Here is a 51,794-nt window from a genome sequence, read left to right as displayed (position 1 = left end):
GTACATGACGGACGAGTGGGCGGCGGCGTGCGCCGCCGGCCACGTGACGCGCTCGATGTCGCGCAAGGCCAGGAGCCCGGACAACGCGAGGTGCGAGGGGTTCTTCGGCACTCTCAAGAGCGACTTCTTCCACGGGACCGACTGGCGGGGCGTGACGTTCGCGGAGTTCAGCGAGAGGCTGGGCTCCTACATCGAGTGGTACAGGGGCGGGAAGCCGAAGAAGGCGCTAGGATGGAGGACGATAAGGGAGCACCGTGCGGCGCTGGGTTACGCGGCGTAGCGGCGGTCCAGAGGAACGTCCGGGGTCCCAACCGCCCTTTGTTACATCGAATTACGGGTCATTTGCATCGAACTGCCCTTCGTTACACGTGGTTCCAAGGTGGCCTCGAGTATCGAATCCAATGATTGCGCATATTATTTAAATAATCATCCGTAACTATGCATATTCTTTGAGTTGCTACTTTGAGCAGCTCAGAAACCATATGTAACGAAGGCCGGTTCGGCGCAAATACGGCCAAAACAGTGTAATGAAGGGCAGTTCGATGCAAGGGAAGATGCTTCCCCGATCGTCCAACTCAGCCATCTGGAAGAACGGGCCCCGAAGCCAGCCGGCTTCGGGGCCCGAACACGCGGGAAACCTTTTGAGAAGCACTGCGCTACTCGGCGGCGAGCGTCTCGGTGATGCTTGCGGCTGCGGTCTTGCCGGCGCCCATGGCCAGAATGACCGTTGCAGCACCAGTGACGATGTCGCCGCCAGCCCAGATGCGGGGGTTGGAGGTGCGGCCGTTCTCGTCTGCCACGATGTAGCCCCACTTGTTGAGGTCCATGCCACCAATCTTCTTGGCGAAGGGGTTGGCGTTGGTACCAATGGCGGAAATGGCCACGTCGCAGGGGATCTCCTCGATGGCGCCCTCGATGGGCACGGGGCGGCGACGGCCGGAGGCGTCGGGCTCGCCCAGTTCCATCTTCTGAACCTTCACGGCGCACACGTTGCCGTCCTCGCCGGCGATGAACTCAAGCGGCGAGACAAGCGGCATGACCTCGACGCCCTCGGCCTTGGCGTGGTGAAGCTCAGCGCGACGGGCGGGCATCTCGGCCTCGGTACGGCGGTAGGCGATGATGGCGCGCTCGGCACCAAGACGCTTTGCCGTACGAACGGCGTCCATAGCCACGTTGCCGCCACCAAAGACCACGACCTGCTTGGCGTGCTTGGTGGGGGTGTCGTACTCGGGGAACTTGTTCGCCTTCATGAGGTTCACGCGGGTGAGGTACTCGTTTGCGAAGAAGACGTTGGGCAGGTTCTCGCCGGGGATGTTGAGGAACTTGGGCAGGCCGGCGCCAGTTGCCACGTAGATGGCATCGAAGCCCTTCTCGCCCAGGAGCTCGTCGGCGTTGGCGAGGTTGCCCATGACGGAGTTGAACTCGAACTTGACGCCCAGCTCCTTGAGACCGTCGATCTCGCGCTTGACGACGGCCTTGGGCAGGCGGAACTCGGGGATGCCGTAGACGAGCACGCCGCCGCCGGTGAAGAAGGCCTCGAAGACGGTGACGTCAAAGCCGTTGCGGGCAAGCTCGCCGGCGCAGGTGATGCCGGAGGGGCCAGAGCCGATGACGGCAACCTTCTTGCCGTTGGCAGGCTTCATCTGCGGCTTGCTGGCAAGCTCGGGCTGGTCGCCCAGGAAGCGCTCGAGCTGGCCGATGGCCACGGGCTCGGACTTCTTGCCACGGATGCAGCGCCCCTCGCACTGGTTCTCCTGCGGGCACACGCGGCCGCAGATTGCGGGGAGCATCGAGTCCTCGTGGATGATGTCGAGAGCGGCACCAAAGTCCTGCTCGCGAATCTTCTCGATGAACTTAGGAATCTTGATGTTGACTGGGCAACCCTCGACGCAGAGGGGCTTCTTGCAGTCCATGCAGCGCTCAGCCTCGGCCAGCGCCATCTCCTTGGTGAAGCCCTTGTCGACGGGACGGAAGTCGTGGGCACGCTCCTCCGCCGGCTCCTCGTTGTCAGGGGTGCGCGGGGACTTCATGTCGGGAACAAAGCGACCGTTTACCTGTGGCATGCGCAGTTCGCCTCCTCATAGGCCTTGAGGGCCTGGCCCTCCTCGGTACGGTATGCAGCCTGACGCGCGCGCAGGTCGTTCCAGTCGACCTTGGTGGCGTCAAAGTCGGGACCGTCGACGCAGGCGAACTTGGTCTTGCCGTCGATCTCGACGCGGCAGCAGCCGCACATGCCCGTGCCGTCGACCATGATGGGGTTGAGCGACGCGGTGATGGGGGTGCCGTACTTCTCGGCCGTGAGCGTGGAGAACTTCATCATGGGGACGGGGCCAACGCAGAAGACCTCGTCAACGGCCTTGGCCTGGAGCAGGCGCTCGAGCGGGGCGGTAACAACGCCCTTCTCGCCATAGGAGCCGTCGTCGGTGGTGATGTGGATGTGGTCCTCGGGCAGCAGCTCGCGGAACTGGTCCTCGAGAAGGAGCAGGTCCTTGGTGCGGGCGCCCATGATGGCGTGGACCTCGTGACCGGTCTTCACCAGCGTGCGCGCGACGGGGTACGCGATGGCAAGGCCAACGCCGCCGCCAATGACGCAGGTGGTCCCGGGGCCCATGACCGTGGGTTGACCCAGCGGGCCGGTGACGTCGAGAATGGCGTCGCCGGGCTCGTACGTAGAGAGCATCTTTGTGGTCTTGCCGACCACCATGAAGATGAACTCCACCCAGCCCTCTTCGGGGTTCCAGTCCGCAAAGGTGAACGGCACGCGCTCACCGGTCTCGTTGGCGCGAACCATGAGGAACTGACCAGCGTGTGCGTGCTTGGCCATCTCCGGCGCCTCGATGCGGAACTTGAACACCTTCTCCGAGAACTGCGTCTTTTCGAGGATCTTATACATGAAGCCTGACTCCTCTCCTAAAGCCGCTTCAGACTTGGCCCCAGGCGGAGATGCCCGGAGCCTTCCAAGTACCTTAGTGTAATTGTTGAAAGGGGCGTTATTTGACCTCAACAGCGCCTACACGATTCATCGTTGCGGGATGCGGGATGAACGGCCGGGCGCCCCGACGCTAACACAGGGCGTCCGCAGGCATGCCCTCGTTCACGATCTGCTCGCAGAGAGCCGCCGCGTCCTGGGCAAGGATCTGGAACTCGTCGAGATAACCGCCTTTGAGTTCGCGCAGGACGTAGTCTGCCACCTGCATCTTCCCGGGCGGGCGGCCAATGCCGCAGCGAATGCGCGAGAAGTCCCGCGTGCCGAGCTTGTTGGCAATGGACCGCAGACCGTTGTGGGCGTTGAGCCCGCCACCCCACTTGGCGCGAACCTCTCCGGCGGGCAGGTCGACCTCGTCGTGCACCACCAGGATCTCGGCGGGGGAGACGTGCTCCTGCCGCATGAGTTTGGAGAGCGGGCCGCCGCTCGTGTTCATGAAGTCCTGGGGCTTGGCGAGAATGACCTCGCGTCCGCCGATGCGGCCACGAGCCACCATGCAGCCGGCCTCGCTCTTCCAGTAGCGCGTGCCGGCGCGCTCGGCCAGCTCGTCGACGGTGGCAAATCCAATGTTGTGGCGCGTGTGCTCGTACTCTGGGCCGGGGTTGCCCAGGCCGCACACGAGCCGGATCTCCTTGGGGCGTGCGGGCATGCCGTTCCTCTCGTCATGGCTGTTTGCGGTCACGGTAAGGGTAGCGCATGCAGGGTGGTGCGTGGCGGGGGCGCGAGCTGCACTCTTACCAGCGTTATCGCATGCGGCGCTCGATTGTCTCGGGAAGTCTGGAGTCGGTGCCACGTAGCCCTCCCGCGTCATGCGGCGTGGGGACAAGGCGCAGGTCATGCGCTGGAGGCGCATACATCATCCGAGGAGGCCTCTGCGCTAGCGATTGCGCCATGGTAGGAGCGCGGCCAGACAGCCAGTGCCACAGCGTGTCCTTAAGCTCCGAAATGCCTGGCCGCGCACCCTGGGCTGCGGCGAGACCGGCGAGAAGACAATCCAGAAGCCCCTTGTCGCCACTCTCGCGCGGCGTCACGTTGATGGGCGCGTAATCGCACTTCACGCGATATGGGCTTAGGTCCGCGTGCTCCATGAGCTGGTAGGGCGTGTGGCCGGAGTACAGCTCGTAGAGAACCGAGCACAGCGCATACACGTCGATCTTGGGGGAGTGCCGCAGCGCTTGCACGCCTGGTGCGTCGCGTGTGAGCATCTCGGGCGGGGCGTACTCGATGGTGCCATTGCGCCAGATGTTCGTCTGTTGCGTGAAGTCCGGGGCAGCATTGGGATCCATCTGGCGGGCGTCAATGGACGCTGCGCTACCGAGATCAATAAGCACCAGGTCAAGCACACCGCTTGTCAGCTGGTCTCGTAGGGGATGGCGGTCAAGCCTAACCATGATGTTACGAGGGGAGATGTCACGGTGAGAAAAGCCGCTGGTCCTGTCCTGCGCCGCCATGAGGATTTGCAGCACGCGCACTCCAACGGATGCCACCCACTCTGCCGCCACGCCCATGCCGTAGCGCGTGGTCCTCGGTAGGTAGGGGGCAACCGAGCGCAGCGTACGGCCCTCGACCCAGTCCATGAGAATCACGGGACCGCCTGCATACGTTCCAAAACCCTGCGTTGCGGGCCATCCTTCGATACCGCTCACGGTGCGCTGGGCGAGGTACTCCTCGCGAAATGCCCACGCCCTTCCCTTGAATATGGCCTCGGAGCGCCGCCTGTCTGCGTTGCTCCCGCCCGCACCTAGGAGCGACTTCAGGCAGAACGCCTCACCATATGCGTTGAACACCTTGGTTGCGCGTCCGGAGCCTCCGCGGTGCGTGCTCTCGCCGCTCGCGGCGAGAAGCGTCATGTACTGCCTGCTTGCGGTATCTGCTGCCCCAACGGCCGTGGGGGAGCAGCAGTCAAGCGAGTCCAGCTCAATGAGTCGGACGGAACCGGAAGGCGTGCCTGGTCCCGCATCGCCCGGGGAACGCGATGCCCCAGTGCCTGAGAAGATCATTTCGCACCCTGCAGCGCCATGACGAGAAAGCGCGTGGTGCGCCCGAGGCAAAGGATGTCCCCTCGCTCGAGGGCGACGGGAGGGTATGGGCTCTTGCCTCTTCCCGAGCGTGGAGGCTCCACTACTTGCGCGCTCTTGTCTGCGCCGCTAATGAGCATGGTGCCGTTGGTGGAGCCTAGGCCTTGGCAGACCCATCGCGAGCCGTCGCGCCAGATGCGAAGGTGCTGTCGCGAGACGTCCACGTCTACGTCGGTGATTGCGCTTGGTCCCGAGGCGAGAGACCCAATTGTGCTCCCCGCAGGACTGAGCGGGTATATGGGCGGTCGGGCGGCGCCGTTCACGATGCGAAGCAAACCCAGCGCCGATGGGCCGTCCACCTCAGACACTACCTGCGTGCCCATGGAGGTCTCCACAGTGCCTATGTCCATCGCAAGGAACCTCTGCGCAAACTTCTCAACGGTGGCAACGGCGGCTGCCGGATCTGCAAGGCAACCTGCTGCAACAAAGAGCATGAGGGCGAGAGTAGAGCGGTCGGACTCGTTGCGAAGGCGCACGCGTCCCAGCCGCTGGACCTCGTTCCCATAGAGCAGCGAATCAAGGCCAAACTGCGCAAGCGTGCTCTGCATCTGCGCGGCAGCCGGCCCCAGGTAATGCGCGAGAATACCGTCTCTGCCAGGGCCTGCTCCGTTTGCGAGCATGCGGCCAAGAAGCGTTTGGGAGGCACCCGCGAGGTCGGTAAAGATGCCGGGGTTCACCTGGCCCGGCTGAGCATGAACCACCTCGCGCGAGAGAAACGTGCGCTCGTCCACGCGATCGCGCGGCGCCCTGCCGCCCACGCTGATCCTGCCGGAGAGCAGTATGCGCGCCGCTTCCTTGTTCGAGATTCCCCCAAACGACTTGAGATCCTGGTACAAAATCGAACTTGGTGTGTCCTGACCAAACAAGATGACTCCTTTTGCGCATGCGGCTTGAGCACATTCTCGCACGAAGGCTGCTCTCTGGCCTGCATCGGGTGCTAGTCGAGCCAGATGGGATTTCGTGCAGGAGTGCCTCCGCCATCGGATTACCATGGTAATAACCCGGTTTGAGGAGGTCACAATGATCTGCCCGCATTGTGGGGCGCAACTTTCTGACGGTAGCACGTTCTGCACCAACTGCGGCACTCGGTTGGATACGGCAGCAAACACACGGCCCCAAAAGCGTTTCTGCACGTCATGCGGCGCGGAGATTCCGGCGGGTTCGAGCTTCTGCGTACAGTGCGGCGCACCGGTTGCCGGACAGCCTGGTACTCAGGGTCAAGGAAATTCAGTCTACCGCCCCACGCAGGCATCGGCTGCGCCCGCTGGCCAGACCGCCGTTCGTCCTCCTCTGAGCGTTCCGTACGGTGCGTCTCAAAGCGCGCCCCAGATGGCTCAAGTTGCCGGCGGAGCATCTCAAGACGAAAATCGCCACTCCTCCAAGCGCACCGCCGCAATAGTGGTGGCGTGCATCGCCGTGGCCGCCGTTGTCGGCGTTGGTGCCTACTTCTTCTTGTCGCAGCGAACTGCAGCAAGCCAGGCGCAACAGAACGACCAGACCACCGCACCTTCTACCGAGGCAGACTCGAGTGAGAAGACAGGCGAGTCCACGACAGGCCAGACAACCTCCAACACCACGACAACTGACAAGAGCGAAGAGACGACGAGCTCGGAGACTAGCACAAAGCCGAAAACCGACATCACGTACGACGAGAGCACGGGATCGGTAACCTCGGCAACCTATGGGCTCTCGGTCACCTTGCCTAGTGGCATGACATCGCAGACGTACTCCGATGGGACGGGCATCACGCTCAAGGATTCCGGCTCGGGCATGGTTATAAACGTCTGGGCAAAGGCAAACGATAGCGGCCAGTCTCTCGATTATGTCAAGCAGGTAGCGGAGAATGGCCATGATGTTGACTATGACGCTACGGGCGATGGCTGGTTTGTCGTCTCGTATTGGAACGATGACACTGGCTATTACGTGCGCGAATACGTGAATGACTCCCGTATTTTGGCCCTTGAGTTCACCTGGCCCAGGGATTCCTCCGCACGCGGCTCTCAGATTGTGGAAGATGCGACTCCCACACTTAATGTGGCTGAATAGGCGTTGTCCTCATCCGATCTTGCTATCAGCGGCTGGTGCGCATTGCGTGCCAGCCACGTTTTTCTGAGCAGGGTCTAGCGGCCATAACACGCTCCGTACAATAGGCGTCGGCACTTTCTTTGGAGGTTGCGCAACAATATTGAAAAAGCCTTGACGTAACATGTGCACAGCACGTGGGACGTTGGTTGTAGCTATGGCATGAGGGTTGGTGGAGCAATGAAGTGCTGGAACTGTGGGCGGGAGATTGAACGAGGTGGGTCGTCGTTCTGCCCTAACTGTGGGGCAAACCTCGCAGGCGCGCCCGGAGCAAAGGCAGAAGGGCAGGAGAAGGCCGCTGCGCAGGCTTCAGCGATGGATGATGCGTCTTCGGCGGTTCCTGCAGCCGGTACGCCCAACACAGACGCGCGTCCTGCCATGCCCGAGGTCCCCATCGACCAGACACAGCGCTATGTGACGCCATTGCCCTCCAATGCCTGGAGCCAGCCCGCCTCGCCGGCCAGTGAGTATGACTCACTTGGCGCGGACTATCAGACGCCCCAAACCGTAGTCTCTGGTGGGGTCGACTCTCCGGAGCAGGCAAAGGAGGACTACAAGCGCGCGAAGAAGGAGCTCAAGGAGGCTCGCAAGCGCGCCGGAAAGTCCAACGCTCCCAAGGTCATTGCGGCAATTGTCGCAGTTGTTCTCGTTGCGGGTGGTGCTGCGGCAGCCATGTACTACTTCGATCACGGCAACTCGTTCGACCCCAATGGCGGCCAGGTGCAGGAGCAGCCTGCGGACGAGTCAAGCTCTCGGGACAGCCAGAGCTCAAGCGACTCGACGGACTCGACGGACAAGACCGATGCCAGCGCGTCGTCTACCCCCAAGGACTCTTCGACCTCTACAACGGGCGGCTCAAGCAATGCTACGAAGGAAAACGCCTTGGTTGGCACCTGGACTGGAGATCTCAAGAAGTCTTCGAGTGGCCTGATGGATTGCTATGGCTCCCAGAAGATGCCTCCGGTGCTCACGGTCAAGTCCGTCGATTCGGCGGGGAAGATCACTGCGGATCTCAAGTTCTGCTATCACGCCCACGCATCGAGCGATAACCCCGTTGACTCCTCCCCTAACGATGTCTACATCGAAGCCGACGACATCACGATGACGAACAACAACGGCTTCTTTACCTACGAGTTTGATATGCATTCCTTTAACAAGGACTACGACGACTCCGACTCGTACGAAATCAAGTTCACTCTCGATGAGAATGCGACAACTCCCGAACTCACGGCTACGGCAACCAGCTGGTATTACCCGGATGGCAGCGGTTTTGGTGACTCCCAGATTGAAGACTTCGAGTTCAGCAAGACGAGCTAGCGAGATAAGCCCCTGCCTTTGCTGATCGAATCGTTCAACTACTCTCGAAAGGAACGACAATGTTCTGCCCAAAGTGTGGCGCCCAAATTGCCAATGGAGCCGCGTTCTGTCCTAAGTGCGGGGCCAAACTGGGCGCGGCAAACGTTGCGATGCCGGCTTCCTCTCCCGTCACGGTGGGTACCCCCGCGCCCTCAAAGCCTGATGTGTCGGTGTCTCTCCAGAGCATCATCTCGGTTGCCTGCGCGGCACTGGCTATCTTCTCGGCGTTCCTGCCGTGGGCGACGATGGAGGCGGCCACTTCCGCAGTGAGTAATGCGGCGTCGTTCTTTGGCGTAGGAGCTAGCTTCCAGAAGAGCTACACACTTGCGCAGTTCAGCCAGCTTTCCTCCGATTGGGGCAGCTACCGTTCCGTGGGGGTGTCCGGCGGCGAATGGTTCATGCTGTTCTTCATCGTGTGGCTTGTCGCCCTGTTCCTAATCGCGGGTGGCGCCGTGTACTACCTGGCAAAGAGAAGCGCAGGCGGGAAGCGCTGCATGCTGGTGGGCCTCATTGTGTATGCCGCACTCGCAGTGTTCTGCATGATGGCTTTTGGTTCCTCGGGTGACTTTACGTCCGACTTTACCGGCGAACTGGTCTGCCTGTTTGCATGCGCTGCGGGCATTGTCTTTGCGATTGTCGCCGGCAACCCGCAGAGGGCATAACCAGCGCTAAGTTGATGTACCGGTCTGAGCAACAACAACGATGGGGGACAAGCAATGGGATTCTTTGATAGCGTCTCGAACTCTCTTAACCGTGGGGTCAACACCGTGAGCAGGTCGGGCAAGACCGCTCAGCTCAACATGCAGATTAACGAGCTCATGAAGCAGCGCCAGAACATGGCCGCACAGCTTGGCGCAAGCCTTTACGATGTCACGAAGGGCAATCCCGCCTTCACGGCTGGCCGCGAGCCCCTCTACAACGGTATTGCGAGCATCGACGTGCAGCGAGCGGCGCTTGAGGCGCAGATTGAGCAGATAAAGGCCGAGCAGGCAGCGGAGACTGCAGCAGCTCAGACGTATCGCTGCCCTAACTGCGGGTCCGTTGTCTCCGCGACGGATTTGTTCTGCAGGGGCTGCGGCCTTCCCATCGCTCAGGTGATGGCTGCGCAGGCACAGGCTGCTCCTGTCATGGCTCCCGTTCCCGGTGGTCGTACGTGCCCAACCTGCGGTGCGCCTATGGGGCCGGATGACGTGTTCTGCATGAACTGCGGCGCCCGCGTCGATGCCCCTGCACCGGCTTCTGCGCCAGCGCCAGTCCCTGCATCCGCACCGGCTGTGGCGCCCGAGCCCGTGGTAGTGCCGACGGCTGAGCCTGCCCCGGCTCCGGAGCCAACGCCGGTTGCCGCAGCCCCCCAGGAGCAAGCCGAGCAGAATGCTCCCGTCCAGGCGCCCGAGCCCGCGCCCGCCATCGAAGCCGATGACTCCGGCCTTACCGTCATGCCTGCGGAAGTCGAGGCTGCCCCCGCAACGCCTGCGCCAAACGTGTGCCCCAACTGCGGTGCCGAGGTTGCCCCTGGCGAGAAGTTCTGCTTCTCCTGTGGCCACAAGCTCGGCTAGGCATCACTGCCGCAGGAGTTAGAAAGTAACGGTTTCGGTCGAGTTGATGGGAGGAACCCCGAGTTCAATCACGTAATCAGTGCAGGGTATGGCCAGCAGCTAGCCTTTCTTGTCGCCCTGACATTGCACGTGTTGAACCGCAAGGGAAGGAGCGGGAATCGTGTTTTGCCCAAAGTGTGGTGTGGAAAACCCGGACGGTGCCAAGTTCTGCAAGGGATGCGGTTCCCCATTGGGTGGACAGCCGACAAATTCCCCATTTGCGGGAACGCCCGCGCCTGGAGTGACACCGGTGCCTGCGCCAAAGCCGCAGAAAAAGCCCAAGCTTCCGGTGATTATCGCGGCAGTTGCAATCGTTGCCGTGCTGGTGGTCGGTTTTGCGACGAGCTGGTTTGGTCTGGTGGGGCATAGCCTGCCAAACGGTGTCTATACACTCCACGAGGCTGATGGTGGAGATACGCTATACTCCGTCCACAGTGATGGCATCAGCAGCCTTTCGACAGGCTGGGTGTACTACGAGGGCAAGACCGAAGTCAAAAGGTCTGGTGACCATCAGATAGTTTCGCTAAGCGATACGCATTCTAACGAATCGTCGAACTACTCGAGCATCGAATTCAGCTTTGCGCTTCCTAGCAAGTTCGGCAATGGGTCCTATGCGGGAGACTACGGCGTATATGTTTCTGTGACCCAGAATGGCGACAGCAAGCCACGTGAAGCGCTGCTCTGGGCTCAGCTCAAGGATGATGGCACCGCTGTCTTCAAGGAATACACGTCCAGCAGCACTGACGGGCCAGATTGCAGCGCCATCTTTAATTCCATCTCTTCAGGCAGCTGGTCTGACGATCAGGCCACCCAAGGCACGTGGCGCAAGAATGACTCCAGTGAAGGCATTACCGTCTACGACAAGAACGGCAACATTGAGACAACCGTAACCTTCGACCCGTACAAGTAGCTTCGGCACGGATTCCATCGTTGCAATGTCGCACGACTCAGATAAACAACTTGTCCACGGCTGCACCCTCGCCGTCAGTCGTCTCTCGAAGGCGTACGGGGAGGATGCAGCCAGCACGGTAGTCCTTGAGGACATCTCTCTCAGGCTTGAGGGTCCCGGAATGGTTGCCATCCTTGGCGAGTCTGGCTGTGGGAAGACCACGCTACTCAACATTCTGGGCGGCATGGACGAGGACTATGAGGGAGAGCTCATCGTAAACGGCAGTGACGCCAAGAGCTTCTCCGCGTCTGACTGGGATTCGTTTCACGGCAGTATGGTGGGGTTCGTCTTTCAGGAACCACGGCTTGTTTCGTATCTGAGCGTTGCATCGAACGTTGGGCTTGCGCTTGATGCGGCGAAGGATGATCGTGACGCAGAGAGGCGCGGGGCAGCTGCCCTCTGTGAGGTTGGGCTTGAAGACTTCGCGACAGCCGAGCCAAGTACGCTTTCTGGAGGGCAGGCTCAGCGAGTTGCGATTGCTCGCGTCCTGGTAAAGGACCCAAGAATCGTGCTTGCTGACGAGCCAACGGGCTCTCTCGACGAAGCCAATGGCAATCGCGTAATGGCGCTTCTGGCAGATATGGCGGCCACGCGACTTGTTGTGGTGGTTACGCATAACGAACGCCTTGCCATGCGATATGCCACGCGCATTGTGAGGATAGGCCACCGTGCCATCGTCTCTGACCTCCCCAATGAACCAAAGCACGCAGGTGGGAAGAAGCGTGGTTCCGCCGCTCCAAAGGAAGTGTCGCATCCCGCTGGCAGAAGCCGAAAACTTTCCCTGACGATGGCCGTTCGCCACGCATGGTACCGCTGTGGTAGAAGCGCAATCTCTGTTGTGGCTATTGCGCTTGCCGTTGCGGGACTGCTGGTGATGATAGCTGCCGGATTCGGGAGTATTGGCCTTGTGGAGGGACTGACGACCTCTTCCACGCTGGAGCACCCCCTTGTGGCAAGCGTGGGCGAGACCGTCTCGCTTGACTCTTCTGGGGCGGGGAACGACATCGGGAGTGTCTCTGACGGCGTTGCCGTCGACGATTCTGGGGTGCGCACGCTTCGCGCGAGTGGCTCGTTATCAGGCCAGACAGTCAACGTGCTCTACAACACCATCACTGCAAACGCGAGCGTTACCGATCAAGTGTTTGATGTGCAGCGCGACTACGGTATCGAGCTCAATCTCTACGACGCACACGGTGTCCAGCTGCTCAAGGCCGGCAACTCCGTGCTCAGCGACCGCCTGAATCTAGCCCAGGTGGCGGGTGATGCAACCAAGAGTCAGGTGGATAGCCTTCTCAACGGATATCGCCTTATGAGGCAAGTTGTTGTGAACCCCGAGGGGGACTCTCCCTATGAGGTGCTTGCCGGTCGCATGCCCGAGGCCGAGAACGAGGTGGTTCTCATCACCAACTCGCGAGGTCAGATTCTCGACTGCACCGCCTATGCCCTTGGCTTGCTTGATGCCAGCGACATCGGCAAGGAGCTGGCATCGACCGGGTCTACGGAAGGACTGAAGGAGCCGGCGAGCATCTCGTTCGAACAGATTCTTGGCACCACATACAAGGTGGTCCCAACCGCAGACTATTACTACGAGCAGGAAAGCCACTGGGAGGATGGGCGAGACGACACGACGTACATGGCGAGCGTGATGGACCGCGCTCGTACGCTCACCGTTGTTGGCGTGGTAAAACCTAGCGCGCAGTATGAGGACGCTGCGTTTGGCGGATCCCTTGGATACTCAGAAGGGCTTGGGCCTGCGCTTATCGAGGACTCTTGGTCAAGCGGGGTGGTGCAGGCGCAGGTTGCCGAGCCGAGCGTAGATGTGTTCACCGGCCAGACCTTTGCAGACGAAGCATCAAGTAGGGGAATGGCCAGCTCGCAATCGAGTTCGGCGCCGTTGGTCGAACTTGCCCAACGTATTGGCCTGTCGGATGCCAAGATACGCCTTGTGGCCGGGCTCAACGCCGAGCAGGTGGAATGCGTTATTCAGCAATACGAAAGCGACGGAACCGCAAGCTGGGACAGCACGGGCAAGCTTGTCCTGAGCGAGGAAGACGCGGAGCAGCTGCGAGAGATGAGCGACGAGGACTTCTCGGCATATCTGGAGGGCATTGCCCCGGCGACGCTCAACGCAAGCTATGCGCAGAACATGCAGTGGCTTGGCGCCGTCAACGAGGATGAGCCACAACGGTTGCGCATATATCCGCGTGGCACCGTAGGACGCGAGGTCGTTCTGGATGCGGTCGATAGCTTCAACCAGAGCTTGAGCGGAGAGAACGGGATTTCGTGCTCGAGCGATGCCCAGCGATGGGTCGATCAGGTCAAAGGCGTGGTCCAGACGGTTGGCTACGTGCTGGTCGCAGTACTCGTGGTGGCATTGAGTCTTGCGGTATTCCTGGTCTTTAGCGTTACGTATGTAAGCGCGCTGGAGCGCCGTGGCGAGGTTGCCCTCCTTCGCGCTCTGGGTTTCTCCAAGGGCCGCGTGGTCTCGATGATTCTCACGGAAAACGCCTTGCTGGGCGTAATCTCGAGTGCGCTGGGCGTAGCGGCTGCGTGTCTTGTGATCCCCCAGCTTGAGGGCTACGTTGCACAGGTCGCAGACGAGGTTGCTCACATTGGGGCTGACGGTGCAGTTGTGGTGACACCTCTGTTAGCGTTGATTGCTGCGGGTGGGGGAGTTGCTATCGCCGTGGCAAGCGGATTGATTCCCGCACTTGGCGCCGCAGAGCGCGACCCCGTGGAGGTGCTGAGGGTTGAGTGAAGGTTCGCCGGGGTTTGTAGGGAGTGGAAGCGTTAGGCATTGCAGATACCAACGCGGTGCCCCGATGGATGGGAGTCTTGATGCGGTGTCCAAAGTGCGGTACAGAAATACCCGATGATTCAACGTTCTGCCCGGAATGTGGCTCATCTATTGAGCATGCTGCCCGCCACTGCCCGTGGTGCGGTGCGCCACTACGGGAAGGCGCGACGTTCTGCTCTTCATGCGGCAAGAGGGTTGACGCTGCCCCTGCCGAGCCGGCAGCTCCAGCTCCGTCGCCATCCGCAACCGTTCGTCAGCCATCGGTGCAGCCAAGCATGCCTCCTGTCGACAGCGGTGCCCCCCAGGCTGCGCCAAAGCCCAGGAAAAAGCACCGTGGGGTGCTGGTTGCGGGCATCTGCGCTGCCGTGGTGGTTGCGGGAGGCGTTGGCCTCTGGTGGTACGGCAATCACGCAGAGCGCCAGGTCTCGATAAAGGTTGAGGCACCCAACTACAGCAACGACGCCACACGCATTCCGCTGCACGTTACGGGTGCCGACGCTGATGGCAAGTCAGTTGATAAGACCGTGTATGTTGACGCAGATGGCGGCGGACTCTCCCTCTCGCCGGGTACCTACGAGGCCACAGTCGAGGCCTCGCCAATTCTGGCGGATGGGTCTATCTATCAGGTGCCCGAGAAGCCCGTCACAATATCGGTGCCGTCGTCTGGCCCCATAGAGACGCTCGCTTCGGTTCCCGATGCCATCCAGAACAATGGAGGCGGGGCGGACAGCACGGATGGCTCTGACGCTGTCGTCCAGCTGACTCCTACCGACCCGGCATACGTGACGGATGAGCAGATTGCCGCTGCAGTAGATGCGGCATCCAAGGACCCCAACGACAACGGCAAGGCCCAGTCTCTCTCGCAAACGGCGACCGCCAAACGCGACGAAGCGCTTGCGGCCCTCGTTGGCAACACGCCATCTGGTTACGCCAACACGGGCTGGGGCACGAGCGACGGCACGTATGACTATTTCTACTCGAACACCTTGGGTGGCATCTATCGTTCGAAGAATGATGGATCTTCCCCTGAGCTGCTCGTCGAAAAGGAGACAGGCTTCGAGTACACGTCGTATGACTATGGCCTCAACGTCAGTGGGGATACGCTGTATTACGTTAAGTACCACAGCAGTGGTAAGGGAGCTGGCGCATCAATCTGTTCGGTTGGAACCGATGGGTCGAATCCGCAGGAGCTGTACGCCACGTCTGACGCTGACACGATGGGTTGGCACTTCAACTTTACCAATGGCTCATGTGCCATCACTCAGCTCTATCTGTACGGGCTGAAGCTCTACTACATTCTCGATTATGACGTGCGGCGTGGTGACAGTACCCAGCAAACTATCGAGCTGTGGTCCATGGATGAGGATGGCTCCAACCAGCAGAAGCTCTCGTCGTTTACCGTTGATGGCTCGGAGGACGTCCCCGTCTTTGTAGACAGAGACAGGCTCTACTATGCTGCCAACACTCGAAGCAAATCCGGTGATTCGTTCAAGTATTCGACTGCCCTCATTTCGATGAATCTTGATGGGTCCGATTCAAAGCAGCTTGGGTCGTACCAGGACACCGGCGTTCAGAGCCTACTCGTTCAGGACGGGAAGCTCTATGCGTGCGTCAGGGATCTCTCGTCCTCGTCATATCGGGCCGATGTCGTCTCGATGGACGTGGACGGCTCGAATGCTGCAACGCTTTGCCGGTCCTCCGACATGCTGCATCTCCAAAGCAATTTTGCCGTTGTCGATGGCAAGGTCTACGCAATCGGCTTCTCCAGTTCTGGCGATTCCGACAGCTTCACGCCTTTGCTCGTGATGGCTGGGTCTGATGGAAACGTGACCACGGCGGATCTTCAGGCAAAGCTGATCATCCCCAGTGCAATCTGCCCCAGCGGCGATCATCTCATTGTATTTGGCGGTGGCAACGGAGGCGGCGCCCCCGATTCTGCGGTTACCTTCGATCTTGATGGAGTGGCGCAGAACACCTATACGAAGTAGCGGGTCGTTCGAGTAGGAACGGATGAACTATGGCAAAGCACTATGCAGGTAAGACGGGCGAGAAGCACCATGCGGTATGGAGGCGCGTGCTGGCCATTGCTCTTGTTGCGGCGTTGGGAATGGCAGGCGGGTTCTTTGCCATGCATCAGTTGAGTGGTGCTTCGGATTCCACCCCACAGCAGGCGGACGGCGCAAGTGATGCTGAGACGGCATCGGAGAACGTGGCTCCGGTCCTCTCGCCAGAAGAGCAACTTGAGGCACAGGTACAGGAGAAGCTCGGCGAGATGACGCTTGAGCAGAAGGTGGCTCAGCTCTTCGTGGTGCGGCCCGAGGCGCTTACGGGCGTTGGACAGGTGGTCCAGGCTGGCGATGCCACCAAGTCTGCCTTGGAGCAGATGCCCGTGGGAGGCGTCGTGTACTTTGCGGCGAACCTGCAGGATCCTGAGCAAACCCGTGCGATGCTTCAGAACACCCAGTCGTATGCGCAGGAAGTCGAGGGCCTACCCCTGTTCCTTTGTGTGGACGAGGAAGGCGGTACGGTTTCTCGCGTTGGCGGCAACAGCGGCTTTGACATCGCAAACGTGGGGGACATGCGTGACGTGGGCGCTACGGGTGACACCTCGAACGCGTACAACGTTGCCAATCATATCGCCGGCTACCTCACCGACCTTGGCTTCAACGTGGACTTTGCGCCCGACGCAGACATTGCGAACACCAGCAGCACCACTATGGAAAGGCGCTCGTTTGGCTCAACGTCGGATGTGGTGGCGCCGATGGTGGAATCCCAGGTGAAGGGGTTCCTGGACGGCCAGATTCTGTGCTGTGCAAAGCACTTTCCAGGGATAGGGGGCGCCGAGGGAGATTCGCACAGCTCGAGCATCTACTCTCAAAAGACGCTGGACGAGATGTCTGCCGAGGAGCTGGTTCCCTTTCAGAGCGGCATCTCCGCGGGAGTGCCGTTCATTATGGTGGGGCATCTCTCGTGTCCGCAGGTGACGGGCAACGATGACCCCGCGAGCATTAGCCCGACCATTATCACGGGCGTGCTGCGCGAGCAGCTTGGCTACGAGGGCATTGTGATTACCGACTCTATGGGTATGGGCGCCGTGACCGATGTGGTCTCGAGCGACCAGGTTGCCGTGCGTGCGATTGAGGCAGGTGCCGACATGGTGCTTATGCCGGCGGATTTACAGGCCGCTTACCAGGGCGTTCTCGACGCGGTCGGCAGCGGCGAGATTACAGAGGATCGCATCAACGAGTCCGTTGCTCGCATACTGCGCGTGAAGCTTGGACGGATGAGCGAGGACGGAAGCGTGCTACCTCCCTCGGATGTCGTTGTTGCAACGTCGAACGCCTCTGGAACGAGCAAATAGTCGCCTTGAGCGTAGAAAGGGGATTGTGTCATGTTTTGTACGAACTGCGGGGCACAGATTGATGACAACGCTGCCTTCTGCACCAATTGTGGCGCTCCGGTCAAGCGTGCAGAATCCAGGCCGGGGGCAGGTGCCGCAGAGAGCGTGAACCCAGGTATCGCCGCGGATTCCACGGCGGCGGAGACCCAGCGCCTGCAGACGCCGGCTCAGCAGGGTTTTGGTGGTGCAGCTCCCTCGTCTGCTCCCCAGTACAGTGCGCCGCAGTACAGCGCGTCCCAGCAATACAGTGCCCCCTACGCGCAGCCGTCCGAGGTGGAGACCAAGGCGGAGCGCACCAAGAAGTCTCATGGCTGGGTAGTTGCGGTTGTGATCGTCGCCATCGTCGCAGTCTGCGCTGGCGGTGCGTTTGCTATGTACCAGCTTAAGCTGGGGCCATTCTCAACCACCGGCAGTGATGCACAGCCAGCCGCTGCGAGCACCGCCGATGCGGCGTCCGAGAACGGCGATGACGCTGCGCAGGAGGCTAGCTCTGTGACCGTGCCCGACTTGAGCGGGCTGACGTACGACGAGGCCACACACAAGCTGCAGGACCTGGGGCTTAAGCTTGGCCAGGTCACAAAGGAGTACAGCTCTAGTGTCGAGGAGGGGTCCGTGGTTTCTCAGAGTGTCTCCGCGGGCTCTGACGCTGACCCGGGCAGCTCTGTCGATCTGGTTGTCTCCCAGGGTGCCGAGCCACGAATCGAGCATCACTTCGAGCTTGTCCAGCAGGCCGTGACATGGGAGGAAGCCAAACAGTACTGCGAGAGCAATGGCGGCTATCTTGCCGTCATTCACAACGATGACGAATACCAGCAGGTACTGGATGCCATTGGCAGCAGCGACGTTCGCGTGTGCTGGCTTGGTGGCTACCGTGACGGAGACTCGTGGCAGTGGGTCAACGGTGATGACTTCTCGTGGAGCTCGTGGGCAAGCGGCGAACCCAACAACGACGGTGGTACCGAGAACTGCCTTGCGCTTTTGAAGAACAAGGATGAGCGGTGGGGTTGGTACGACGTGCCTAATGACGTGAGCTCCTACTACAAGGCAAGCTATCTCGGTTTCATCATGGAGACGGACGTTACCGTCAAGTAGCGTTGGCACGTTGGTCGCGTATGCGAGAAGCAGGCGAGCGAGGCGCGGTGCCACTGAGGCTCCGTGTCTCGCTCGTTTTGCGAGACGTGCGTGCAGTTCGGGGGAAGTTGGCCGACCGGCGCAACGTGCGTGCTAGGCTTCACGGCTGCTGTCGATTTCTGAGGGGTTTGTTCGTGGGAGAGACCGTCACTGGCGTTACGCCGGGCCGCGCGCGGCTGTGCGTTGCCCTTCTCGTGCTCATGGGCTTTGCGCTGGGCTGCTCTGAGTTCATCGTGGTTGGCATCGAGTCGGACCTGGCAGAAGAGATGGGCGTCTCGCTTACCACTGCCGGCCAGCTCATCAGCCTCTTCGCCCTGCCGTATGCGGTGATGACGCCGGTGCTCGCACTTGTGACTGGTCGCTTTAGGCGTTACTCCGTCATGCTTGTCTACCTTGTCATCTTTTGCGTTGGCAATACCCTCTCGGCGTTTGCGCCGGGCTTTGGGGTGCTGCTTGCCACCCGCATGCTGCTGGGCTCGGTCTTGGGCGCGTTGCTCGCGGTGGGGGTGACGTTCACCCCCGAGCCGGTGGGCACGAAGAAGTCCTCTGGTGCGCTCACGCTGGCTAGCTCGCTCGAGCCGCTGTCGTTCAACGTGGGAATCGCGTTTGGCACCTTTGCTGGGGGTCTGGTTGTCTCCGGTCCGGGGATTCGCGCGGTTGGCTTGGTGGGGGCGGTGCTCGCCGTGGCGGCTGCCGCGCTGGCTGACGTCACGTTGATGCTTTCCAGGCGCGAGGAGTCGCTGGGGTAGGGGCGTCGCCGGCCGTCGTTGCGGGAAGTGGCCCTGCGGCGCTAAAACGACGCCACAGGCCCCCCTCCAGCAGCCACCGGGCTTACCGCGCTGCGCGGTCGTGGTTCACGGGCCGGTAGAAGAGCTCCGCCACTTCTGACGGATTGCGCGTCTGTCCCAGGGCCCACATGGTCTTGGCCACCAGCGCCTCTGTGGTCATGTCATCGCCGCGGAGAATCGCGGGCTCGTGGGCGTACGCGCTTCCAACCTCATAGACGCCCAGGTCAAGTCCCTCTTCCGAGACCTGCGTGGTAAGCACGATTGTCTTGCCGCAGTCGATCCAGTCGAAGATGGCCTGCTCGAAGTGGGCCCCCTTGCACTCTGGGATTCCTCCGATGCCAAAGGTCTCGAGAATCACCGCGTCGTAGTCTGGTCCAAGCGCGTCCAGAATCTGAGGGCCCAGTCCCGGGGTGAGACGCACCACAACAACGTGCTCGTCAAGGCGGTCGTAGACGCGCGGGCGAGAGGCGCGCGCGGACACGCCAACCGCGGTGGGGCTGGGTATGGTCATTCCCTCTCGTCCCTCCCGGATGATGCGATTGTTGCGAATGATGGCCGGCAGCGGGTAGTTCACGCTGGTAAACGCGTTGAAGCTCATGGTGCGCTGCTTGTGCGCTCGCGTCCCCACGATGACCGAGCCGCCAAACACGATGGACACGTCGTGCGATTCGTCGTCGGTGGCGTAGAGCAGCGACTGGTAGAGGTTGAGCTTGGCGTCGGTAAAGGGGTTCGCCATGGGCTGCTGCGAGCCCGTGAGCACGATGGGCTTGGGGCTGCCCTGGATGAGATAGGAGAGCGCGGCAGCCGTGTAGGCCATGGTATCCGTCCCATGCAACACCACAAAGCCGTCGTAGTCGTCGTAGACATCCATGATCGTTGCCGCAATGCGCTTCCAGTCGCTCGGGCGCATGTTGGTCGAGTCGATGTTCATGGGCTGAACGATGTCCAGCTCACACAGCCCGCGCGCCTGTGGTACGTAGCCTGCCAGCTCCTCGCCGGTGAGCGCCGGGGCAAGGCCCGTGCCGTCTGTCTCGGGCATGGACGCAATGGTGCCCCCCGTGGCCACCATGAGAATTCGCTTCATGCGTTGCTCCGTTCGAGAAGTGCGTGACTGCCGAGAAGCACCGGCGGCCGGCGGGTCGTCCGGCCCCTATGCCTCCGGCCTCACCAGGATGGGGATGCTGTCCAGCTTGTCCGCCGTGGGCGCAGGCAGGTAGACCGTGAGCCGCGCGCCACCGGTGGGGAACTCCGCCCATCCCTCGTCGTCGATCGTCACGGTGCCATCGACGCCCAGCACGCAGCGCCACGTTTCGCCTGCGTGGCCCGCGCCTACGCACATGCGCTTTGTCGCGTTGCCCGCACGCGTGGAGAGAAGAACCGCGGCGCCAGAGACCCCATGTCGCGCCGTGCCCTCGCGCGTCCAGCCCACGAGGTCCTTCTCGTCAAACCAGTCGCGCTGTACGCCGTAGGCGAAACGGCGGCGCACCTCCATGAGCAGTTCGAGCTCGGGCACGGCAGGGATTTGGTCGTTAGGGAGGCCAAAGAGGTCACCCATGAAGACACAGGGGTAGCCTGCCTCGCGCAGCAGGATGAGCGCGTAGGCAAGCGGCTTGAACCAGGGCTCCACCGTTGACTCGAGCGCCTGGTCGGGCTGGGTGTCGTGGTTGTCCACAAAGGTTACGGCATGGATGGGGTCCGCGCTTACCAGGCTCCCGTCCAGGATGTGCGTGAGGTCGATGTTCTCGCCGGCAGTGGACGCGCGGTAGAAGTTGAAGTGAAGCGGCACATCGAAGAGGCTCATGGCGCCCTCGTCGCCCAGGTACCCGCGCAGCTCGTCTACGCTTTGCGACCAGTACTCTCCCACGGCAAAGAGCTCCTTGCCGGTCTTCTCGCGCATGCGGGCAAGCCAGTCGAGGTAGAAGGAGCGACTCATGTGCTTCACGGCGTCGAGCCGCACGCCGTCCACGCCCGTGAGGCCAAGGTACCAGCTGCCCCACGCGGCAAGCTGGGCGCGCACGCGCGGGTCGTCCAGGTCGACGTCGGCACCCATGAGGTAGTCGTAGTTGCCCAGCTCGTGGCTCACCTCGCCAGACCATTCCTTGCCCACAAAGCGGTAGATGCCGGTGCTGTCCCCAAGCTCGTCGTAGTCTACGCCGGTGAAGTCGGTGATGCCCCACTGGTAGCGGTCGAGCTGCCCAGCGCGCCCCGGGAACTCAAAGCGCGTGTAGGCGCGAATCTCGCGCGGCTCTCCCACCGGCTTGGTGCGATCCTGGGCGTCGCACTCCTGTGCCAGAACCAGCTGGGTGCCGTCGGCACCCATGCGGTGGTTGAGAACCACGTCTGCCAGCACGTTGACGCCCTGCTCCTGAATGGCGCGGATGGCGGCCAGGTACTCGCGACGCGTGCCGTACTTGGTGCGCACCGAGCCCTTCTGGTCGAACTCGCCCAGGTCCCAGAGGTCGTAGACGCCATAGCCCACGTCCTCAGCGCCCGCCTGCCCCTTGTAGGCAGGGGGCATCCACACCGAGGTGAAGCCCTCTTCCGCGAAACGCGGGGCCATCTTGGCGAGGCGTCGCCAGTGCTGGCCATCTGCTGGCAGGTACCAGGAGAAGGCCTGGAGCATGAGCCCGTTCTTCGTGTTGATGACCATGGGCGCCCTACTTCCTGGGCTTGATGCCCAGGCGCTCGCGGCGGGCGATGGCGTAGCCCTCGACGTTCTTCTGCTGGCTTCGCTCGATGGCAAGGGCATCGTCAGGTACGTCGTGCGTGATGCACGAGCTTGCCCCCGTGATGGCACCGGCACCTATGTTGACGGGCGCCACCATCATGGTGTCGGAGCCAATGAAGGCGCCGTCGCCAATGGTGGTGTGGCTCTTGTGCACGCCGTCGTAGTTGCAGGTGATCGATCCGCCGCCAATGTTGACGCCGGCTCCCATCTGCGTGTCACCAATATAGGAGAGGTGCGGCACCTTGGAGCCCTCGCCCACAACAGAGTTCTTGAGCTCCACGTGCGTGCCTGCCTTGGCGCCGCGCAGCAGGTGGGTGTGGCCGCGCAGGTAGGCACGGGGACCGCAGTTGACGTCGTCGTCAATGGCGGACTCAACAATCACGGTCTCGTCCACGGTGCAGTTGTTGCCCACGGTGGCGTTCTCCAGACGGCTGTTGGGGCCAACGGTGCAGCCCTCGCCCACAGACGTCTTGCCCCAGAGGAAGGTCTGGGGGAGAAGGACGGTGTTCTTCCCAACGGTGGCCTCCGGGCCAACCCAGACCTGGTCGGGATCGAGCATCGACACGCCCGAGCGCATGAGGCCCTCGTTGACGCGGCGCTGCATGATCTTGGTGACCTGCGCCAGCTGGACGCGGTCGTTCACACCCAGGAGCTCCTCATAGTCGTCGCAGTGGACTGCCGAGACGGGCTCGTCCATGCCCACGTAGATGCCCACCATGTCAGTGAGGTAATACTCGCCCTGGGCGTTGCTGTTGGTGACCTTGTCGATGTTGGTCGAGAGACGCTCGCCGCAGAAGCAGTAGGCGCCAGCGTTGCACTCCAGGAGCGTGGCGCGCTGCTCGGGCGTGCAGTCCTTGTCCTCGATGATGGCACGCACACCGCCGTCCTCGATGAGCACGCGGCCATAGCCGGAGACGTCCGGCGGCGTCATGGTGAGCAGCGTGCAGGCGTTGTGGCCCGCGCGGGTGGCGTCGACCAGGGCTGAGACGGTCTCGGGGCGAACGAGCGGCAGGTCGCCGTTGAGAACCACCACGGGACCGGCAAAGCCGCCCAGGGCGTCGCGCACCACGCGCACGGCGTGGCCGGTGCCCAGGCGCTCGGTCTGCTCGACAAACTCCACGTCCTTCTCGTCTGCGAAGTAGTCGCGGACCTCCTGGGCGCCGTTGCCCACCACCAGCACGATGCGGTCGACCCCCGCCTTGCGCGCGGCGTCGACAACCCACCACGCGAGCGGCTTGTCGAGGACCTTGTGCATGACCTTGGGATGGTGGGACTTCATGCGAGTTCCCTCGCCGGCGGCAAGGACGATTGCGGTGACGGGCATGGCTGCCTCCTATGTTTGCGGTGGTAGGGGTCTTGTAATGCCGCCCCGCTGTGTGCGGGGCGGTTGCACGATAGTTCAATGATAGCTCAGGCATGTGCAGGGCCCGAGGGCTGGCACATTTCACGGTACTAGTTCCGGGATCGTCCGTTCGCCCTTGCGCCAAGAAAGGCTGCGATGGCCACTGCAGGCAGGCTGACCGGTGGGAAGCACAGGGCAAGCACGCAGGTGCTGAGCAGCCACTTTCCTGTGGCAGTTCCCACCAGGGCGCCCGTGGAAAGTGCCACCGCGAGCATGGGGTCTGTCCCGGTGATGGCGGCAACCGCATAGCCGGCGGCAACGCCGCAGAAGATAAGGGGAAAGAACTCTCCGCCAACCCAGCCCGTCTCCTCGCAGAGCTGCGTGAGGGCAAGCTTTGCCACGCAGGTTGCCAGCAGCGTTCCGGCGCCTATGGCCTGCCAGCTGCCAAGAAGGTCCCTCGTGGCCGACTGCCCGGAGAAGAGCACCTCTGGCAGCGCCATGGCGACAAGCCCCAGGACAACGCCGCAGAGAGTGGCTTTGGGGACGGTGCCTATGCGGTCGCACGCAAGCTTTGTTGCCCTGCCGGCGAGCGCGGAGAGACGCGCCAGCACCCAGCCGAGGGGAAGCGCAAGGAGCGCCCACAGCGCGCCTGCGTTAAGCCCCAGGTAGTCAATGCCGTCGAAGCGCGGAAAGCCCGCCCCCGGCCCAAAGAGGCGAGAGACGCCGAGCGCGCCGAGTACAAAGCCCACCGCAGCCGCTGACCAGAGAAGGATGCGGGGCCCGCGGGTATAACGCCTGCCCTCGTCGCTCTGGGCGGGGGAGAGCGCCATCCAAGCGGCCGAAAGCGGGTGCGAGGTGTTGCGCACCACTGCCACGCCCGAGCGACGCATGCCGTGCATGGCCATGGTACCCAGCGCGGCCGTGAACCCAGAGACGCCCGCCTCGGGGCCAACGGCGCCGCCAAAGGCGATGGGAAGCGCAAACAGCACCAGGGCCCAAGGCCAGCTCTTCACCCGGTAGCCACCCTTGCTGCGGCAGTTGCCCACCACAACGCCCAGGGTATCAAGCGAGAAGCCCGCACGGCTGGTGGCTATGCCCACAAGGGTACCGCCTAGGGTGCAGAGAAGCACTGGCGCCACCGCGGAGAGTGGTTGCGGGAGCGTCTTGGCAAGGCCGTCCCAGACAACTTCCTGGAGCAGGTCGACCACCCGAAGCGTGGCTAGGCAGCCCACGCCCACCACGACGCCCGCCAGGAGTGCCCAGAGCAGCAGCACGAGAGATGCATGCACAAGCGCGACGCCGCGGGGGGTCTCCTCCGCGGCGCCGATGATTCTCTCATGCGTTTTCGTCTTGCCCGACATGTTCCTAGACCTCGGAGTGGCCTGCGGCACCCTGGGAGACCGAGTTGTTGGTGTAGACGTTGTAGATGCAGGTTGCCAACGGTTCGGCAACGCTGATCTGCTTGATCTTGGAGCCAGGCTTGTTGGCGACCTCGCAGGGGATGGCATCGGTTACGACGCATTCGACGATGGGCGCGTTCTGCAGGCGCTCGATGGCCTGGCCCGAGAAGATGCCATGGGTGGCCGAGACGTAGATGTCGCCCGCGCCCATCTCCTTGAGCTTGTTGATGGACCCCACGAGGGTGCCGCCCGTGTCAATCATGTCGTCGTTGATGATGCAGGTCTTGCCCACGATGTTGCCGATGACGCCCATGACCTCGGCCGCGTTGTGCTTGGGGCGGCTCTTGTGGGCAATTGCGACCTCGCAGCCCAGGTAGTCCGAGAGCTTCTTTGCCACCTTGGCGCGGCCCATGTCAGGCGAGACAACCACGGTGTTGTCCCAGTCGAAGTCCTTGGTCTTGAAGTAGTCGCCAAAGTTGTAGAGGGCGGTGAGGTGCGTCACGGGGATGTCGAAGAAGCCCTGGATCTGGCCGGAGTGCAGGTCGAGCGTAATCACGCGGTCAACGCCGGCGGCCTCGAGGAGGTTGGCCACCAGGCGGGCGGTGATGGGCTCGCGGCTGGACGCCTTGCGGTCCTGGCGAGCGTAGCCGTAGTGGGGAATGACCGCGGTGAAGCTCTCCGCGCTTGCGCGGGTGGCGGCGTCGGCCACGATGAGGGTCTCCATGATGAGGTCGTTCACGTTCTTGCCGGCGATGGTCTGGATGAAGAAGACCTCGTCACCGCGGACGGACTCCTCGAAACGGGCGTAAATCTCGCCGTTGGCGAACTTCTCGATCTTCAGGCCCTGAAGCTTGAGGTGGAGGATGTCTGCGATGTCCTGGGCGAGCTTGGGGTTGCTGGTACCGGAGTAAAGCTTGATTTCCTTCTGGTAGGTGGTGGGCTTGCTCAGGTCTTCGTACATCGACTGCCGTCCTTCCGTCTGGGATCTATCCCGGCCATTCAGGCTGTTCGCGCCGGCACGATGATAGCGCAGCCAATGCGCTTGCCGCCACATTACATGCGCGTTTCACGGGTATCTCAAGAGGTTCCCGGCGGGATGGGGCGGGCGTGAGGAGGGGAGGCATGCCAACCCTCGCGAGGTTGCCAAGACACTTGCGTACATGCGAGAAGGAATTGGCTGGGGTAGTAGGATTCGAACCCACATTCCAGGCACCAAAAACCCGTGTCCTAACCGTTGGACGATACCCCAGTGAGTGTGCCCCCAAAAAGCGGGCTTCTCGGCTAGTGTATCAGAGTGCGGCCGCGTGGGGCACCGCGTGTGGGCGCGCTGAGAGGGGGAATCGCATCATGATGAAGGCCATCCAGCGGTTTGGTGGCGCGCTCTTCACGCCCGCCATGCTCTTCGCTTTTGCGGGGGTCGTGGTGGGGCTGGGGACGCTCTTCACCACCGAGTCCATCATGGGGCCCATCGCAGCGGCGGGTACCACCTGGAACAAGTGCTGGACCGTGGTTCTCGACGGTGGCTGGACCGTCTTCAATCAGCTGCCGCTGCTCTTTGCCGTGGCACTTCCCATCGGCCTGGCCAAGAAGCAGGCAGGTCGCTGCTGCCTCGAGGCGTTTGTCGCCTATCTCACGTTCAACTACTTCGTGAGTTCGATGCTCTCGTCGTGGGCGTCCGAGCTGGGCGTGGACTTCTCGGCAGCAGCCGGTAGCGCCGAGGGCATCGCGACCATTGCCGGCATCCGTACGCTGGACATGGGCATTGCCGGCGCGCTTCTCGTCTCGGGTGTGGTCATCGCCCTTCACAACCGCTTCTTCGACACGCGCCTGCCGGAGTGGCTGGGGGTCTTCTCGGGTTCGACCTTTGTGTACATGGTCTCGTTCGCCGTGATGCTGCCGCTTGCGGTGGTGACGGTGCTGGTGTGGCCCAAGGTGCAGGTGGGCATGCACGTGTTTCAGCAGATCATTGTCGACGCGGGCTCGGCGGGGGTGGGGATCTTTGTCTTTCTCGAGCGCGTGCTCATCCCGTTTGGCCTGCACCACCTGCTCTACGCGCCCTTCTACTATGACAACGTGCTTGTGCAGGGCGGCATTTACGCCGCCTGGGCAAACGCCCTGCCCCAGATTGCCGCCTCGACCCAGCCGCTCGCGGAGCTCGCGCCCTGGGCCTCGCTTACTGCCACGGGATGGTCGAAGATCTTTGGCATCCCCGGCATAGCCGCTGCGTTCTATGTCACGGCAAGGCCCGAGCGCCGCAAGCGCGTGCTAGCGCTTCTCGTTCCCGTGACGCTCACCTCGGTCTTCTGCGGCGTGACCGAGCCCATCGAGTACACGTTCCTCTTTGTTGCGCCGCAGCTCTTTGTGGTCCATGCGGCGCTTTCTGCCTGCCTCTCCATGATGATGAACGCCTTTGGCGTGGTGGGCGTCTTCTCTGGGGGACTTATCGAGATGTCCTCGCTCGACTTTGTGCCCCTCATGGCCACGCACGGCCAGACCTATCTGGTGGCGCTGGCGATTGGCCTGTGCTTCACGGTCATCTACTTTGTGGTCTTTCGCTTTCTCATTCTGCGCTTCGATTTCAAGACGCCAGGGCGGGCAAGCGATGAGGACGTGCGCCTGCGCACGCAGGACGAGTTCCGCGACGCCCACGGCATGCCGCGCGCTCAAGATGGCAGGCGACTTGGAGCAGAGGGCGAGAAGGCCGACGCCAGCCAGGATGACGCCTACGCCTTGCGTCTGGTGGAGCTTCTCGGAGGCGCTCAGAACATCGAGGGCATCACGAGCTGTGCCACACGACTGCGGGTTGACGTCCGCGATCCCGAGAAGGTAGCGGCAACCGGAGCCTTTGTGGCTGCCGGCGCGAGGGGAGCCGTGTGCACGGGCCGTGCGGTCCAGGTGATTGTGGGTCTCAACGTGACGCAGGTGGCGGAGCGGGTCGAGAAGGTCTTGGGTATCGATGCGTGAGGGTGGCATGGGCTGCGTGCGGACGTGCACAGCCTTGTTGAAAGTTTAAACAAGTGCTTGAATGGCATGCCAAGAAGTTATTCCGGCGAAGACGCGGTGCCGCTATCGAGCCCGCCTGCATCCCGCCGCATGGTGTGAGAGGCGTGGACTGACGTGAGCGAGCGTACGACGGCGTTCTTCGATATCGATGGGACCCTTGGGTGGACCGACCCGGTTGCTCGCGAGCTCATGAGTGATGCGGAACGCAAGCTCTCGCCGGTCCCCAGCCCTGTCGTTGCCGATGCCATCAGGCGCTTTGCGGCAGCGGGCAATCGCGCGTTCATCTGCTCGGGACGCTCGCCGCTCGACATTCATCCCAAGATGGCGGCCCTGCCCTTCTCGGGAATGGCATGCCTCGCGGGCGCCTACGTGAAGGTGGGGGACGTCGTGCTTCGCGACGTGGCTTTGCCGCCCGAGGTGCTTGCCTGCGTGGACGAGGTGCTTGCCGAGACGGGCATGGGTGCGCTTTTGGAGTCCGCGCGTGGTTCCGTCGACGTGCGCGGGGGCACGGCTGGGACGCACTGGCCTTCTCCTGCGAGCGTTGCGGAAGCGCTTGAGCGCATTCCTGGTGGGCGCGCGCACAAGGTCGTGCTGCCCACGCCCGCGGCAAAGCTTGTGGTCAGCCGGCTTGCCGGGGCGGTGGGCCTCTCGATCATGGAGCTCGAGCTTGGCAACAGCGAGGTCGGCCTTGTGGAGAACAGCAAGAGTGGTGCTGTGAAAGCCATTCTCGACTATCTGGGGGATGCGGGCACCACCTATGGGTTTGGTGACTCCGAGAATGACCTCAGCCTGTTTGAGCAGGTTGACGTGCCCATTGCCATGGGCAACGCTTCTGTGGAGGTAAAGGCTGCGGCATCGATGGTGACCGACACGGTTGGTAACGACGGGGTGGCGACGGCCCTCGCCAAGCTGGGCCTTATCTAGGCCCAACGGATTAGCGACGCGATGACGGGAAAGACGCACATTGCTGTTGGGGCCGCGGCCGCGCTTGCGGTTGCGAAGTACGTTCCTGCAGCGCTGACAGCTGGGGTGCCAACGATTGCCGGGGACGCTTCGACGCTCGCCTGTCTTGCCGCTGGTGCGGTGGGCGGACTTCTCCCCGATGCCGATGTGTCGACGAGCGAGGCTTCGCGTCAGCTGAGAAGGGCGTGGTGGCTTCTCGTCGCCGTGATAGCCGCGACGTTTGCGGCGGACGCCCTGCTGGGACTAGACCTCGGTGCGCAGACAGTGGCGTTTGTCCGTACTGCCGGCGTGTACCAGGTTGCTGGAGGAGCCGTTATCGTTGCCATACTCGCCTGCGGACGGGCCTCCGGGCATCGGGGCTTCTCGCACTCGCTTGTGGCTGCGGCGCTGCTCTTTGGCGGGGCGTATCTGGCAGTACCGGAGATTGCTCTGGCCTTGACGGTGGGGTATTGCTCGCACCTGGTGATTGACCTTCTCAACAAGATGCCGGAGCGACTCTTTTGGCCTGTTGCGAGGGGGCAGTCGGTGGGACTGTGCAAGTCCGGTGGCGTGGTGGACGGAGCTCTTCTCGTTTTGGGCGTTGCCGCAGTGATCGGCCTGCTTGCGGGGTGGCTGTAACCGCCGCGCGTCACGTCGGAGATGCGCCGGTGCACTTTGCGCGCTGGGCTGGCGCCATAGGGCCACTTTTGGCAGCAAGTGCGTACGAAACCGCTGCTGTGGCGTCAAATCCGCGCCACAGGGCCAGTTCCCGCAGCAATCGCGTACGGAACCGCTGCTGTGGCGCTGCCCCTTCCTTGTGGCGCTCGCCGCTACCTCCTCGACACGGTGGTGAAGCAGAAGAGCTCCGGGTGGTGACGCACTTGCGTGTACTCGAACATCACGCCGTCGGAGTTGTAGGACTGGCTCTCGACAACGGCCACGCAGTTGTAGGGGTCAAGGTCCATGTAGCTGCAGTCCTCGTCAGTCGCAAGCTGCACCGTAATGCGGCGTCGGCTCGTGAGGATGCGCATGCCCAGGTTCTTCTCGAGGTAGCTGTAGACGGACTTCTCGGCTTGCTCTGCCGTGAGTCCCGGAACCGCCGAGGCAAGGAAGTAGTCGTGGTCGATCTGGCGCGCGACGTCGTCCAGCGTGCGAACGCGCACCACGCGCACGAGCTCGACGCCCTCGGCAAAGCCGGTACGCCGCGCCAGCCCTGCGCCGCAGGTCACATGTTCAAATGACTTGACCTGCGTACCAGGGACAAAGCCGTTCCTTCTCGCATATTCACCGAAAGACTCCACGCCTTCGAGCGAACCTTGGGCGCTGTGCGCCTCACGCTGCCATATCACGCGTACGCCACGACCATGCATGGGCTGTACGTAGGCGTCATCGGCAAGCATGGAGACCGCCCTGCGCAGCGTGTTGCGCGAGCATCCATACTCGGCCGTGAGCTCCCCTTCGGAGGGAAGAAGCTCCTGGTACGAGTAGGTTCCCTCTTGAATCTTCCCCTTGAGGTCGCGGTAGATGCCCTCAAAGATTGCCTTCGGCATGTGGTATCTCCTCGCTTGCGGAACGCCGGACCCCAGAGGGCCGTGGCGTGAGCGGAACATGGGTGGTATCAGATATCCTAGGCCTCCTGAAAGGCAGTTGGACGAGTAACCGGTAACCACATTAACAAATATACCAATCTACCTGCGCAAACAATACGCGGAGTACAACTCATTCCTACCGTTCACCACAAATTAGATACCGCTCAGTCAAAACTTGTTTGAACAAGAAGCTCATCACGCTATTGTCATAGGCAAGAAACGGGGCGGTGCCCGAGAAAACCTCTTCCACCGGCCCCGCACAGGTGCAAGAACGACGGGATACGTCGTTCAAGCAGGAAGCAACGGGAGGATCACGATGGGGAACATTTCGAGGAAGCAGTTCATCACGCTCGGTGCGGCGTCGGCGGCGGTCCTTGGCCTCGCTGGCTGCGGCAGCAGCTCCAGCAGCGACAGCTCGTCTGACACCAGCAGCTCCAGCACTGATGACCGTTCCGGCAACGTCTACTGGCTCAACTTCAAGCCCGAGCTTGACGAGACCGCCCAGGCCCTCGCCAAGACCTACATGGAGAAGTACCCCAACGTCAAGGTCAAGGTTCAGACTGCCGCTTCCGGCACCTACGAGCAGACCCTGACCTCCGAGATGGACAAGACCGACGCCCCCACCCTCTTCAACATTGGCACCACCGCCGGCGTCAAGGAGTGGGGCTCCAGCGCCATGGACCTCTCCGGCACCGACATCGAGAAGGCCCTCTCCACCACCGATTACACCTACAAGGATTCCGATGGTCGTCTGGTCTGCGCCGGCCTCTGCTATGAGACCTATGGCATCGTCGTGAACGCAGACCTGGTTGAGAAGGCCGGCCACAGCGTTGATGACATCAAGGACTTCGACTCCCTGAAGACCGTCGTCGAGGACATCCACAAGAACGCCGCCACCCTCGGCTTTGACGCCTTCGCTGCCACCGACCTCGATGACTCCTCGTCCTGGCGCGTGACTGGCCACCTCGCCAACCTCGAGTACTACTACGAGGAGAAGGACGACGGCGGCTGGGACGCCACTCCCGCCACCATCAAGGGCACCTACCTCCCCAACTACAAGAAGATCTTCGACCTGGCCATCAACAACTCTGCCGAGGATCCCACGACCCTCTCCACCGGCGGCCACGATCCTGCGACCGAGTTCACCTCCGGCAAGGCCGCATTCTTCTTCACCGGCTCCTGGGACTACGCCACCATCGCGGCTGCCCAGAAGAACACCACGATGATTCCGTACTACTGCGGCGTGTCCGGCGAGGAGAAGGCCGGTCTCAACAGCGGTACCGAGAACCGCCTCGCCATCAACGACGCTGCCTCCGATGAGGACAAGAAGGCCACCATGGACTTCTGGCTCTGGCTCGTCACCGACCCCGAGGCCTCCAAGGAAATGGTCGCTCAGCTTGGCGTCCTTCCCTACACCGACGCTGCCAAGGGCGACAACGGCTACCTCAACAAGGCCGAGGAGCTCTCCAAGGCTGGCAACTACACCATGGACTGGGCTACCAACTACCAGCCCAACGTTGACCAGTACCGCAAGGGCCTGGTGTCCGCGCTCAACGCCTACACGGCGGATCAGTCCGACGCCAACTGGGATACCTTCAAGACTGCATTCGTCGACGGCTGGGCTCAGAACTACAAGATCGAGAACGCCTAGTCTCATCTGACCTCTGACTGGCATACGGGGGCCGGGCGTTATTACGGCGCCTGGTCCCCGTTCCTTTTCTCACGCGGGAGTGGAAAAGCATGAAAAGCAAAGCCATAAAGCAGAGCTCCCAGATAAAATCGACTAGACGCTTCTGGTGGCTCTTTCTTCTGCCCGTGACGGCCGCGTTCTGCATTGGCTTCGTGTGGCCGTTCTTCCAGGGCATCTACCTTTCCTTCTGCAAATTTAAGACCGTTTCGAGCGCCAAGTTCGTCGGTCTTTCCAACTACGCCTCCGCCTTCGCGGACGAGTCCTTCCAGCACTCCTTCTGGTACACGGCGCTCACCGCCATCGTGTGCCTCGTCCTCATCAACGTGATCGCGTTCGCCGTGGCCTACGCGCTCACGCAGGGCATCAAGGGCTCGAACATCTTCCGCACGATCTTCTTCGCGCCAAACCTTATCGGCGGCATCGTCCTCGGCTACATCTGGTCGATGATCTTCGACGGCATCCTCCAGCAGTACGGCACCTCGGTGGTCCTCGAGACCAAGTACGGCTTCTGGGGCCTGATTATCCTCATGTGCTGGCAGCAGATCGGCTACATGATGATCATCTACATCGCCGGCATCCAGGCGGTCCCCGAGGACATGATCGAGGCAGCCAAGATCGACGGCGCGACCAAGGCGCAGACCCTCTTCAAGGTGATCATTCCCAACGTTATGCCCTCGATCACGATTTGCACGTTCCTCTCGCTCACCAACGGCTTCAAGCTCTTCGACCAGAACCTCGCGCTCACGGGTGGCCTGCCGTACGAGCAGCTCGCCGACGGCAAGACCATCAACACGACCGAGATGATGGCCTTGAACATCTACAACACGTTCTACTCGGGTACCGGCGCGTCGCGCGGCGTGGCCCAGGCCAAGGCGGTCATATTCTTCGTCCTTGTCGCTGCCATGGGACTCGCGCAGCTCTCGTACACCCGTAAGAGGGAGGTGCAGCAGTAATGGCAAACCAGCCACAGACGCTCGCATCCGAGGCGCGTCACAAGAAGATCCTGACCATCGTCTTTACCATTATCTGCATTGTCTGGGTTCTCCCGGTTGTGTGTGTGGCGATCAACTCCTTCAAGCTGAACACCTTCGTTAAGACCGAGACGTTCGCCCTCCCCACCGACGAGAGCTTTGCCGGATGGTCCAACTTCATTACCGGCATGACCTTTGGTAACTACCCGTTCTGGAGTGCGTTTGGCTACAGCGCCCTGATCACCGTGCTCTCCACCGCGCTGATTCTCATCTGCTGCTCCATGGCGGCCTGGTACATTGCCCGCGTGGACTCCAAGTTCTGCAAGATCCTGTACACGCTCTGCATCTTCTCGATGGTCGTGCCCTTCCAGATGGTCATGTTCACGCTGTCCAAGACGGCCGACACCCTGAAGCTCAACACGCCGTTCACCATCCCCATTGTCTACCTGGGCTTTGGTGCCGGACTTGCAATCTTCATGTTCGTTGGCTTCGTGAAGTCCATTCCGCTTGAGATCGAGGAAGCTGCCGCAATCGACGGCTGCGGCCCAATCCGCACCTTCTTCCTGGTTGTGCTCCCCATGCTCAAGCCCACGCTCATCTCCGTTGGCATCCTCGAGATCATGTGGGTCTGGAACGACTACCTTCTCCCGTATCTGGTCCTGGACATCAACCAGTACCGCACGATTCCCATTCAGATCCAGTACCTCAAGGGCAGCTACGGAACGGTCGACCTGGGTGCAACCATGGCAATCATCCTCATGGCCATCATCCCCGTCATCGTGTTCTACCTCTCCTGCCAGAAGTACATCATCAAGGGCGTTGCCGCCGGCGCCGTCAAGGGCTAGGCCAACGACCGGGCACGTCTGAGTTTGCCCCCTCTTTCCCACTCTCTTCGCGGGACCCGCTCTGGGTCCCGCGGAGGGGGGACCTCCTCAAAGACATGCAGCCTATCGTGGGGACGCGGGCCCCGGCTGCGACCTAAGGAAGGAATCCGAGAACCATGGCAGAAGTCAGCCTGAAGCACATTACCAAGATCTATCCGAACATCGAGAAGACCAAGAAGCACCACTTTGGCAAGAAGGCCGCCGAGCCCGAGAAGAAGAGCAACCTCAAGGTCACCGACGAGGGCGTCGTGGCCGTTGAGGACTTCAACCTCGACATCGCCGACCGCGAGTTTGTCGTCCTTGTCGGCCCCTCCGGCTGCGGCAAGTCCACGACGCTGCGCATGATTGCCGGCCTCGAGAGCATCTCTGGCGGTGAGCTCACCATCGACGGCAAGGTCATGAACGAGGTAGCCCCCAAGGACCGCGACATCGCCATGGTCTTCCAGAGCTACGCCCTGTACCCCCACATGACCGTGTACGACAACATGGCCTTCCCCCTGAAGCTCCGCAAAGTTCCCGAGGACCAGATTGATCAGAAGGTTCGCCAGGCGGCGGAGACCCTGGGTATCACCCAGTACCTTGACCGCAAGCCCAAGGCGCTTTCCGGCGGCCAGCGGCAGCGCGTGGCCATTGGGCGCGCCATTGTGCGCGACCCCAAGGTGCTCCTCATGGACGAGCCCCTCTCCAACCTGGACGCCAAGCTCCGCAACCAGATGCGCGCCGAGATCATCAAGCTCCGCAAGCGCATCAACGCGACGTTCGTCTACGTTACGCACGACCAGACCGAGGCCATGACCCTGGGCGATCGCATCGTGATCATGAAGGACGGCGTGGTGCAGCAGGTCGGCACCCCGCAGGAGGTCTTCAACGAGCCCGCCAACCTCTTCGTTGCAGGTTTCATTGGTGTGCCGCAGATGAACTTCTTCGATGGCCACCTCGAGAAGACGGCCTCGGGCTATGTGCTCCAGGCCCTCGACACCCGTATTGTCATTTCGCCCGAGACGGGCAAGGACCTCGAGACCGCCGGTGTCACCTCGCTCGACGTTACCGCGGGTGTGCGTCCCGAGCAGATTCAGCTTGCCAACGCGGACGAGCCGGGCGCCATCTCCGGCACCATCGACGTCTCCGAGCTCATGGGCTCGACGGTCCACGTGCACGCGAGCGTCAAGGGCTACGACTTTGTCCTGGTCATCCCCACCATCGATTTCGACGGCGCCCTTGGCAGGTCCTTCGCCGACGGCGCACCCATCTCCTTCAAGTTCGAGCCGAACGCTGTCCACTTCTTTGACAAGGCGTCCGGTAAGAACATCATCAAGCCGTAGCCTTCCCTCCCTCCCGCGACATCGGCTTGGTGCGGCCCCGGCCCGCTTTCTCGGACGGGTCGGGGCCCTTTTGCGGGAGACGGTTGTGGCAATGGCCTGCGCGAGAGCGCAGAACGAGAGAAGGAGACAACCATGGAGAGAGCAAGCGGCGTTCTCATGCCCGTCTCGTCACTTCCGGGCATTGTGGGCATAGGCACGTTTGGCCGCGAGGCGTACGACTTCGTCGACTTTCTGGCCCGTACTCACCAGCGCTACTGGCAAGTTCTTCCCCTCACCACCACAAGCTTTGGTGACTCGCCCTACCAGTCCTTCTCCGCCTTTGCGGGGAACCCGTACTTCATTGACATCGAGGACCTTGTCCGCCTGGGTTACCTCACTGAGCAGGACCTGGTTGTGCTGCCCTTTGGCGACGACCCCGCGAACGTTGACTACGGCACGCTCTTCCGTGGTCACCGTGCGCTTCTCGAGCGGGCGCTGCCGAGCTTCTCGGCCGCGCCGCCAGCGGACTTCGGGGCCTTCTGCCAGGCAAACGACTCCTGGCTTGAGCCCTACTGCGAGTTCATGACGGTCAAGGAGGAGTTTGGCCTCAAGGCCTACTACGAGTGGCCCATGGAGTACCGCAGCCGTGGCAAGGCGAGTGCCGCCCTGTGCGCCAAGCGCCCCGAGCGCATGCGCTACCACCAGATGACTCAGTACTTCTTCTACTGCCATTGGAAGCGCCTCAAGGCGTACGCGAACAAGCGGGGCGTCCTTGTCATTGGTGACATCCCCATCTACGTGTCGCGCGACTCCGTGGAGATGTGGGCCATGCCCGAGCTCTTCCGCGTTGACGCCACCGGCAACCCCACGTGCGTTGCCGGAACGCCGCCCGACCAGTTCTCTTCCACCGGTCAATACTGGGGCAACCCCATCTATGACTGGGCGGGCATGGCTGAGGATGGCTTTGCCTGGTGGGTCGAGCGCCTGCGCGCAAGCCTCAAGCTCTACGACATCCTGCGCATCGATCACTTCCGCGGCTTCGAGTCCTACTGGTCCGTGCCCTTTGGCGCGCCGGACTCGAGCTTTGGGCGCTGGGCCAAGGGCCCCGGCGGAGACGTCTTCGACGCCGTGGCAGAGCATCTGGGCGAGCTGCCCATCATTGCGGAGGACCTGGGCTTCATGACGCCAGAGGTCATTGCCATGCGCGAGCACACGGGCTTCCCGGGCATGAAGATCCTGCAGTTTGGCTTTGACTCCGAGGGCGACTCCCTCGACCTTCCGCACCACTACGTCGCAAATACCGTGGCTTACGTGGGCACGCACGACAACGAGACGGCCATGGGATGGTTCAAGGACACCGCCACGCCTGACGTGCGCGAGAAGGCCACGCGCTACCTTGCCCTCGCCCCCGGCGAGACCGTGGCGCAGGGCTGCAACCGCGCCATTGCCGCCTCGGTGAGCGACACCTGCATCTTCCGCATGCAGGACCTTCTCGGGCTGGACAACTCCGCTCGCATCAACACGCCCTCGACCGTCGGGAAGAACTGGCGCTGGCGCATGCTGCCGGAGGCCATTACGCCCGAGGTGGAGGCAGAGCTCTCCGACCTCACCACCACCTATTACCGGGTCCCCGGTACGAAGGAACCCGAGCTTCCCAAATAGGGAAGTGCTTGGGCACGCGCCCGCCTTGCGCGGTATGCGCCTTTCCGTCATGTCACCGCGACACTTGGAGGTATCGCAACACATGAAGATCGATCTTGAGGCTCGCTCCCAGGAGAAGTACGGTCGTCCGCTCGCCGAGCTTGACGACTCCACCATCTGCACCATGCTCGAGGACATTGTCCGCGAGCACGCGGCAACCATGCCCCTCAACGAGGGCAAGCGCCGCCTGTACTACCTCTCGGCCGAGTTCCTCATCGGCCGTCTGCTCACCAACAACCTCATCGAGCTTGGCGTGTACGAAGACGTTAAGGCCCAGCTTGCTAGCGCCGGCCACGACCTGGGTGCTGTGGAGGAGCGCGAGGTCGAGCCGTCCCTGGGCAACGGCGGCCTCGGTCGTCTCGCCGCGTGCTTCCTGGACTCCATCGCCACGCTGGGACTCCCTGGCGACGGCGTTGGCCTTAACTACCACTACGGCCTCTTCCACCAGCGCTTTGTTGACCTGCAGCAGGCCGCCGAACCCGATGGCTGGCTGGACCGCCAGGACTGGCTCGTGAGGGACGAGAAGGCCTACACCGTGGAGTTTGGCGGCTTCTCGGTGAAGTCGCGCCTCTATGACATCGACGTTCTGGGCTACGGGCGCACGACCAAGAACCGCCTGCGCCTGTTTGACCTCGAGAGCGTCGATGACTCGCTGGTGCCGGTGAACTCCATCGACTTCGACAAGGGCGAGCTCGCCAAGAACCTCACGCTCTTCCTCTACCCCGATGACTCCGACGATGCCGGCCGTCTGCTCCGCGTATACCAGGAGTACTTCATGGTCTCCAACGCGGCTCAGCTCATCCTCGACGAGGCAATGGAGCGCGGCTCCAACCTGCACGACCTGCCCGACTACGCCGTTGTGCAGATCAACGACACGCATCCCTCGATGGTCATCCCCGAGCTGGTGCGCCTGCTCGTGGACGTTCACGGCTTCGAGTTTGACGAGGCCGTCTCGGTGGTGCGTCGCATGGTGGCCTACACCAACCACACCATCCTCGCGGAGGCGCTCGAGAAGTGGCCCCTCGAGAGCCTCAAGACCGTCTCCCCGCGCATTGCCGAGATTGTGGTCAAGCTGGACGAGCTGGAGCGTGCCGAGAACGGTAGCGATGACGCCGTGGCTATCGTGCGCGACGGCGTGGTGCACATGGCCCACATGGCCATCCACTACGGCTTCTCGATCAACGGTGTGGCAGCGCTGCACACCAAGATTCTCGAGGACACGGAGCTTCACTCCTTCTATGAGCTCTATCCCGAGAAGTTCTCCAACAAGACCAACGGAATCACCTTCCGCCGCTGGATCATGGATGCCAACCCGGCACTTTCCGGCGTGCTCGATGACGTCCTGGGCACCGACTGGCGCACCTCATGCGACCTCTCGGGGCTTCTCGCCTTCAAGGACGACGACGCGGTTCTCGCTCGCCTGGATGATGCAAAGACGCAGGCCAAGGCCAGCATGCGCGAGTTCCTCTGGGAGACGCAGGGCGTGCGGATTCCCGAGAACGCCATCATCGACGTGCAGGTGAAGCGCATCCACGAGTACAAGCGTCAGCAGATGCTTGCGCTCTATATCATCTGGAAGTACCTCGACATCAAGAACGGCAACATTCCCGCGCGTCCGCTCACCATCATCTTTGGCGGCAAGGCGGCACCTGCCTACACCATCGCGCAGGACATCATCCACCTCATCCTGCTGCTTTCCCGCTGGATTGCGGCAGATCCGGTTGTCTCGCCCCACCTGCAGGTGGTCATGATCGAGAACTACAACGTGAGCGCTGCCGAGCGCGTGATTCCCGCCGCCGACATCTCCGAGCAGATCTCGCTTGCCTCCAAGGAGGCATCGGGTACCTCGAACATGAAGTTCATGCTCAACGGTGCCGTGACCCTCTGCACGCTTGATGGCGCCAACGTCGAGATCGCCGACCTTGTGGGCGACGAGAACATCTACACCTTTGGCGCCTCCTCCAAGGAGGTCGAGCGCCTGTACGCCGAGCACGCCTACGACGCGCACGCACACTACCTGCGTCCGGGCGTAAAGCTTCTGGTGGACTTCATCACCAACCCTGCCTTCCTCGCGCTTGGCAACGCAGAGCGCCTGCATCGCCTGCACGACGACATGGCATGGAAGGACTGGTTCATGGCGCTTCTCGATATCGAGGAGTACATCCAGAAGAAGGAGCAGGTGCTCGCCGACTACGAGAACCGCGATGTCTGGCGCAAGAAGTCGCTGGTAAACATCGCAAAGTCTGGTACCTTCTCGTCCGATCGCACCATCCGCCAGTACAACGAGGACATCTGGCACCTCTAGTGAGACAAAGCGAGGCAAAGGGACAGTCCCTTTGCCTCGCGCTGGTACAACGAGGATATCTGACACCTGAAGGATGAGACAAAGGGACTGTCCCTTTGTCTCACGGGCCTTCCCTACATTCCCTCAAAGGCGGCGCAGATGGCGTCGAGCAGCAGCACAGCGTAGGTTTGGGCGTCGCTGATGGTGAAGGTGCCCTCGAAGTTGGGGCCCACGGGCAGCTCGATGCGCACCACGGCCACGGCGTCGCGCGAGCTCTCCACGGCGGTGCGCAAGCGCAGCGGGAGTGTGTCCACGTCATCCATCATCACGTTTGAGGTGGTGGAGCCATCGGGCAGCGGCGCGGCAGAAAGCACAAGCACTGCCTGGGCGTCTTTGCAGGCGTCTGACGAAGCGGAATCAACGAGCTCGAGGCCAGAGGCGTTGGTTGTTGCGCTTGCCAGGTTCCAGATGCGACCAGCGACGTTTCTCGAGATGGGATCCTCGCCGGTGATGCACAGCTTGACGACCTCGAGCACCCCGGCTGCACGGGCAAAGCCCATGCCGCCCTGCGGGTGCGGACCGGCGGCGGGGTTGCCGCCCCAGACGTGCTTCAGGCGGTCGATGGCGTCGAACGTGTCCGGGAAGGCCATGCCGTCGGCCAGAAGCCCAACGCTCTCCTGAAACTGCTTGACCGCAGCCTCGGTGTGGGCGCCGTACTGCCCGTCAACGGCTCCACAGGAGAAGCCCAGCACGTTGAGCCGCTCCTGGAGCTGGCGGACGTCGTTGCCGTGGAAGTTGGGAAGGCGCAGGTAGAGGGTGCGGTCCCCAAGCTGATAGCACTCGTCGACCAATGTCGCCCAGGTCGCCGTGTCAACCACGTCGCCAAGCGACAGGCCGTGGTCGAGCCTAAAGCGCGCAACGGCTGTGGAGGTCGAGTGGCCAAAGGTCTTCTCGGCCGTCTCGCTCTTATCAATCTTGTATCCCAGCGAGCCCAGGCGCTCCTGGATGTCTTCCACGGCGGCGCCCGACGCGCCCTCGCGAATTGGTTCCATACCCTAGTTCCCCTCGATAGCGTGGGCGTGAGGCGGCGTCCAACCTAGCCCCTGCGTTCCACAAAGAAGTCTGCCATAGAATCGAGAATTGCGCGTGCGTCCCCGGCGAGCTCGATGCCGTCAAGGTGCCCCTTCGCGCTTTCTGCAAGTCCGCGTGCATAGCTGCGCACGGCGTCGATGGCGCCCGCCTTCTCCATGAGGCTGACCGCGCGGGAAAGCGACCGCGCGTCCGTTGCGTGCGACGAAAGAATGCCGAGAAGCTCGTTCTTCTCGGCACCCGTAAGGTGCTCCAGCGCCCAGCACACAACCATGGTGCGCTTGCCCTCGGTGATGTCGCTCCGGAAGTCCTTGCCCTGTGTCTCGGCGTCACCCACGAGGTTGAGAAGGTCGTCTTGCAGCTGGAAGGCAAGGCCAGCGTCCATGCCAAAGGAGCCAAGCGCCTCCACTTGTTCGTCCGTGCCGCCGCCACAGATGGCGCCGATGGAGAGCGGAGAGGCGGCAGAGTAGAACGCGGTCTTGTGCGTTGCCATTGTGAGGTAGTCGCTCACCGTGACGTCCCAGCGCTCGTCGCGCGCCCAGCCGAGGTCAAGCGCCTGTCCCTCCACGGTGCGCTGCTCCATCTGCGCGAACTCTTCGAGCACGCGCAGCTTGGTTGCGCCATCAAGCGAGCCGTCCTCGAGCACGCCCGCAAAGGTGCGGACGATACCAAGGTCCCCCACGTTGACGGCCACGCCAACGCCCTCGGTGCGGTGCACGCAGGGCTGGCCGCGGCGCATCTCGCCCTCGTCGGCGATGTCGTCGTGGATGAGGGCCGCTGACTGGAAGTCCTCAATCGCGGCGGCGGAGGAAAGGGCACGCGAGACATCCCCGCCCACGGCCTCGCAGCCAAGCAGCACCAACGCCGGGCGCGTGCGCTTGCCGCCCGAGCGCGTGAAGCGCGCGAGCGGGGTGTAGAGGTAGCACGAAAGGTCGGCTGCGGCACCCTGTCCCGCCGCGGGGGCGGGAAGGTGCGCAGAGATATAGTCCTCGATGCGAGGCCGACGTTCGGCGAGCCAGGACGCAAAGAGCTTGCCGCCGTCACCCGTGCCCATGGTGCTGCTTGCTGCCATGGTCTAGCCCTCGAAGCCGTTGGGGTTCTTGGACTGCCAGTTCCAGGAGTCGCGGCACATGTCGTCGATCGTGTACTTGGCCTCCCAGCCCATTTCGCGCTTGGCCTTGGAACAGTCGGCGTAGTTGGCATCGACGTCGCCTGGGCGGCGCGGGTCGATCTGGTAGGGAATCTCCTTGCCGCAGGCCTTGCCAAACGCCTTGATGATCTCGAGAACCGAGGTGCCCTTGCCGGTGCCCAGGTTGAAAATCTCGACGCCCGTATGACCGTTCATCCACTTGAGTGCCGCTGCGTGACCGGTACCCAGGTCGCACACGTGGATGTAGTCACGCACGCCCGTGCCGTCTGGCGTGTTGTAGTCGTTGCCAAAGACATGCACGCACTCACGCTTGCCAATGGCCACCTGCGCCACGTAGGGCAGGAGGTTGTTGGGGATGCCCTTGGGGTCCTCGCCCATGAGTCCCGAGGGGTGCGCTCCAATGGGGTTGAAGTAGCGGAGAAGCACGACGTTCCACTCGGGGTCGGCCGTGTGGAGGTCGGTCAGGATCTGCTCGATCATCCACTTGGTCCAGCCATAGGGGTTGGTTGCGGGCTTCTTGGGGCTCTCCTCGGTGAGGGGGAGCTTGTCCGGGTCACCGTAGACCGTGGCGGAGCTGGAGAAGATGATGTCCTTGCAGCCGTGGTTGCGCATCACGTCGACGAGCGTGAGGGTGTTGCCCAGGTTGTTGGTGTAGTACTCGATGGGCTTGCTCACGGACTCGCCCACGGCCTTGAAGCCGGCGAAGTGAATGACGCGGTCGATGTGGTTCTCGTCAAAGACGGCGTTCATGGCCTCGCGGTCATTCACGTCGGCGCGATAGAAGGTGAGGTTGGCGGCAGCCGCGTCCCCCACGATGGTCTTGATGCGGCCGATGACCTTCTCGGAAGCGTTGGAGAGATCGTCGACAACGACGACCTTGTAGCCATCCTGAAGAAGCTCCACCACCGTGTGGCTACCAATGAAGCCGGCGCCACCGGTGACGAGCACGCAGGTGTTCTTGGGGTCTTTTGCTTCGCTCATGGGTTTCCTTTCGAGTCTAGTGCCAAGGTACCTCGCGGCGAATAAGCCAAGTACACAGTATACGTTGCCTATGTGTGCACGACGTTGGGGCTATGCCGACCGCCAAGGTTGGTGTTTGGAAAGTGCTGGGGCGTGCTTCTCTCCGCCGTGGCTGTGGAAGCGCGCCCTTCGGCGTTGGCGGTGCGGCGTTCCACCTCCTCGATCATCTCGTCGTAGCCGCGGAGCGCAGCGAATGGAATGAACTGCCGTCCCCGCTCGGCCGAGGCCACGGCGCGGTGCGGCCCGTCCTCGACGATGCGCCGGACAATGCCCCTGAGTACCTTCTCCCTGCGCTCCTGCTCTTGTTGGCTCGCATCTGGCCACGAGGTGGTTGCGGGCAGGCTCTCTATCTCGCGAAATACGTCTTCACGCACGGTGACCCCCAATCTGAAGGTTGCGCTCGCGGGCGTTGGCGGCGGGGAGGAGGCTCGTGCCGGAAAACACGGTGTTGGGCCCAAAGCGTCGGCGCGCACAGCCAACGGCGCCGGCCAGCCGCACTTCTCGCGCGTCTTTCCGGGGGTTGTCAAAAAGCGTGGGAGCTGCCGCGGCCGCCGGGACAACGCCGCCCAGCCACAGGCACACGCGCCGTATGGGCAGATCGCGCGCGACCGTCTGGTCGTAGAGTGCGAGAAATGCGTCTGTCACCTCCCGCTCGCTGGCAGTCTGGTGCCCAAGGCTCCTCTGCCCGCCGCCGTGCCCAAAAAGCTCGGCCTGGCCCGAATAGCCTATGTAGAGTCCCACCGTGTCGCATGCGAGCGCCTGCTGGCGCAAGTCCAGACAGCTCTGCCAGGCCATCTCGCGCAGCACCACGCGCGCCTCGTCAAAGCCGTAGTCGCGCATGAGCACCTGGCCGTTGGAGAGCGAGCGCGCTTTGGGTATGTAGCCGCGGGCATCCGCGATGGTGCAGGGCTCGAGCCCCCAGGCGTGGTCGATGAGCCACTCGGCGTTGCGGCCAAACTCCCCGCGCAGCCACGTTGGGTCCGTAGCGCAGATGCCCGCGAGGTCGTATACGCCTGCCCGCGCAAGCCTGCGCGCAATGCCAGGGCCAATGCCCCAGATGTCCGTGATGGGGCGATGGAACCACACGTCGCGGCGGAAGGTCTTCTCGTCCAGCTGCCCTATGCCGTCTGCGGCGTGCTTGGCCATGAGATCGAGTGCCACCTTGCAGAGAAACATGTTGGGTCCTATGCCTGCCGTTGCCGAGACGCCCGTCTCCTCACGCACCGTTGTGGTGATGCGCCGCGCGAGGCTACGCGCGTTAGGGCCATAGAGCGCCTGGTAGGGCGTCACGTCGAGAAACGCTTCGTCCACGCTGTAGGGCCATGCGTCCTGGCTGGACACATAGCGCAGGTAGATGGCGTACACCTGCGCGGAGACCTCCATGTAGCGGTGCATCCTGGGCATGGCGGTGATGTAGGGGATGCCTTGGGGTATCTCGCGCACGCGGCAGCGGTTCTTCACCCCCTTGGCCTTGAGCGCGGGCGTGATGGCCAGGCAGATGGTGTTGGGACTGCGCGTTGGGTCTGCCACCACGAGGTCTGTGGTGAAGGGGTCAAGACCCCTGTCGGCGCATTCCACGCTCGCGTAGAACGACTTGAGGTCGATTGCCAGGTAGGTCTTCTCGGGCGTCCGCGTGTCTGATGCCATGGCTCCTCCATCTCCAGCTAAGAACACATGTTCTACCTCACGCATGGTTATACGACGGCTACGCGACACAAATACGCGCGCGCCACTCGGAGAATTCACTACTCGTTCGCTTGTCGAGAAGGAACACATGTTCTACTCTCGGGACATGGAGTATCGGACGCTCACAGACGGGACGCGGCGCCGTGTGCACCGTGAGTACGTGGACGTCGTCGCGCGCTTTGGACGTGACGGCTCCCTGGAGCCCGTCGCGGTCATCTGGAAGGACGGGAGGAGCTTTGCGATCGATGAGGTGCTGGAGGAGGGGGCGTTTGGCGCCGAGACGCGCGGGAGAAGGCAGGCCTGCTACCGCGTGCGCTTTGGCGGACACGAGACGGAGCTCTACCTCGAGCGGCGCAGCGCCGTTCCGGCGATGGGCCAGCCCGAGGAGCTGCTCTGGTGGGTCTTTGCCTACGACCAGACGCGCTCGCGCGAGGCGAGCTAGGCTATGTTTCCCCGGCCACGCCCGTGCCGTCCGCGACGCGTCTGCCCCGTCCACCAGCTTTTTCAAACTTTTTGTTTGAACGGCGTTATAGTTTGTAAGCAAGAACGCCGTCATTGGACAGGCACCACATCCTTGTCGGCGATGCCCACAGGCACCACATGGGCGGTACGCAAAAAGCATCGCACCAGAGATGCGCCCCAGGCAGGCATCACACCGAGGGAAAGGAAAGCACTATGGCAGGCTCCAGCATTACCAGGCGTTCGTTTGTGTCGGCGGCGGTTGCCGCGGCAGGCCTTGGACTGGCGGCGTGCGGAGGCACACAGTCGCAGCCCCAGACCCAGACCACGGGTTCGGTGGCGACAGGCACCACGTCCACGGCAGAGCCCAAGACGCTCACCGTCTTTGCAGCGGCTTCGCTCACCGAGTCGCTCACCGAGGCGGGCGATCTCTTCAAGGCTACAAATGATGGCGTGGACATAAGCTTCAACTTCGACTCGTCGGGTACCCTCAAGACCCAGATCCAGGAGGGGGCAGACTGCGACGTCTTCATCTCCGCCGGCCAGAAGCAGATGAACCAGCTCGACGCCGGCGCCGCCTCCGGCAACGACGAGGGCCTCGACTTCATTAACCACGACACGCGCTTTGACATCCTCGAGAACAAGGTCACGCTCTGCGTGCCCGAGGGCAACCCCAAGGCCATCCAGGGCTTTGATGACATGGCGCAGAAGCTCCAGGCACACGACATCCTGCTGGGCATGGGCAACTCAGACGTGCCCGTGGGGCAGTACACCCAGAAGATCCTTGCCTACTACAACCTCGACGAGACCGAGTTGGCCAACGCTGGTTGTATCACCTATGGCACCAACGTGAAGGAGGTCACCTCACAGGTCTCTGAGGCGGCCGTCGATTGCGGTGTTATCTACAAGACCGACGCCACCTCGGCAAACCTCGCGATGGCGGACGAGGCTACCGAGGAGATGTGTGGCCGCGTGGTCTATCCGGCCGCAGCCACCAAAAACGCCCTCCAGCCCGAGCTGGCCGCGTCCTTCCTTGACTTCCTCAAGACCAAGGACGCCAGCGACTGCTTCGAAAAGGTTGGCTTCACGCCGCTTGCCGAGGTGTAGCACGGCATGGACTGGTATCCGCTCCTCAACTCGCTGAGAATAGCTGCCATCTCCACGGTGGTTGTCTATCTTCTTGGCATCTGGCTCGCGGACGTGGTGGCGCGTGCGCCTCGGGTGGTAAAGGGCATCCTCGACGTGGTGCTCACGTTGCCCCTGGTGCTGCCCCCCACCGTTGTGGGCTACCTCCTGCTGGTGCTTCTCGGCCCCAGGCGTCCCATTGGCGCCTGGGTGATGGGCGTCTTTGGCGTGAGGCTCACCATGACGTGGTGCTCGGCGATCTTCGCCACCGTGGTGGTGAGCTTCCCGCTCATGTACCGTACGGCGCGCGGGGCGTTCGAGAGCTTTGACCAGAGTCTGGCCGATGCAGGTCGCACGCTGGGCAAATCCAACGTGTGGGTGTTCTGGCGCGTTAAGATGCCGGCCTGCAGGCAGGGCATCATCGCGGGCTCGGTCCTGGCCTTCGCGCGGGCGCTGGGCGAGTACGGCGCAACCTCGATGGTTGCCGGCTACACCCCTGGTGCCACCGCAACCATATCCACGACGGTCTACCAGCTCTGGCGTACGGGCGAGGACGGGTTGGCCTTCCAGTGGGTCCTCGTGAACCTGGCGATAAGCGCCGTGGTGCTTCTCGCCATGAACATGCTGGAGGCGCGTTCGCGCTCTGCCCGCGTTAGGGGGTCTGCGGCATGACGGTGCTCGAGGTCGACATCACCAAGCGGCTTGGGTCCTTCTCGCTGGACGTCTCGTTCTCCATCGAGCGCCCGGACGAGATCATGGCGCTGCTTGGCCCCTCTGGCTGCGGCAAGTCCATGACCCTCAAGTGCATCGCGGGTATCGAGCGACCGGATGCGGGGCGCATCGTGCTGGGCGGGCGCACGCTCTTCGACTCCAGCGCGCACATCAATCTGCCGCCGCAGCAGCGCCACGTGGGCTACCTCTTCCAGAGCTACGCGCTCTTTCCCACCATGACCGTCGAGCAGAACGTGCGCGCCGGCGCGGCAGGCTCCACGCGGGAGGAGCGCGCGGAGCGAGCGGCGAGGGAGATTGCCGCCATGCGTCTGGGTGGTCTCGAGCACCACAAGCCCGCCCAGCTCTCCGGTGGCCAGCAGCAGCGCTGCGCCATGGCGCGCATCCTCGCGAGTAATCCGAAGCTCATCCTTCTGGACGAGCCCTTCTCGGCGCTTGATGGGTACCTGCGTTGGCAGCTCGAGCTTGAGCTGACAGACGTCCTGCGCGGGTTTCCCGGCGGGGCGGTCTACGTCTCGCACAACCGCGACGAGGTCTACCGCATGTGCGACACGGTCTGCGTGCTTGATTGTGGTCGCTCGGACGCAAAGGTGAGCGTGCACGAACTCTTTGCCTCGCCGGCCACGCTTGCGGCGGCGCTCATCAGCGGCTGCAAGAACGTGAGCCGCGCGCATGTGGCGGGTCCGGGCCTGCTTGCGTGCGAGGACTGGGGCGTTGCGCTGAGAACCTCACTGCCCGTGCCCGAGGGCGTCACGCACGTGGGCATTCGCGCTCACTACTTTGAGGCACATGCGGCGGGTGACGTTGCGGCAGGCGCTCTTGGCGGGAACGCGATTCCCTGCACCGTGGAGCGCGTGATCGACTCGACGTTCTCGACAATCGTGATGGCGCGCACGCCAGGCGGGGCCCTGCTTCGCTACGAGTGCGAGAAGGGCGCGTGGGCCGCGCTGGGCAACCCCGCACAGCTGGTGCTCGTGGCACCGCCCCAGACGGTCATGCCGCTTGTCTCGGCAAGTAACGACAAGATGAATGACACAATCGCTATGGATAACGAAGAGATCGGAGGCGCGTCACATGCGCGATGAGTTTGGACGCGACATACGCTACCTGCGCCTCTCGGTGACCGACCGCTGCAACTGCCGCTGCGTATACTGCATGCCAGAAAACGGCGTGCCCATGCTCTCGCACGCCGACATCCTTTCCTTCGAGGAGATGCGCGACATTGTAGCCGCGGCGGCATCGCTGGGTGTGCGCAAGGTGCGCCTCACGGGCGGAGAGCCCCTGGTGAGACGTGGCATCGTTGATTTGGTGGGCATGGTCGCAGCCGTGCCGGGCATCGACGAAGTGGACATGACCACCAACGCCACGCTGCTCGCGCCCGTTGCGGCCAGCCTGCGGGATGCGGGGCTCACACGCCTCAACGTGAGCTTGGACACGCTCAACGCTGCGCGCTACAAGGCCATCACGCGTCGCGGAACGCTTGCCGACGCGCTGGCCGGCCTTGCGGCGGCCCACGACGCAGGCTTTGCCAACACCAAGATCAACTGCGTCCTCATCGGAGGCGTCAACGATGACGAGCTACGGCCCTTGGCCGAGCTCGCGCGCGACCGCGACCTCACCGTGCGCTTCATCGAGCTCATGCGGATGGGGGAGTGCGCCGGCTGGCCAAAGGGGCGTTTCGTCTCGGCAGACGAGGTTCTCTCGGCCGTGCCGGAGCTTGTGAGAGTAGGCGGCCAGGGCGTCTCCGAGCTGTACCAAGCGCCCGGCTGGAAGGGCAGCGTGGGTCTCATACGTCCCATGACCCACCGGTTCTGCAGCAGCTGCGACCGCATACGCGTGACGGCAGATGGTCGCCTCAAGCCCTGCCTGCACTCTGCGGCCGAGGTCAACTTGCGCGGCCTTTCTGGCCAGGACCTGGCTGAGGCCATACGCGCCGGCATCGCGGCAAAGCCGCGTGGGCACAGGATGGACAACGGGCGTGCGAGCGACTCGCTGCGCGCCATGAACGAGATAGGGGGATGAGCCATGGGGCTCACGCACTTCAACGAGGAGGGTCGCGCCCGCATGGTGGACGTGTCCGAGAAACCCAAGACCCAGCGGGTGGCTTGTGCCGCCGGCAAGGTTCTCATGCGTCCGGATACGCTCGAGCTTGTGCGCACAGGCGGCGTTCGCAAGGGAGACGTGCTTGCCGTGGCGCAGGTGGCGGGCATCATGGCGGCAAAGCGCTGCTGGGAGCTTGTGCCCATGTGCCATCCCGTGCAGCTCACGGGCGTCGACGTCTCGTTTGCGTACGAGAAGGACGGCATTGCCTTCACGGCAACAACGCGCTGCTGCGGCGAGACGGGCGTCGAGATGGAGGCGCTCACGGCCGCGTCCGTTGCCGGCCTCACCATCTACGACATGTGCAAGGCCCACCAGCGCGACATGGTGATCACCGAGGTGCGACTGCTCGAGAAGGACGGCGGCAAGTCCGGCCACTTCGTACGAGCCGAGGGCGACGATCCCACGGCGCCGCTGGGTGTGGCCGTGGCACCCGCTGCGCCAGAGCTGCCGCACGGCACTGTGGTCGCCACTTGCATCTCGGAGAAGAAGGGCACGCGCAAGCACCCGGTGGACTCCATCGAGCTTGTCGTGGGCAAGGGAATCGCTGGCGACGCCCATGCCGGCGCCTGGCACCGTCAGGTGAGTCTTCTGGCGGACGAGTCCGTGGACCTCATGCGCGCAAAGGGCATTGACCTTGCGCCCGGTGACTTTGCCGAGAACGTGCTCACGCGCGGCATTGATGTCAAGAGCCTGCCCGTGGGCACCACCGTGGCAGTTGGCCCGGCACGCATGGTGGTGACGCAGATTGGCAAGACCTGCCATAACGACTGCGAGATTCGACGCCTTACGGGCATGTGCGTCATGCCTACCGATGGCATTTTCTGCGTGGTGACGCGTGGCGGCATCGTGCGCGCCGGTGACGAGGTTCGCGTGATGGGGGAGGACGAATTGGCATGAAGCTTGTGAGAACCGAGGACGCTATGGGGCACGTTCTGTGCCACGACATGACGCAGATTCTGCCCGGCGACGGCAAGGGGTCGCCGCGCTTCAAGGGGCCGCGCTTCAAGAAGGGACACGTAGTCACCGCAGAGGATGTCCCCGTTCTGCTCTCCATGGGCAAGGAGCACCTCTACGTGTGGGAGGCCGGTCCCGGCATGCTGCACGAGGACGACGCCGCGCGGCGCTTGGCTGCGCTCTGCCTTGGCTCGGGCTGCGTGGCTGCGGGCGAGCCCCGTGAGGGCAAGATTGGCATCAAGGCGGCGTGTGACGGCGTGTTTCTCGTCGATTCCGAGCGCCTCGTTGCCGTGAACAATTGCGAGGAGGTCATGGTGGCCACCCGCAAGGGCGGCTTTGCCGTGTCTCAGGGTGACGACCTTGCCGGCACGCGCGTGATTCCGCTGGTCGTGAAGGAGTCCGTTGTCGAGGCGGCGGAGCGTGCGGCGGACGTCGAGAAAAACGGGCCGCTCATGTGCGTGGAGCCGTGGCGTCTCAAGACGGCGGCCATCATCGCCACCGGCTCCGAGGTGGCCAAGGGGCTCATCGAGGACCGCTTCACGCCTGTGGTTGAGGGCAAGCTCGCGCGCTATGGCATCGAGGCCACGTGGCACGCCACGCCCGGCGATGACATGGACGCGCTGGTAGCAGCCATCAACGAGGCCCGCGCGACTGGCGTTGACATGGTGGTGTGCACGGGCGGCATGAGCGTTGACCCCGATGACAACACCCCCGGAGCCATCAAGCGTGCCGGTGCGCGCATCGTGACCTACGGCGCGCCGGTTCTGCCGGGCGCGATGCTTCTTGTGGGCTACTTTGACGAGAAGGACGCGGCAGGCGAGGCCCGAACAGTGCCCGTGGTAGGGCTGCCCGGCTGCGTCATGTACAACGCGGCCACTGTCTTCGACCTGGTGCTGCCCCGCCTTGCGGCAGGCGTGGAGGTTCGCCGTCGTGACCTGGTGCAGCTGGGCGAGGGCGGCCTGTGCCTGCACTGCTCGCCGTGCACCTTCCCCGTCTGCCCATTTGGAAAGTAGGAGACATGAGTCATAGCGAGACAAACAAACCGCAGGTAGCAGACAGTGAGACCTACACTGCGGCAGTCATTACCGTGAGCGACCGATGCTCGCGCGGCGAGCGCGAGGACGCATCTGGCCCGGCGCTTGCGGGGCTTCTCGGCGAGCGGGGCTACCGTATTGTCTCCACGAGCGTGGTACCCGACGAGCGTCCGCAGATCGAGGACGCCATCCGCGAGGCCGCTGCCGCCGACGTAGCGCTTGTCCTTACCACGGGCGGCACGGGCTTCTCGCCTCGCGACGTGACGCCCGAGGCCACCGCTGCCGTGTGCGAGCGCATGGCGCCCGGCATCCCCGAGGCCATGCGTGCAGCATCGATGGCCATCACGCCGCATGCGTGTCTCTCGCGCGAGGCGGCGGGTATCTTGGGCCGCACGCTCGTGGTGAACCTGCCCGGTAGCCCCAAGGCTGCGTGCGAGAACATCTCTGCGGTTATCGGGCCCATTGCGCACGGGCTTCGCATCCTGCGCGGGGGTCCTGCCGACTGCGCGGCCGAGCGCTCCTAGCGTCAGACCGCGTGCGGCGCTCGGGCCTTGGTGCCTACAGGGTCTGGACGCCCTCTTTGATGAAGGTTCCCTCGTCCAGATCACGGAAGGCCTGCCGTAGCTCGGTGGTGCTATTCATCACGATGGGCCCGCCCCATGCAATGGGTTCGCGCAGGGCAACGGAGCTCATGAGCAACACCACCGAGGGCTTCTCGCCTGTGGCGGTGATGCCTACGCGGTCTCCTTCCACAAGCTTGACCGCGGTCTTCTCGCCCAACGGAAGGCCGCCGATAAGCGCAGGCCCCTCGAGCGTGAACGCCAGGACCGAGCGGTCCTCGCCCACGGGGACCTCGATGCTACGACCTGCATCCACGGTGAGCTCGTAGTAGTCAAGCGGTAGGTGCTCGCCAACAAACCCCTGGTGGGCCTTGCCGTTCCCGTCCACATATCGCCCGGTGAGCAGACGTAGCACGGCGCCGTCGAGCGGCACGGACTCGATGGCATCGCGCTTCACGGCGTGGTAGGTGGGCCGTGCCATTTTGTCGGAGGCGGGGAGGTTGAGCCACAGCTGCACACCAAGCAGGCGTCGCGCGGCCGGAATGGTCTCCTCGTGTTCCACGCCCGAGCCGGCGCACATCCACTGCACCTCGCCCGAGGCAACGGTGTCCTCGAACCCCATGGTGTCACGATGGTGCATCGCGCCTTCGCGCAGGTAGCTTATGGTCTCTATGCCTCGGTGGGGGTGGAGCGGGAATCCCGCGGTGTAGTCGTTGGGATTGACGCTGTCGAACGAGTCCAACATGAGGAAGGGGTCAAAGTCGCGTGCAGTCTGGTCGCCCAGCACCCGTACGAGACTCACTCCGGCGCCGTCCTGTGTGCGATATCCCTTAACGACGTTGGTTGCGTGTCTGAGCATGGGGTTCTCCTCTGCTTGCCCGCACTGCG

Annotated in this window: 44 protein-coding genes, 1 tRNA gene and 4 pseudogenes; 31 read left to right on the top strand and 18 right to left on the bottom strand. The window is 62.8% G+C overall.

The features are described 5' to 3' along the window. A partial coding sequence (locus BMX94_RS10895; RefSeq protein ID WP_143052262.1) for an IS3 family transposase occupies positions 1-280 on the top strand: 280 nt, incomplete at its 5' end. 376 nt (positions 281-656) lie between these two features. Here the strand turns inward: BMX94_RS10895 and gltA are convergent. The 5 genes from gltA to BMX94_RS03385 form a co-directional block, all read right to left on the bottom strand. After that, positions 657-2,063 carry an NADPH-dependent glutamate synthase gene (gene gltA, locus BMX94_RS03405; protein ID WP_091003513.1) on the bottom strand — a complete coding sequence of 469 codons (1,407 nt, stop codon included), beginning with the start codon at positions 2,061-2,063 and terminating at the stop codon, positions 657-659. Further along, positions 2,051-2,893: a sulfide/dihydroorotate dehydrogenase-like FAD/NAD-binding protein gene (locus BMX94_RS03400; protein ID WP_091003510.1), complete on the bottom strand. Its 843-nt coding sequence runs from the start codon at positions 2,891-2,893 to the stop codon at positions 2,051-2,053. Before BMX94_RS03400 ends, gltA begins: the two co-directional genes overlap by 13 nt. A 169-nt stretch (positions 2,894-3,062) precedes the next feature. Next, the gene (gene pth, locus BMX94_RS03395; RefSeq protein WP_091003506.1) at positions 3,063-3,635 is read right to left on the bottom strand and encodes an aminoacyl-tRNA hydrolase; all 573 of its coding nucleotides are present in this window, start codon (positions 3,633-3,635) and stop codon (positions 3,063-3,065) included. 94 nt (positions 3,636-3,729) lie between these two features. Continuing rightward, a complete protein-coding gene (locus BMX94_RS03390) occupies positions 3,730-4,986 on the bottom strand; it encodes a protein kinase domain-containing protein (RefSeq protein ID WP_091003503.1) in 1,257 nt (418 codons plus the stop codon). Next, complete coding sequence (locus tag BMX94_RS03385; RefSeq protein WP_177171311.1) at positions 4,983-5,930, bottom strand: FHA domain-containing protein; 948 nt, start codon at positions 5,928-5,930, stop codon at positions 4,983-4,985. Before BMX94_RS03385 ends, BMX94_RS03390 begins: the two co-directional genes overlap by 4 nt. Positions 5,931-6,054: 124 nt before the next feature. On the opposite strand from BMX94_RS03385, the pseudogene BMX94_RS10840 reads away from it, so the two are divergent. From BMX94_RS10840 to BMX94_RS03335, 13 genes and pseudogenes are all read left to right on the top strand, one after another. After that, a pseudogene (locus BMX94_RS10840) lies at positions 6,055-6,252 on the top strand (zinc-ribbon domain-containing protein); the annotation flags it as partial. A 141-nt stretch (positions 6,253-6,393) separates the two neighbouring features. After that, positions 6,394-7,110 (top strand): hypothetical protein, encoded by a 717-nt coding sequence (locus BMX94_RS03380; protein ID WP_286159998.1) that lies wholly within the window; start codon positions 6,394-6,396, stop codon positions 7,108-7,110. A 216-nt stretch (positions 7,111-7,326) separates the two neighbouring features. Continuing rightward, a complete protein-coding gene (locus tag BMX94_RS03375) occupies positions 7,327-8,463 on the top strand; it encodes a zinc ribbon domain-containing protein (RefSeq protein ID WP_177171309.1) in 1,137 nt (378 codons plus the stop codon). Positions 8,464-8,522: 59 nt separating this feature from the next. Continuing rightward, positions 8,523-9,164, top strand: a complete 642-nt coding sequence (locus BMX94_RS03370) for a zinc-ribbon domain-containing protein (protein WP_091003492.1) — start codon at positions 8,523-8,525, stop codon at positions 9,162-9,164. 54 nt (positions 9,165-9,218) lie between these two features. Then, a complete protein-coding gene (locus BMX94_RS03365; protein WP_091003489.1) occupies positions 9,219-10,058 on the top strand; it encodes a zinc ribbon domain-containing protein in 840 nt (279 codons plus the stop codon). A gap of 160 nt (positions 10,059-10,218) precedes the next feature. Further along, a pseudogene (locus tag BMX94_RS10835) lies at positions 10,219-10,284 on the top strand (zinc-ribbon domain-containing protein); the annotation flags it as partial. Between the two features lie 63 nt (positions 10,285-10,347). After that, positions 10,348-11,007, top strand: a complete 660-nt coding sequence (locus tag BMX94_RS03360; protein WP_286159997.1) for a hypothetical protein — start codon at positions 10,348-10,350, stop codon at positions 11,005-11,007. Positions 11,008-11,032: 25 nt separating this feature from the next. Then, positions 11,033-13,804, top strand: a complete 2,772-nt coding sequence (locus BMX94_RS03355) for an ABC transporter ATP-binding protein/permease (RefSeq protein ID WP_091003482.1) — start codon at positions 11,033-11,035, stop codon at positions 13,802-13,804. 68 nt (positions 13,805-13,872) lie between these two features. Next, positions 13,873-14,031: pseudogene (locus tag BMX94_RS10830) on the top strand (zinc-ribbon domain-containing protein); the annotation flags it as partial. A gap of 87 nt (positions 14,032-14,118) precedes the next feature. After that, complete coding sequence (locus BMX94_RS03350) at positions 14,119-15,831, top strand: DUF5050 domain-containing protein (protein ID WP_286159996.1); 1,713 nt, start codon at positions 14,119-14,121, stop codon at positions 15,829-15,831. Positions 15,832-15,860: 29 nt separating this feature from the next. Then, positions 15,861-17,204, top strand: coding sequence for a glycoside hydrolase family 3 protein (locus BMX94_RS03345; protein ID WP_091003476.1), 1,344 nt, complete (start codon positions 15,861-15,863; stop codon positions 17,202-17,204). Positions 17,205-17,234: 30 nt separating this feature from the next. Next, positions 17,235-18,335 (top strand): PASTA domain-containing protein, encoded by a 1,101-nt coding sequence (locus tag BMX94_RS03340; protein ID WP_091003472.1) that lies wholly within the window; start codon positions 17,235-17,237, stop codon positions 18,333-18,335. Between the two features lie 173 nt (positions 18,336-18,508). Further along, on the top strand, positions 18,509-19,123 hold the full coding sequence (locus BMX94_RS03335) for an MFS transporter (protein ID WP_177171306.1): 615 nt from the start codon (positions 18,509-18,511) through the stop codon (positions 19,121-19,123). Positions 19,124-19,205: 82 nt separating this feature from the next. Here the strand turns inward: BMX94_RS03335 and BMX94_RS03330 are convergent, their stop codons facing one another. The 6 genes from BMX94_RS03330 to BMX94_RS03305 form a co-directional block, all read right to left on the bottom strand. Further along, the gene (locus tag BMX94_RS03330; RefSeq protein WP_091003467.1) at positions 19,206-20,246 is read right to left on the bottom strand and encodes an asparaginase; all 1,041 of its coding nucleotides are present in this window, start codon (positions 20,244-20,246) and stop codon (positions 19,206-19,208) included. Between the two features lie 66 nt (positions 20,247-20,312). Next, positions 20,313-21,812: an alpha-amylase gene (locus BMX94_RS03325; protein WP_091003464.1), complete on the bottom strand. Its 1,500-nt coding sequence runs from the start codon at positions 21,810-21,812 to the stop codon at positions 20,313-20,315. 7 nt (positions 21,813-21,819) lie between these two features. Continuing rightward, positions 21,820-23,214 carry a bifunctional UDP-N-acetylglucosamine diphosphorylase/glucosamine-1-phosphate N-acetyltransferase GlmU gene (gene glmU, locus BMX94_RS03320; protein ID WP_091003462.1) on the bottom strand — a complete coding sequence of 465 codons (1,395 nt, stop codon included), beginning with the start codon at positions 23,212-23,214 and terminating at the stop codon, positions 21,820-21,822. A gap of 128 nt (positions 23,215-23,342) precedes the next feature. Then, positions 23,343-24,593 (bottom strand): chloride channel protein, encoded by a 1,251-nt coding sequence (locus BMX94_RS03315; protein ID WP_091003460.1) that lies wholly within the window; start codon positions 24,591-24,593, stop codon positions 23,343-23,345. Positions 24,594-24,597: 4 nt separating this feature from the next. Then, positions 24,598-25,593 carry a ribose-phosphate diphosphokinase gene (locus tag BMX94_RS03310; protein WP_072354385.1) on the bottom strand — a complete coding sequence of 332 codons (996 nt, stop codon included), beginning with the start codon at positions 25,591-25,593 and terminating at the stop codon, positions 24,598-24,600. 213 nt (positions 25,594-25,806) lie between these two features. Continuing rightward, positions 25,807-25,881 (bottom strand) — tRNA-Gln (locus tag BMX94_RS03305). A 98-nt stretch (positions 25,882-25,979) separates the two neighbouring features. Here BMX94_RS03305 and BMX94_RS03300 point away from each other — a divergent pair. The 3 genes from BMX94_RS03300 (at position 25,980) to BMX94_RS03290 (ending at position 29,216) form a co-directional block, all read left to right on the top strand. Then, entirely contained in the window at positions 25,980-27,596 is a 1,617-nt protein-coding gene (locus BMX94_RS03300) for an alpha-glucoside-specific PTS transporter subunit IIBC (protein ID WP_091003459.1), read from the top strand. 153 nt (positions 27,597-27,749) lie between these two features. Further along, positions 27,750-28,559, top strand: coding sequence for an HAD hydrolase family protein (locus BMX94_RS03295; RefSeq protein WP_091003457.1), 810 nt, complete (start codon positions 27,750-27,752; stop codon positions 28,557-28,559). Positions 28,560-28,580: 21 nt separating this feature from the next. Beyond that, positions 28,581-29,216 carry a metal-dependent hydrolase gene (locus BMX94_RS03290; RefSeq protein WP_091003455.1) on the top strand — a complete coding sequence of 212 codons (636 nt, stop codon included), beginning with the start codon at positions 28,581-28,583 and terminating at the stop codon, positions 29,214-29,216. A gap of 191 nt (positions 29,217-29,407) precedes the next feature. On the opposite strand, the gene BMX94_RS03285 is transcribed toward BMX94_RS03290, so the two are convergent. Beyond that, positions 29,408-30,127, bottom strand: a complete 720-nt coding sequence (locus BMX94_RS03285; protein WP_091003452.1) for a GntR family transcriptional regulator — start codon at positions 30,125-30,127, stop codon at positions 29,408-29,410. A 355-nt stretch (positions 30,128-30,482) separates the two neighbouring features. Here BMX94_RS03285 and BMX94_RS03280 point away from each other — a divergent pair, with 355 nt between their 5' ends. The 6 genes from BMX94_RS03280 to glgP all read left to right on the top strand — a co-directional run bounded on the left by BMX94_RS03280 (position 30,483) and on the right by glgP (position 39,018). Beyond that, entirely contained in the window at positions 30,483-31,817 is a 1,335-nt protein-coding gene (locus tag BMX94_RS03280) for an ABC transporter substrate-binding protein (RefSeq protein WP_091003449.1), read from the top strand. An 89-nt stretch (positions 31,818-31,906) separates the two neighbouring features. Then, positions 31,907-32,809 (top strand): carbohydrate ABC transporter permease, encoded by a 903-nt coding sequence (locus tag BMX94_RS03275; protein WP_091003446.1) that lies wholly within the window; start codon positions 31,907-31,909, stop codon positions 32,807-32,809. After that, positions 32,809-33,672, top strand: a complete 864-nt coding sequence (locus BMX94_RS03270; protein WP_091003444.1) for a carbohydrate ABC transporter permease — start codon at positions 32,809-32,811, stop codon at positions 33,670-33,672. Before BMX94_RS03275 ends, BMX94_RS03270 begins: the two co-directional genes overlap by 1 nt. Before the next feature lie 155 nt (positions 33,673-33,827). Next, positions 33,828-35,033 carry an ABC transporter ATP-binding protein gene (locus tag BMX94_RS03265; protein WP_091003441.1) on the top strand — a complete coding sequence of 402 codons (1,206 nt, stop codon included), beginning with the start codon at positions 33,828-33,830 and terminating at the stop codon, positions 35,031-35,033. A 132-nt stretch (positions 35,034-35,165) separates the two neighbouring features. Beyond that, a complete protein-coding gene (gene malQ / locus BMX94_RS03260) occupies positions 35,166-36,674 on the top strand; it encodes a 4-alpha-glucanotransferase (RefSeq protein WP_091003440.1) in 1,509 nt (502 codons plus the stop codon). An 82-nt stretch (positions 36,675-36,756) separates the two neighbouring features. Then, positions 36,757-39,018 (top strand): glycogen/starch/alpha-glucan family phosphorylase, encoded by a 2,262-nt coding sequence (glgP, locus tag BMX94_RS03255; RefSeq protein WP_091003437.1) that lies wholly within the window; start codon positions 36,757-36,759, stop codon positions 39,016-39,018. A 113-nt stretch (positions 39,019-39,131) separates the two neighbouring features. On the opposite strand, the gene BMX94_RS03250 is transcribed toward glgP, so the two are convergent. From BMX94_RS03250 to BMX94_RS03230, 5 genes are all read right to left on the bottom strand, one after another. Continuing rightward, positions 39,132-40,049, bottom strand: coding sequence for a peptidoglycan-binding domain-containing protein (locus BMX94_RS03250; protein WP_091003434.1), 918 nt, complete (start codon positions 40,047-40,049; stop codon positions 39,132-39,134). Positions 40,050-40,093: 44 nt separating this feature from the next. Further along, positions 40,094-41,158 (bottom strand): polyprenyl synthetase family protein, encoded by a 1,065-nt coding sequence (locus tag BMX94_RS03245; RefSeq protein ID WP_091003431.1) that lies wholly within the window; start codon positions 41,156-41,158, stop codon positions 40,094-40,096. 3 nt (positions 41,159-41,161) lie between these two features. Next, positions 41,162-42,217: a UDP-glucose 4-epimerase GalE gene (galE, locus tag BMX94_RS03240; RefSeq protein WP_091003429.1), complete on the bottom strand. Its 1,056-nt coding sequence runs from the start codon at positions 42,215-42,217 to the stop codon at positions 41,162-41,164. A gap of 68 nt (positions 42,218-42,285) precedes the next feature. Further along, entirely contained in the window at positions 42,286-42,630 is a 345-nt protein-coding gene (locus tag BMX94_RS03235; RefSeq protein WP_143052259.1) for a hypothetical protein, read from the bottom strand. After that, on the bottom strand, positions 42,623-43,903 hold the full coding sequence (locus BMX94_RS03230) for a Y-family DNA polymerase (RefSeq protein ID WP_091003424.1): 1,281 nt from the start codon (positions 43,901-43,903) through the stop codon (positions 42,623-42,625). Before BMX94_RS03230 ends, BMX94_RS03235 begins: the two co-directional genes overlap by 8 nt. Before the next feature lie 127 nt (positions 43,904-44,030). Here BMX94_RS03230 and BMX94_RS03225 point away from each other — a divergent pair, with 127 nt between their 5' ends. The 8 genes and pseudogenes from BMX94_RS03225 (at position 44,031) to BMX94_RS03190 (ending at position 50,870) form a co-directional block, all read left to right on the top strand. Beyond that, complete coding sequence (locus tag BMX94_RS03225) at positions 44,031-44,384, top strand: hypothetical protein (RefSeq protein WP_091003420.1); 354 nt, start codon at positions 44,031-44,033, stop codon at positions 44,382-44,384. Between the two features lie 233 nt (positions 44,385-44,617). Next, positions 44,618-45,508: a molybdate ABC transporter substrate-binding protein gene (gene modA, locus BMX94_RS03220; RefSeq protein WP_091003417.1), complete on the top strand. Its 891-nt coding sequence runs from the start codon at positions 44,618-44,620 to the stop codon at positions 45,506-45,508. Positions 45,509-45,514: 6 nt separating this feature from the next. After that, a complete protein-coding gene (modB, locus tag BMX94_RS03215; RefSeq protein WP_091003415.1) occupies positions 45,515-46,198 on the top strand; it encodes a molybdate ABC transporter permease subunit in 684 nt (227 codons plus the stop codon). Next, positions 46,195-46,695: pseudogene (locus BMX94_RS10890) on the top strand (sulfate/molybdate ABC transporter ATP-binding protein); the annotation flags it as partial. The gene modB and the pseudogene BMX94_RS10890, both read left to right, overlap by 4 nt. Positions 46,696-47,329: 634 nt before the next feature. Continuing rightward, positions 47,330-48,277, top strand: coding sequence for a GTP 3',8-cyclase MoaA (moaA, locus tag BMX94_RS03205; RefSeq protein ID WP_091003408.1), 948 nt, complete (start codon positions 47,330-47,332; stop codon positions 48,275-48,277). A 3-nt stretch (positions 48,278-48,280) separates the two neighbouring features. Further along, on the top strand, positions 48,281-49,255 hold the full coding sequence (gene moaC / locus BMX94_RS10825) for a cyclic pyranopterin monophosphate synthase MoaC (RefSeq protein WP_091003405.1): 975 nt from the start codon (positions 48,281-48,283) through the stop codon (positions 49,253-49,255). Further along, positions 49,252-50,325 (top strand): molybdopterin-binding protein, encoded by a 1,074-nt coding sequence (locus BMX94_RS03195; protein ID WP_091003402.1) that lies wholly within the window; start codon positions 49,252-49,254, stop codon positions 50,323-50,325. Before moaC ends, BMX94_RS03195 begins: the two co-directional genes overlap by 4 nt. A 5-nt stretch (positions 50,326-50,330) precedes the next feature. Beyond that, positions 50,331-50,870, top strand: a complete 540-nt coding sequence (locus tag BMX94_RS03190; protein ID WP_091003400.1) for a MogA/MoaB family molybdenum cofactor biosynthesis protein — start codon at positions 50,331-50,333, stop codon at positions 50,868-50,870. A gap of 34 nt (positions 50,871-50,904) precedes the next feature. Here the strand turns inward: BMX94_RS03190 and BMX94_RS03185 are convergent, their stop codons facing one another. Beyond that, positions 50,905-51,765 (bottom strand): pirin family protein, encoded by an 861-nt coding sequence (locus BMX94_RS03185; protein ID WP_091003397.1) that lies wholly within the window; start codon positions 51,763-51,765, stop codon positions 50,905-50,907. Positions 51,766-51,794 lie beyond the last annotated feature (29 nt).

The sequence above is a fragment of the Olsenella sp. KH3B4 genome (assembly GCA_900111695.1).
In the GTDB taxonomy this organism is placed as follows: Bacteria; Actinomycetota; Coriobacteriia; order Coriobacteriales; family Atopobiaceae; genus Tractidigestivibacter.
Note: the sequence above shows the minus strand (reverse complement) of the source record. Positions and strands in the feature narration are given on the sequence as shown.

Excerpts from the sequence above, each read along its gene's own strand:
- glmU (WP_091003462.1), bottom strand. The coding sequence starts at position 23,214 with ATGCCCGTCACCGCAATCGTCCTTGCCGCCGGCGAGGGAACTCGCATG.
- BMX94_RS03225 (WP_091003420.1), top strand. The coding sequence starts at position 44,031 with ATGTTCTACTCTCGGGACATGGAGTATCGGACGCTCACAGACGGGACG.
- BMX94_RS03250 (WP_091003434.1), bottom strand. The coding sequence starts at position 40,049 with ATGGAACCAATTCGCGAGGGCGCGTCGGGCGCCGCCGTGGAAGACATC.
- BMX94_RS03290 (WP_091003455.1), top strand. The coding sequence starts at position 28,581 with ATGACGGGAAAGACGCACATTGCTGTTGGGGCCGCGGCCGCGCTTGCG.
- BMX94_RS03355 (WP_091003482.1), top strand. The coding sequence starts at position 11,033 with ATGTCGCACGACTCAGATAAACAACTTGTCCACGGCTGCACCCTCGCC.
- glgP (WP_091003437.1), top strand. The coding sequence starts at position 36,757 with ATGAAGATCGATCTTGAGGCTCGCTCCCAGGAGAAGTACGGTCGTCCG.
- BMX94_RS03310 (WP_072354385.1), bottom strand. The coding sequence starts at position 25,593 with ATGTACGAAGACCTGAGCAAGCCCACCACCTACCAGAAGGAAATCAAG.
- galE (WP_091003429.1), bottom strand. The coding sequence starts at position 42,217 with ATGAGCGAAGCAAAAGACCCCAAGAACACCTGCGTGCTCGTCACCGGT.
- modB (WP_091003415.1), top strand. The coding sequence starts at position 45,515 with ATGGACTGGTATCCGCTCCTCAACTCGCTGAGAATAGCTGCCATCTCC.
- BMX94_RS03265 (WP_091003441.1), top strand. The coding sequence starts at position 33,828 with ATGGCAGAAGTCAGCCTGAAGCACATTACCAAGATCTATCCGAACATC.
- moaA (WP_091003408.1), top strand. The coding sequence starts at position 47,330 with ATGCGCGATGAGTTTGGACGCGACATACGCTACCTGCGCCTCTCGGTG.
- BMX94_RS03190 (WP_091003400.1), top strand. The coding sequence starts at position 50,331 with ATGAGTCATAGCGAGACAAACAAACCGCAGGTAGCAGACAGTGAGACC.
- BMX94_RS03345 (WP_091003476.1), top strand. The coding sequence starts at position 15,861 with ATGGCAAAGCACTATGCAGGTAAGACGGGCGAGAAGCACCATGCGGTA.
- BMX94_RS03285 (WP_091003452.1), bottom strand. The coding sequence starts at position 30,127 with ATGCCGAAGGCAATCTTTGAGGGCATCTACCGCGACCTCAAGGGGAAG.
- BMX94_RS03340 (WP_091003472.1), top strand. The coding sequence starts at position 17,235 with ATGTTTTGTACGAACTGCGGGGCACAGATTGATGACAACGCTGCCTTC.
- BMX94_RS03230 (WP_091003424.1), bottom strand. The coding sequence starts at position 43,903 with ATGGCATCAGACACGCGGACGCCCGAGAAGACCTACCTGGCAATCGAC.
- BMX94_RS03195 (WP_091003402.1), top strand. The coding sequence starts at position 49,252 with ATGAAGCTTGTGAGAACCGAGGACGCTATGGGGCACGTTCTGTGCCAC.
- modA (WP_091003417.1), top strand. The coding sequence starts at position 44,618 with ATGGCAGGCTCCAGCATTACCAGGCGTTCGTTTGTGTCGGCGGCGGTT.
- BMX94_RS03390 (WP_091003503.1), bottom strand. The coding sequence starts at position 4,986 with ATGATCTTCTCAGGCACTGGGGCATCGCGTTCCCCGGGCGATGCGGGA.
- gltA (WP_091003513.1), bottom strand. The coding sequence starts at position 2,063 with ATGCCACAGGTAAACGGTCGCTTTGTTCCCGACATGAAGTCCCCGCGC.
- BMX94_RS03270 (WP_091003444.1), top strand. The coding sequence starts at position 32,809 with ATGGCAAACCAGCCACAGACGCTCGCATCCGAGGCGCGTCACAAGAAG.
- malQ (WP_091003440.1), top strand. The coding sequence starts at position 35,166 with ATGGAGAGAGCAAGCGGCGTTCTCATGCCCGTCTCGTCACTTCCGGGC.
- BMX94_RS03370 (WP_091003492.1), top strand. The coding sequence starts at position 8,523 with ATGTTCTGCCCAAAGTGTGGCGCCCAAATTGCCAATGGAGCCGCGTTC.
- BMX94_RS03300 (WP_091003459.1), top strand. The coding sequence starts at position 25,980 with ATGATGAAGGCCATCCAGCGGTTTGGTGGCGCGCTCTTCACGCCCGCC.
- BMX94_RS03280 (WP_091003449.1), top strand. The coding sequence starts at position 30,483 with ATGGGGAACATTTCGAGGAAGCAGTTCATCACGCTCGGTGCGGCGTCG.
- BMX94_RS03380 (WP_286159998.1), top strand. The coding sequence starts at position 6,394 with ATGGCTCAAGTTGCCGGCGGAGCATCTCAAGACGAAAATCGCCACTCC.
- BMX94_RS03325 (WP_091003464.1), bottom strand. The coding sequence starts at position 21,812 with ATGGTCATCAACACGAAGAACGGGCTCATGCTCCAGGCCTTCTCCTGG.
- BMX94_RS03375 (WP_177171309.1), top strand. The coding sequence starts at position 7,327 with ATGAAGTGCTGGAACTGTGGGCGGGAGATTGAACGAGGTGGGTCGTCG.
- pth (WP_091003506.1), bottom strand. The coding sequence starts at position 3,635 with ATGCCCGCACGCCCCAAGGAGATCCGGCTCGTGTGCGGCCTGGGCAAC.
- BMX94_RS03275 (WP_091003446.1), top strand. The coding sequence starts at position 31,907 with ATGAAAAGCAAAGCCATAAAGCAGAGCTCCCAGATAAAATCGACTAGA.
- BMX94_RS03315 (WP_091003460.1), bottom strand. The coding sequence starts at position 24,593 with ATGTCGGGCAAGACGAAAACGCATGAGAGAATCATCGGCGCCGCGGAG.
- BMX94_RS03365 (WP_091003489.1), top strand. The coding sequence starts at position 9,219 with ATGGGATTCTTTGATAGCGTCTCGAACTCTCTTAACCGTGGGGTCAAC.
- BMX94_RS03245 (WP_091003431.1), bottom strand. The coding sequence starts at position 41,158 with ATGGCAGCAAGCAGCACCATGGGCACGGGTGACGGCGGCAAGCTCTTT.
- BMX94_RS03350 (WP_286159996.1), top strand. The coding sequence starts at position 14,119 with ATGCCTCCTGTCGACAGCGGTGCCCCCCAGGCTGCGCCAAAGCCCAGG.
- BMX94_RS03400 (WP_091003510.1), bottom strand. The coding sequence starts at position 2,893 with ATGTATAAGATCCTCGAAAAGACGCAGTTCTCGGAGAAGGTGTTCAAG.
- BMX94_RS03330 (WP_091003467.1), bottom strand. The coding sequence starts at position 20,246 with ATGAAGCGAATTCTCATGGTGGCCACGGGGGGCACCATTGCGTCCATG.
- BMX94_RS03185 (WP_091003397.1), bottom strand. The coding sequence starts at position 51,765 with ATGCTCAGACACGCAACCAACGTCGTTAAGGGATATCGCACACAGGAC.
- moaC (WP_091003405.1), top strand. The coding sequence starts at position 48,281 with ATGGGGCTCACGCACTTCAACGAGGAGGGTCGCGCCCGCATGGTGGAC.